The 54,948-nt window shown below is 67.4% G+C and carries 58 protein-coding genes and 1 tRNA gene (2 of these 59 cut by a window edge); 33 read left to right on the top strand and 26 right to left on the bottom strand.

Annotated elements, in window-relative coordinates:
• The 6 genes from J2Y49_RS09520 to ftsH form a co-directional block, all read left to right on the top strand.
• Positions 1-941, top strand: the 3' portion of a protein-coding gene (locus J2Y49_RS09520) for a hypothetical protein (protein WP_310114389.1). Its footprint begins 274 nt before the window's first position; 941 of the gene's 1,215 nt are visible here — the last part of the coding sequence; the start codon falls outside the window, past its left edge; it ends in the stop codon at positions 939-941.
• A gap of 2 nt (positions 942-943) precedes the next feature.
• Entirely contained in the window at positions 944-2,296 is a 1,353-nt protein-coding gene (gene tolB, locus J2Y49_RS09515) for a Tol-Pal system beta propeller repeat protein TolB (protein WP_310114387.1), read from the top strand.
• Positions 2,297-2,447: 151 nt separating this feature from the next.
• Positions 2,448-2,918, top strand: a complete 471-nt coding sequence (gene pal, locus J2Y49_RS09510; protein WP_149223232.1) for a peptidoglycan-associated lipoprotein Pal — start codon at positions 2,448-2,450, stop codon at positions 2,916-2,918.
• Positions 2,919-3,155: 237 nt separating this feature from the next.
• Entirely contained in the window at positions 3,156-4,007 is an 852-nt protein-coding gene (gene ybgF, locus J2Y49_RS09505; RefSeq protein ID WP_310114385.1) for a tol-pal system protein YbgF, read from the top strand.
• Positions 4,007-5,362 (top strand): tRNA lysidine(34) synthetase TilS, encoded by a 1,356-nt coding sequence (gene tilS / locus J2Y49_RS09500; RefSeq protein WP_310114383.1) that lies wholly within the window; start codon positions 4,007-4,009, stop codon positions 5,360-5,362. The genes ybgF and tilS overlap by 1 nt, the downstream gene beginning before the upstream one ends.
• A gap of 82 nt (positions 5,363-5,444) precedes the next feature.
• Positions 5,445-7,382: an ATP-dependent zinc metalloprotease FtsH gene (gene ftsH / locus J2Y49_RS09495; protein WP_310114381.1), complete on the top strand. Its 1,938-nt coding sequence runs from the start codon at positions 5,445-5,447 to the stop codon at positions 7,380-7,382.
• A gap of 111 nt (positions 7,383-7,493) precedes the next feature.
• Here the strand turns inward: ftsH and J2Y49_RS09490 are convergent, their stop codons facing one another.
• Entirely contained in the window at positions 7,494-8,582 is a 1,089-nt protein-coding gene (locus J2Y49_RS09490) for a hypothetical protein (RefSeq protein WP_310114980.1), read from the bottom strand.
• Positions 8,583-8,792: 210 nt separating this feature from the next.
• Complete coding sequence (gene fabI / locus J2Y49_RS09485) at positions 8,793-9,641, bottom strand: enoyl-ACP reductase FabI (RefSeq protein ID WP_310114379.1); 849 nt, start codon at positions 9,639-9,641, stop codon at positions 8,793-8,795.
• 118 nt (positions 9,642-9,759) lie between these two features.
• Between fabI and J2Y49_RS09480 the strand changes: the two genes are divergently transcribed.
• The gene (locus J2Y49_RS09480) at positions 9,760-11,142 is read left to right on the top strand and encodes a YihY family inner membrane protein (RefSeq protein WP_310114377.1); all 1,383 of its coding nucleotides are present in this window, start codon (positions 9,760-9,762) and stop codon (positions 11,140-11,142) included.
• 3 nt (positions 11,143-11,145) lie between these two features.
• On the opposite strand, the gene J2Y49_RS09475 is transcribed toward J2Y49_RS09480, so the two are convergent.
• The 3 genes from J2Y49_RS09475 to J2Y49_RS09465 form a co-directional block, all read right to left on the bottom strand.
• Positions 11,146-11,529: a DUF805 domain-containing protein gene (locus tag J2Y49_RS09475; protein WP_310114375.1), complete on the bottom strand. Its 384-nt coding sequence runs from the start codon at positions 11,527-11,529 to the stop codon at positions 11,146-11,148.
• 219 nt (positions 11,530-11,748) lie between these two features.
• Positions 11,749-12,711 carry a J domain-containing protein gene (locus J2Y49_RS09470; RefSeq protein ID WP_310114373.1) on the bottom strand — a complete coding sequence of 321 codons (963 nt, stop codon included), beginning with the start codon at positions 12,709-12,711 and terminating at the stop codon, positions 11,749-11,751.
• A gap of 51 nt (positions 12,712-12,762) precedes the next feature.
• Positions 12,763-13,236 (bottom strand): RT0821/Lpp0805 family surface protein, encoded by a 474-nt coding sequence (locus J2Y49_RS09465; protein ID WP_149223240.1) that lies wholly within the window; start codon positions 13,234-13,236, stop codon positions 12,763-12,765.
• A gap of 188 nt (positions 13,237-13,424) precedes the next feature.
• Between J2Y49_RS09465 and pdxH the strand changes: the two genes are divergently transcribed.
• From pdxH to J2Y49_RS09425, 8 genes are all read left to right on the top strand, one after another.
• Positions 13,425-14,036, top strand: a complete 612-nt coding sequence (pdxH, locus tag J2Y49_RS09460; RefSeq protein ID WP_310114370.1) for a pyridoxamine 5'-phosphate oxidase — start codon at positions 13,425-13,427, stop codon at positions 14,034-14,036.
• 53 nt (positions 14,037-14,089) lie between these two features.
• On the top strand, positions 14,090-15,013 hold the full coding sequence (locus J2Y49_RS09455) for a cation diffusion facilitator family transporter (RefSeq protein WP_310114367.1): 924 nt from the start codon (positions 14,090-14,092) through the stop codon (positions 15,011-15,013).
• A gap of 265 nt (positions 15,014-15,278) precedes the next feature.
• Positions 15,279-16,670: a methyl-accepting chemotaxis protein gene (locus J2Y49_RS09450; RefSeq protein ID WP_310114365.1), complete on the top strand. Its 1,392-nt coding sequence runs from the start codon at positions 15,279-15,281 to the stop codon at positions 16,668-16,670.
• A 132-nt stretch (positions 16,671-16,802) separates the two neighbouring features.
• On the top strand, positions 16,803-17,627 hold the full coding sequence (locus J2Y49_RS09445) for an MBL fold metallo-hydrolase (protein WP_310114363.1): 825 nt from the start codon (positions 16,803-16,805) through the stop codon (positions 17,625-17,627).
• A 27-nt stretch (positions 17,628-17,654) separates the two neighbouring features.
• Positions 17,655-18,890, top strand: a complete 1,236-nt coding sequence (locus J2Y49_RS09440) for an SLC13 family permease (RefSeq protein WP_310114361.1) — start codon at positions 17,655-17,657, stop codon at positions 18,888-18,890.
• A gap of 104 nt (positions 18,891-18,994) precedes the next feature.
• Positions 18,995-20,224, top strand: a complete 1,230-nt coding sequence (locus J2Y49_RS09435; protein WP_310114360.1) for an HD domain-containing phosphohydrolase — start codon at positions 18,995-18,997, stop codon at positions 20,222-20,224.
• Between the two features lie 105 nt (positions 20,225-20,329).
• Complete coding sequence (hypD, locus tag J2Y49_RS09430; RefSeq protein ID WP_310114357.1) at positions 20,330-21,442, top strand: hydrogenase formation protein HypD; 1,113 nt, start codon at positions 20,330-20,332, stop codon at positions 21,440-21,442.
• A 181-nt stretch (positions 21,443-21,623) separates the two neighbouring features.
• Complete coding sequence (locus J2Y49_RS09425) at positions 21,624-22,445, top strand: universal stress protein (RefSeq protein ID WP_310114355.1); 822 nt, start codon at positions 21,624-21,626, stop codon at positions 22,443-22,445.
• Positions 22,446-22,637: 192 nt separating this feature from the next.
• Here the strand turns inward: J2Y49_RS09425 and J2Y49_RS09420 are convergent, their stop codons facing one another.
• The 5 genes from J2Y49_RS09420 to J2Y49_RS09400 form a co-directional block, all read right to left on the bottom strand.
• Positions 22,638-24,323 carry a CHASE3 domain-containing protein gene (locus J2Y49_RS09420; RefSeq protein ID WP_310114354.1) on the bottom strand — a complete coding sequence of 562 codons (1,686 nt, stop codon included), beginning with the start codon at positions 24,321-24,323 and terminating at the stop codon, positions 22,638-22,640.
• 312 nt (positions 24,324-24,635) lie between these two features.
• Positions 24,636-25,097, bottom strand: a complete 462-nt coding sequence (locus J2Y49_RS09415; protein WP_310114352.1) for a GNAT family N-acetyltransferase — start codon at positions 25,095-25,097, stop codon at positions 24,636-24,638.
• Between the two features lie 16 nt (positions 25,098-25,113).
• Positions 25,114-25,524: a hypothetical protein gene (locus J2Y49_RS09410; protein ID WP_310114350.1), complete on the bottom strand. Its 411-nt coding sequence runs from the start codon at positions 25,522-25,524 to the stop codon at positions 25,114-25,116.
• A gap of 40 nt (positions 25,525-25,564) precedes the next feature.
• Complete coding sequence (locus J2Y49_RS09405; RefSeq protein WP_310114349.1) at positions 25,565-26,047, bottom strand: hypothetical protein; 483 nt, start codon at positions 26,045-26,047, stop codon at positions 25,565-25,567.
• Between the two features lie 122 nt (positions 26,048-26,169).
• Positions 26,170-26,682 carry a ferritin-like domain-containing protein gene (locus tag J2Y49_RS09400; RefSeq protein WP_310114347.1) on the bottom strand — a complete coding sequence of 171 codons (513 nt, stop codon included), beginning with the start codon at positions 26,680-26,682 and terminating at the stop codon, positions 26,170-26,172.
• Between the two features lie 177 nt (positions 26,683-26,859).
• Here J2Y49_RS09400 and J2Y49_RS09395 point away from each other — a divergent pair, with 177 nt between their 5' ends.
• Together J2Y49_RS09395 and J2Y49_RS09390 are read left to right on the top strand one after the other, a co-directional pair.
• Positions 26,860-27,135 (top strand): DUF6898 family protein, encoded by a 276-nt coding sequence (locus J2Y49_RS09395; RefSeq protein WP_310114345.1) that lies wholly within the window; start codon positions 26,860-26,862, stop codon positions 27,133-27,135.
• Between the two features lie 393 nt (positions 27,136-27,528).
• Positions 27,529-27,993 carry a hypothetical protein gene (locus tag J2Y49_RS09390; protein WP_310114343.1) on the top strand — a complete coding sequence of 155 codons (465 nt, stop codon included), beginning with the start codon at positions 27,529-27,531 and terminating at the stop codon, positions 27,991-27,993.
• A 180-nt stretch (positions 27,994-28,173) separates the two neighbouring features.
• Here the strand turns inward: J2Y49_RS09390 and J2Y49_RS09385 are convergent, their stop codons facing one another.
• A complete protein-coding gene (locus J2Y49_RS09385; protein WP_014247241.1) occupies positions 28,174-28,617 on the bottom strand; it encodes a MucR family transcriptional regulator in 444 nt (147 codons plus the stop codon).
• Positions 28,618-29,174: 557 nt separating this feature from the next.
• Here J2Y49_RS09385 and rpiB point away from each other — a divergent pair.
• The 3 genes from rpiB to nrdR all read left to right on the top strand — a co-directional run bounded on the left by rpiB (position 29,175) and on the right by nrdR (position 31,566).
• On the top strand, positions 29,175-29,612 hold the full coding sequence (gene rpiB, locus J2Y49_RS09380; protein ID WP_111065895.1) for a ribose 5-phosphate isomerase B: 438 nt from the start codon (positions 29,175-29,177) through the stop codon (positions 29,610-29,612).
• Positions 29,613-29,762: 150 nt separating this feature from the next.
• The gene (glyA, locus tag J2Y49_RS09375; protein ID WP_310114337.1) at positions 29,763-31,064 is read left to right on the top strand and encodes a serine hydroxymethyltransferase; all 1,302 of its coding nucleotides are present in this window, start codon (positions 29,763-29,765) and stop codon (positions 31,062-31,064) included.
• Between the two features lie 34 nt (positions 31,065-31,098).
• Positions 31,099-31,566 carry a transcriptional regulator NrdR gene (gene nrdR / locus J2Y49_RS09370; protein ID WP_310114335.1) on the top strand — a complete coding sequence of 156 codons (468 nt, stop codon included), beginning with the start codon at positions 31,099-31,101 and terminating at the stop codon, positions 31,564-31,566.
• Between the two features lie 246 nt (positions 31,567-31,812).
• On the opposite strand, the gene J2Y49_RS09365 is transcribed toward nrdR, so the two are convergent.
• From J2Y49_RS09365 to J2Y49_RS09325, 9 genes are all read right to left on the bottom strand, one after another.
• Positions 31,813-33,915, bottom strand: coding sequence for a sodium-translocating pyrophosphatase (locus J2Y49_RS09365; RefSeq protein ID WP_310114333.1), 2,103 nt, complete (start codon positions 33,913-33,915; stop codon positions 31,813-31,815).
• 244 nt (positions 33,916-34,159) lie between these two features.
• Positions 34,160-34,618 (bottom strand): hypothetical protein, encoded by a 459-nt coding sequence (locus J2Y49_RS09360; protein WP_310114331.1) that lies wholly within the window; start codon positions 34,616-34,618, stop codon positions 34,160-34,162.
• 87 nt (positions 34,619-34,705) lie between these two features.
• Entirely contained in the window at positions 34,706-35,701 is a 996-nt protein-coding gene (gene thiL, locus J2Y49_RS09355; protein ID WP_310114330.1) for a thiamine-phosphate kinase, read from the bottom strand.
• 232 nt (positions 35,702-35,933) lie between these two features.
• Positions 35,934-36,524 (bottom strand): transcription antitermination factor NusB, encoded by a 591-nt coding sequence (gene nusB, locus J2Y49_RS09350; RefSeq protein WP_310114328.1) that lies wholly within the window; start codon positions 36,522-36,524, stop codon positions 35,934-35,936.
• Positions 36,525-36,559: 35 nt separating this feature from the next.
• A complete protein-coding gene (gene ribH / locus J2Y49_RS09345) occupies positions 36,560-37,024 on the bottom strand; it encodes a 6,7-dimethyl-8-ribityllumazine synthase (RefSeq protein ID WP_012973639.1) in 465 nt (154 codons plus the stop codon).
• A 22-nt stretch (positions 37,025-37,046) separates the two neighbouring features.
• A complete protein-coding gene (ribB, locus tag J2Y49_RS09340) occupies positions 37,047-38,186 on the bottom strand; it encodes a 3,4-dihydroxy-2-butanone-4-phosphate synthase (RefSeq protein ID WP_310114323.1) in 1,140 nt (379 codons plus the stop codon).
• Complete coding sequence (locus tag J2Y49_RS09335; protein WP_136705378.1) at positions 38,183-38,770, bottom strand: riboflavin synthase; 588 nt, start codon at positions 38,768-38,770, stop codon at positions 38,183-38,185. The genes ribB and J2Y49_RS09335 overlap by 4 nt, the downstream gene beginning before the upstream one ends.
• 102 nt (positions 38,771-38,872) lie before the next feature.
• Positions 38,873-39,964, bottom strand: a complete 1,092-nt coding sequence (gene ribD / locus J2Y49_RS09330; protein WP_310114979.1) for a bifunctional diaminohydroxyphosphoribosylaminopyrimidine deaminase/5-amino-6-(5-phosphoribosylamino)uracil reductase RibD — start codon at positions 39,962-39,964, stop codon at positions 38,873-38,875.
• 49 nt (positions 39,965-40,013) lie between these two features.
• Positions 40,014-40,508, bottom strand: coding sequence for an outer membrane protein assembly factor BamE (locus J2Y49_RS09325; RefSeq protein WP_310114320.1), 495 nt, complete (start codon positions 40,506-40,508; stop codon positions 40,014-40,016).
• Between the two features lie 147 nt (positions 40,509-40,655).
• Here J2Y49_RS09325 and J2Y49_RS09320 point away from each other — a divergent pair, with 147 nt between their 5' ends.
• The 11 genes from J2Y49_RS09320 to J2Y49_RS09270 all read left to right on the top strand — a co-directional run bounded on the left by J2Y49_RS09320 (position 40,656) and on the right by J2Y49_RS09270 (position 47,701).
• Complete coding sequence (locus J2Y49_RS09320; protein WP_310114318.1) at positions 40,656-41,222, top strand: ubiquinol-cytochrome C chaperone family protein; 567 nt, start codon at positions 40,656-40,658, stop codon at positions 41,220-41,222.
• 163 nt (positions 41,223-41,385) lie between these two features.
• Positions 41,386-41,973, top strand: a complete 588-nt coding sequence (locus J2Y49_RS09315; protein WP_310114316.1) for a DUF177 domain-containing protein — start codon at positions 41,386-41,388, stop codon at positions 41,971-41,973.
• 190 nt (positions 41,974-42,163) lie between these two features.
• Entirely contained in the window at positions 42,164-42,352 is a 189-nt protein-coding gene (gene rpmF / locus J2Y49_RS09310) for a 50S ribosomal protein L32 (RefSeq protein WP_111065907.1), read from the top strand.
• 82 nt (positions 42,353-42,434) lie between these two features.
• Entirely contained in the window at positions 42,435-43,487 is a 1,053-nt protein-coding gene (gene plsX, locus J2Y49_RS09305) for a phosphate acyltransferase PlsX (RefSeq protein WP_310114313.1), read from the top strand.
• A gap of 3 nt (positions 43,488-43,490) precedes the next feature.
• Complete coding sequence (locus tag J2Y49_RS09300; protein ID WP_310114311.1) at positions 43,491-44,462, top strand: beta-ketoacyl-ACP synthase III; 972 nt, start codon at positions 43,491-43,493, stop codon at positions 44,460-44,462.
• 153 nt (positions 44,463-44,615) lie between these two features.
• The gene (locus J2Y49_RS09295) at positions 44,616-44,948 is read left to right on the top strand and encodes an integration host factor subunit alpha (protein ID WP_111065910.1); all 333 of its coding nucleotides are present in this window, start codon (positions 44,616-44,618) and stop codon (positions 44,946-44,948) included.
• Between the two features lie 118 nt (positions 44,949-45,066).
• Positions 45,067-45,552, top strand: coding sequence for a MerR family transcriptional regulator (locus J2Y49_RS09290; protein WP_310114308.1), 486 nt, complete (start codon positions 45,067-45,069; stop codon positions 45,550-45,552).
• 94 nt (positions 45,553-45,646) lie between these two features.
• Positions 45,647-45,723 (top strand) — tRNA-Pro (locus tag J2Y49_RS09285).
• Positions 45,724-45,984: 261 nt separating this feature from the next.
• Complete coding sequence (locus J2Y49_RS09280) at positions 45,985-46,404, top strand: organic hydroperoxide resistance protein (protein WP_310114306.1); 420 nt, start codon at positions 45,985-45,987, stop codon at positions 46,402-46,404.
• Between the two features lie 155 nt (positions 46,405-46,559).
• Complete coding sequence (locus J2Y49_RS09275) at positions 46,560-47,015, top strand: MarR family transcriptional regulator (protein ID WP_310114304.1); 456 nt, start codon at positions 46,560-46,562, stop codon at positions 47,013-47,015.
• An 83-nt stretch (positions 47,016-47,098) separates the two neighbouring features.
• Complete coding sequence (locus tag J2Y49_RS09270) at positions 47,099-47,701, top strand: GNAT family N-acetyltransferase (RefSeq protein WP_310114302.1); 603 nt, start codon at positions 47,099-47,101, stop codon at positions 47,699-47,701.
• Here J2Y49_RS09270 and J2Y49_RS09265 read toward each other — a convergent pair.
• The 3 genes from J2Y49_RS09265 to arsC all read right to left on the bottom strand — a co-directional run bounded on the left by J2Y49_RS09265 (position 47,692) and on the right by arsC (position 50,079).
• Positions 47,692-48,672, bottom strand: coding sequence for an alpha/beta hydrolase (locus J2Y49_RS09265; protein WP_310114300.1), 981 nt, complete (start codon positions 48,670-48,672; stop codon positions 47,692-47,694). The genes J2Y49_RS09270 and J2Y49_RS09265 overlap by 10 nt on opposite strands.
• Before the next feature lie 98 nt (positions 48,673-48,770).
• Positions 48,771-49,703, bottom strand: coding sequence for a 50S ribosomal protein L3 N(5)-glutamine methyltransferase (prmB, locus tag J2Y49_RS09260; RefSeq protein ID WP_310114298.1), 933 nt, complete (start codon positions 49,701-49,703; stop codon positions 48,771-48,773).
• A 34-nt stretch (positions 49,704-49,737) separates the two neighbouring features.
• Positions 49,738-50,079, bottom strand: a complete 342-nt coding sequence (arsC, locus tag J2Y49_RS09255) for an arsenate reductase (glutaredoxin) (protein WP_310114296.1) — start codon at positions 50,077-50,079, stop codon at positions 49,738-49,740.
• Positions 50,080-50,288: 209 nt separating this feature from the next.
• Here arsC and serA point away from each other — a divergent pair, with 209 nt between their 5' ends.
• Complete coding sequence (serA, locus tag J2Y49_RS09250) at positions 50,289-51,542, top strand: phosphoglycerate dehydrogenase (protein WP_310114295.1); 1,254 nt, start codon at positions 50,289-50,291, stop codon at positions 51,540-51,542.
• A gap of 94 nt (positions 51,543-51,636) precedes the next feature.
• The gene (locus J2Y49_RS09245; protein WP_310114293.1) at positions 51,637-52,371 is read left to right on the top strand and encodes a hypothetical protein; all 735 of its coding nucleotides are present in this window, start codon (positions 51,637-51,639) and stop codon (positions 52,369-52,371) included.
• A 7-nt stretch (positions 52,372-52,378) separates the two neighbouring features.
• Here J2Y49_RS09245 and J2Y49_RS09240 read toward each other — a convergent pair whose 3' ends face one another.
• The 3 genes from J2Y49_RS09240 to carA form a co-directional block, all read right to left on the bottom strand.
• Entirely contained in the window at positions 52,379-52,720 is a 342-nt protein-coding gene (locus tag J2Y49_RS09240; protein WP_310114291.1) for an HNH endonuclease, read from the bottom strand.
• A gap of 92 nt (positions 52,721-52,812) precedes the next feature.
• Positions 52,813-53,700 (bottom strand): EamA family transporter, encoded by an 888-nt coding sequence (locus tag J2Y49_RS09235; RefSeq protein WP_409017815.1) that lies wholly within the window; start codon positions 53,698-53,700, stop codon positions 52,813-52,815.
• 86 nt (positions 53,701-53,786) lie between these two features.
• Positions 53,787-54,948 carry the 3' portion of a glutamine-hydrolyzing carbamoyl-phosphate synthase small subunit gene (gene carA, locus J2Y49_RS09230; RefSeq protein ID WP_310114288.1) on the bottom strand. Its footprint extends 11 nt past the window's final position, so the window shows 1,162 of its 1,173 coding nt (coding positions 12-1,173); its start codon lies beyond the right edge, outside the window; the stop codon is at positions 53,787-53,789.

Below are 54,948 nucleotides of genomic sequence, written 5' to 3'. Positions count from 1 at the left end.
CCCCGCCGCCTGCCAAGACGCCGGAGCCGCCGAAGGTCGCCCAGGTGCCGCCGCCCCCGCGCGAGCCGACGCCGCCGCCCAAGCCGGCCCCGACGCCCCCTCCGCCTCCGCCTCCGCCGCCACCCCCTCCGCCCCCGGATCCGGCGCCGTCGCCGACTCCCAAGCCGCCGGAGCCGCCGAAGCCTGAGCCTCCGAAACCGGAACCGCCCAAGCCCGAGCCGCCCAAGCCGGAACCGAAGAAGCCCGAGCCGCCGAAGCCGGAGCCGCCCAAACCGGAACCGCCGAAGGTCGAGCCGAAAAAGCCGGAGCCGCACAAGGAGCCGCCGAAGGAGCCGCCCAAGGAGGTTGCGAAGGCCGAGCCGACGAAGGACGCCGCCAAGGCCGATCCGAAGAAGCCGGACGCTCCCGCCAAGCAGCCGGAGAAGCCGTCGGCCAAGACCGACCCGCTGTCCGACCTGCTGTCGAATGTCGGGAAGATCAAGCCGTCGGACAACCCGAAGGCTGACGGCAAGGCATCGGCCAGCGCCAACAGCGACGCCAAGCCCAGCCAGAAGACCGCCTCGGCGGCTCCGGCCGGGGCGGCCAAGGCGACGACCGGTCCCGACCGGCCGTTCAAGCCGTCCGGCCGCGCGCTGGACGCCATCCGTGGGCAGCTGAGCAAGAACTGGAACTTCGACAGCGGCCGCAAGGACGCCGGGTCGATGCAGATCGAGATCCACGTCGAGGTCGGCCGCGACCACAGCGTGGTTCGCGCCTGGATCGACGACAAGTACAAGTCGCGCTACATGTCGGACGCCGCCTTCCGGGCGTCGGCCGATGCGGCGGTGCGCGCGGTCAAGCGGTCCAGCCCCCTGGAACTGCTGGCCAGCGAGTTCACGCCGCAGACTTATGAAGACTGGCGCTTCATCGTGTTCAATTTCGACCCGAGGGACATGTTCTGACCATGACGACGAAGACGAGGCTTCTGTTGAAGCTGGCCGGGGCCACCGGCGCGCTTCTCCTCTCCCTCGGCGTTGCCGCTCCGCAGGAGGCGCGCGCCGAGTTGCGCATCGACATCACGCGGGGCGTGTCCGAACCGCTGCCCATCGCGATCACCAGCTTCGCCGGTTCCGGCGGGCGCGATGCGCAGATGGGCGCCGACATCTCCAAGGTCATCTCCGACGACCTGGAGCGCTCTGGCCTGTTCAAGCCGCTGGACCCGCGCGGCTTCCTGCAGACCCCGGACCAGCTGCGCACCGGCGAGCCGCGCTACCAGGACTGGAAGGCGCTGGGCGCCCAGGCGCTGGTCGCCGGCAACACCACCACGGGCGCCGACGGCCGCATGAAGGTCGATTTCCGCCTGTGGGACGTCGCCGCCGGCCAGTACATGCAGGGGCTGAGCTACAGTGCCTCGCCGCAGGAATGGCGCCGCATCGCCCACATCGTGGCCGACGCCATCTACAAGCGCCTGACCGGCGAGGACGGCTATTTCGACACGCGCGTCGTCTATGTCGCCGAATCCGGCCCGGCGAACGCGCGCAAGAAGCAGCTGGCCATCATGGACCAGGACAGCGCCAACCATCAGTTCCTGACCGATGGGCAGACGCTCGTCCTGACGCCGCGCTTCTCGCCGACGTCGCAGGAAATCACGTACATGTCGTACTTCAACAAGAAGCCGCGCGTGTACCTGTTCAACATCGACACCGGCCGCCAGGAGGTCCTGGGCGACTTCCCCGGCATGACCTTCGCCCCGCGCTTCTCGCCGGACGGCAACAAGGTCATCATGTCGATGGCCCAGAACGGCAACACCGACATCTACACGCTGGACCTGCGCACCCGCCGCCAGACCCAGCTGACCGATGCGCCCGGCATCGACACCGGTCCCAGCTATTCGCCGGACGGCCAGCGGATCGTCTTCGAATCGGACCGCGGCGGCACGCAGCAGCTCTACACCATGAGCGCCGACGGGTCGGGCGTGAAGCGTCTGACCTTCGGCGAGGGCCGGTACGGAACGCCGGTGTGGTCGCCGCGCGGCGACCTGATCGCATTCACGCGCCAGCGTGGTAGCAGCTTTGCAATCGGCGTAATCCGTCCGGATGGGACGGGAGAACGAATCCTGACCGAGTCGTTCCACGTCGAAGGCCCGACCTGGGCGCCGAACGGCCGTGTTCTCATGTTCTTCAAGGACTTGCCGTCGGGCGATGGCCGTGGCCGCAATGCCAAGCTGTACAGCATCGACATCACCGGCGCCAACGAGCGCCGCGTCAGCAGCCCGGTCGACGCGTCGGACCCCGCGTGGTCGCCCTTGATTCCCTAGTGGAGTAGCCCTATTTTGCGGCCACGCGAGAGCAATGCTCAAGACATAGGTCGGACGTCGTCTTTTCGTCGGGGCTTGGCGGAAAGAAGCGGTTCTCGCGCTGACTAAGAATCCGACCAATCAACAAGTTTCGTTCAAGGGGTCCCTGAACATGCGTATGAAGTTCCTCGCTCTCGCCGCGGTCGCTCTGCTCGCCGCTTGCGAATCCACTCCGAACGACGCCGCCAACGGCGCGAACACCGGTGCCCAGCAGACCTCGGTCCGCCCGGGCTCGGCGGAAGATTTCGTCGTCAACGTCGGCGACCGCGTCTTCTTCGGCCTGGACCGCTACGACCTGTCGCCGGAGGCTCGCGCCACCCTGGACCGTCAGGCCAAGTGGCTGCAGACCTACGGCTCGGTCACCGTCACCGTCGAGGGCCATGCCGACGAGCGCGGCACCCGCGAGTACAACCTGGCTCTCGGTGAGCGCCGCGCCAACTCGGTGAAGAACTACCTGGCCGCCAAGGGCATCACCCCGAACCGCGTCAATGTCGTGTCCTACGGCAAGGAGCGTCCGGCGGTGGTTGGCTCGAACGAGGCCGCCTGGTCGCAGAACCGCCGTGGCGTGACCGTCGTCAACTGATGACGCCGGTCCCCGCCTGACGGGGAATGGAGACAAGGCGCCGCCGCCGGGCAACCGGTGCGGCGCCTTTTCTTTTGGCGGCAGAGCTTCCCGGCACAGACATAGGACGACGGCGGTTCTTTGCGCCGCCGCGAAACTTCTGCTAAACAGCGGCCATTGCGTCGCCTTTTTCGTTTGCCATGGTCGCCGCGGGTGCTTCCGCCCTCCGGCCTCAGATCTCCTCAGGATCCCACGCGCATGACCCACATCCGTCCCGTCGCCGCCCTGCTGCTGGGTGGCATGCTCGCGGCAAGCCCCGCACTGGCCCAGTCGAAGGGGCAGATCGAGCGGCTGCAATCGCTGGAAACGCAGGTCGCGGCACTGGGCGGGCCGGTGGAGGTGGCGCAGCTGTCTCCCTCCGTCGCAGCGGATTTCGAGATCCGGCTGCAGAACCTGGAACGCTCGATGCAGGAGCTGACCGGCAAGTACGAGGAGTCGACCTACCAGATCACCCAGCTGCGCGAGCGCCTGGAGAAGATCAACGGCGACATCGATTTCCGCCTGAAGGACCTGGAGAAAGGCGGCGGCGCCATGGGTGGCGCCATGGGTGGCGCGATGTCCGACGCCGCTCCGCCCAAGGCCGCCGCGAAGGCGGAGGACAAGAAGCCCGCCGACAAGCCGGCGCAGACCGCAGCCGCCAACCCGCCGTCCACCGCGGGGCTGTCGCCGGAAAAGCAGTATGAGCAGGCCTTCGAACTGCTGCGCAACTCCGACTATGACCGGGCGGAGAAGGCGCTGCAGGAGTTCATCGTCAAGAACAAGAGCCATGCCTATGCCGGCAATGCCCAATACTGGCTGGGCGAGAGCTATTACGTCCGCAACAAGTATCCGGAAGCGGCCCAGGCCTTCGCGGAAGTGCTGTCCAAGTACCGCACCAACCCGAAGGCGGCGGACAGCCTGCTGAAGCTGGGCATGACGCTGCAGCAGATGAACAAGAAGTCGGATGCCTGCACCGCCTTCAGCCAGTTGCTGACCAAGTTCCCCGAAGCCTCGGCCAGCGTGAAGCGCCGCGCCGACACGGAGCGCAAGCGCATCAATTGCCCGGCCTGATGGCCGACCCTGACACCCGCGACGCCGCCCCGGTGACGCCGGGGGAGTTCGCCCGCGCGATGGCGGCGCTGGACGGCTTCGAGCCGGCGCCTGCCGTGGCGGTCGGCCTGTCCGGCGGCGGCGACAGTCTGGCGCTGGTGCTGCTGCTGCGGCATTGGGTCGCAGAGCGGGGCGGCAGTCTGCTGGCTCTCACCGTCGATCATGGGCTGCGCGCCGGATCCACCGACGAGGCGGCGGCGGTCGGAACGGCGATGGCACGCCTTGGCATTCCCCACCGCATCCTTCGTTGGCAGGGGGACAAGCCGGCCGCCGGACTGCAGGCGGCGGCACGGACGGCGCGACACCGGCTGCTGGCCGATGCCTGCGCCGAGGCCGGCATCCTGCATCTGGCGCTGGCCCATCACCGCGACGATCAGGCGGAGACGGTGCTGCTGCGGCTGGCCCGCGGCTCCGGTACCGACGGGCTGGCCGGCATGGCGGCGGTGCGCGCCGATGGCGCCGTTCGGGTGATCCGTCCGCTGCTGGGCTTTTCCCATGGCCGGCTGCTGGCGACCTGCCGCGCCGCCGGACTGGAGTGGGTCGAGGATCCCTCCAACCACAATCCCCGCTTCGCCCGTGCCCGGCTGCGCGCCGCCCGCGATCTGCTGGGCGGGGAGGGGCTGGACGGCGACCGGCTGTGCGAGGTCGCGCGCCGGGCCGGTCGCGCCCGTGCCGCGCTGGAGCAGGCGACCGCGGATTTGCTGGCGCAGGCCGCGGTCATCCATCCCGAAGGCTGGGTCACGTTGGACCCGGCCCCGGTGATGGCTGCCCCGGAAGAGATCGCGCTGCGGGCGCTGGCGCAGGCGCTGGCGGCGGTCGGCGGGGCAGGACCGGTGCGGGACGAGGCGCTGGAGCGGCTGCTCGGCTCGCTGGCCGACGGGCAGGGCGGGACCTTGGGCGGCTGCGTGGTGCGGATGCGCCGCGGTGCCGTCATGGTCGCGCGTGAACCGGCGGCTGCGGTGGAAAGGCTGCTGGTTCCGCCCGGAGGTCGCGCTCTGTGGGATGGTCGTTTCGACCTGCAGGTGTCGCACCGGTGGGAACGGCCCGTCGAGGTCGCGGCACTTGGAGCCGCGGGGTGGCGCAAAGGGGCGGGGCAGGGTGGGCATTCGGGATTGTCCGACCTGCCGGTTCCGGTGCGCGAATCGCTGCCAAGCCTTTGGTTGGGAACGGAAATGCTTGCCATCCCGACGATCGGTGGCGCATACGGGTTCGACGCGGATGGACAGGCCCCGATGGATCGCGCGAACTTCCGTCCAATTTCGCCGTTGGGAAGACCAGCTTTTACGGTTGTTTCGGACCGACGCGGCATTATTTAATCTGGGAACGTGCCCGTAGGAGTCCGGGGTGCGGCCTTGTCGGCGCACCGCATGGCGATGGGTTCGCAGAAAGGCGTGTGACGTGAACAATTTCGGCAAGAACCTCGCGCTCTGGATCATCATAGGGCTGCTCCTGGTAGCCCTGTTCAATCTGTTCCAGAGTTCCTCCACCCGCAGCCCGCAAACGACCGTTCCGTTCAGCGAGCTTCTCGCCGAAGTGGACCGGGGCCAGGTCGCCGACGTGACGATCAAGGGCAACCAGGTTTCGGGCCATTTCTCGGACGGCCGCTCCTTCAGCACCTATGTCCCGCCCGAAGCGGGGCTGGTCGAGCGCCTGACCAACAAGAGCGTCCGGATCAACGCGGTCCCGGACGACAGCAACGTGCCGTCGCTGTTCTCGGTGCTGCTGTCCTGGTTCCCGATGCTGCTGCTGATCGGCGTCTGGATCTTCTTCATGCGCCAGATGCAGTCCGGCGGCGGCAAGGCGATGGGCTTCGGCAAGTCCCGCGCCCGCCTGCTGACCGAGAAGGTCGGGCGCGTGACCTTCGACGACGTCGCCGGCATCGACGAGGCCAAGCAGGAACTGACGGAGATCGTCGAGTTCCTGAAGGACCCGCAGAAGTTCCAGCGGCTGGGCGGCAAGATCCCGAAGGGTTGCCTTCTGGTCGGCCCGCCGGGTACCGGCAAGACGCTGACCGCCCGCGCGGTGGCCGGCGAAGCCAATGTCCCGTTCTTCACCATTTCCGGTTCGGACTTCGTCGAAATGTTCGTCGGCGTGGGTGCGTCCCGTGTCCGCGACATGTTCGAACAGGGCAAGAAGAACGCCCCCTGCATCATCTTCATCGACGAAATCGACGCGGTCGGCCGCCATCGCGGTGCCGGCCTGGGCGGTGGCAACGACGAGCGTGAGCAGACTCTCAACCAGCTGCTGGTCGAGATGGACGGCTTCGAGGCGAACGAGGGCGTCATCCTGATCGCCGCGACCAACCGTCCGGACGTTCTCGATCCCGCGCTGCTGCGTCCGGGCCGCTTCGACCGTCAGGTCGTGGTGCCGAACCCCGACGTGCTGGGCCGCGAGAAGATCCTCAAGGTCCACATGCGCAAGGTGCCGCTGTCCCCGGACGTCGACGCCAAGGTCATCGCCCGCGGCACGCCCGGCTTCTCCGGCGCCGATCTGGCCAACCTGGTCAACGAGGCGGCGCTGCTCGCGGCCCGCATCGGCAAGCGCGTCGTCGGCATGAGCGAGTTCGAGAACGCCAAGGACAAGGTCATGATGGGTGCGGAACGCCGCTCCATGGTGATGACCGAGGACGAGAAGAAGCTGACCGCCTACCACGAGGCCGGCCACGCCATCTGCGCCATCCACTGCGCCGACAGCGACCCGGTTCACAAGGCCACCATCATCCCGCGCGGCCGTGCACTGGGCATGGTGATGCGCCTGCCGGAAGGCGACCGCATCAGCCTGTCGCAGGCCAAGCTGCTGGCCGACCTGTGCGTCGCCATGGGCGGCCGCATCGCCGAGGAGCTGATCTTCGGCAAGGAACGGGTGACCACCGGCGCGTCTGGCGACATCAAGATGGCGACCGAGATGTCGCGCCGCATGGTGACGGAGTGGGGCATGAGCGAAAAGCTCGGCCCGCTGCTCTACGGCGAGCCGACGCAGGAGGTGTTCCTGGGCCATTCCGTGACCCAGCACAAGAACATGTCCGACCGCACCGCCCAGCTGGTCGACGAGGAGATCCGCCGCATCGTGGACGAGAGCTACGAGCGCGCCCGGGTGATCCTGACCGAGAACATCGACCAGTTGCACACCCTGGCCAAGGGCCTGCTGGAATACGAGACGCTGAGCGGCGACGAGATCAACCGTCTGCTGCGCGGCGAACCGATCCTGCGCGACGACGACCGCGATACGGTCGCCGCTCCTCCGCCGCGCCCGACCGCCGGCGGCCGCCGCTCCTCCGTTCCGCCGAGCAGCGGGCAGGAAAGCGGTGGCATGGGTCCGGAGCCGCAGGGTACGTAAGGCTTCGAAGACTTCGACATGAAGAAGGCGGCGCTGCCAGGCGCCGCCTTTTTCGTTTGGGTGCTTGTTAGGGTGAGGAAGACCGAACCGGCAGGCTCGGGTGCCGCCCCTTCAGAACGCGCCCTTCTGCTCGCGGCGGCGGTCGAGAGCCACGTCGAACTGGCGGAGCAGCTTCTGCATGCCTTCGAAGTAGAGCTTGCGCGACGGCGTGTTCTTCATGCAGCGGGCGTCCAGATGGGCGACGCTGGTCAGCGCCGAAACGCAATAGCCAAGCAGCCAGTAACGTGAGCGGATGCTGCGCAGGTAATCGCGGAAAGGCTCCGGCTGGCCGTTCATGAAGCTGCTGAAGGCGGTCTCGTAGTCCGACAGGATGGTGCGGATGTCCATCAGCGTCGTCTCCAGCAGCTTGCCCACCTTTTCGATGTGCATCAGCAGCTGGGTCTCGTAGGGCTTGTGCATGCGGATGTCGACCGGAATGCATTCCCGCGACTTCAGCCAAGTCAGGATGATGCGGGCGCGCGGGGCGATGCGGCGCAGCTGGTATTCGTAGAAGGTGGTGCCCTTCCAGGCGCTGAAGATGGTGTCGGCTTCCGACCGTTCGATGCCGAAGGCGGAAACGAACAGGCCGGCCTCTTCCAGGTTGGGGTTCCAGATCGCTTCCAGGAAGCGCTCGATGCTCTGGGCGTTGCCCTGGCTGCCGGACAGCGCCTTGCGGACGATCGGCTCGATGCGGGCGCGGATCAGGCGGCGGAGCTGGTGGTCCTCCTCGTTGCTGATCAGCCAGTGGCGCGGATCGACGTTGACCTTCTCCGCCTCGAAGCAGGTCTTGAGCAGGAAGGCGTCGAGCGAGGGGACTTCGTCGATCATCTGCAGCATCTTCATGTCGCCGATGATGCCGTTCTCCTGCGGCCCGTGCTTGATGCCGAACTGCTCTTCCAGCAGGGCCTCGCTGTTGCGGCCGCGCAGATAGACGGCGACGCCACCGGATTCGGGGGACTTGGCGTTGTGCGGCACGTAGATGCCGGTTTCGACCGGCCGGCTGCCGCCCTCCAGGTCCTCGTCCTCCGCCATCGGATCGCCGCCGTCGTCGTCGCGGTCATCGAAGTTCGGATACTTGAAGAGGATGCAGTTGTTCAGGCCCTGGGCCTTGAACATGCGCTGCTCTTCGGGGATCTCGCGCGTGATGGCGATGAGATTCATCGACACGCTGGAGCCGCCGTAAAGGATCTGCTCAAGGATCGGAGAAACCGAGTCCATTTTCTTGCGAGCGCGCATGAATATTACCCAAATCCGCGAATATTGCGCAAATCATAAACGCCGCATTCGCAAACGCAAAGAGGGATCGGCAGGCCGATCCCTCTCTTCATCAAGCGCTTGCAGGCGCGGCGCCGCCGCTCAACCGGGCGGGACTCAGCCGGCCTTCGGCGTGCCGCCCAGCGAGCCCAGCAGACTGGCGACCTCGGCCGCCTCGTCCACCGCGACCATGCCGACGGTGTGATAGCCGCTGTCGACATGCATCACCTCGCCGGTGACGCCGCTGCCGAGGTCGGACATCAGGAACAGGCCGGCGCCGCCGACCTCCTGGATGGTGACGTTGCGCTTCAGCGGGGCATTCAGCTCGTTCCACTTCAGGATGTAGCGGAAGTCGCCGATGCCGCTGGCGGCCAGCGTCTTGATCGGACCGGCGGAGATGGCGTTGACACGGATGTTGCGGCCACCCAGATCGACGGCCAGATAGCGCACGCTGGCTTCCAGCGCAGCCTTGGCGACACCCATCACATTGTAATGGGGCATGACGCGCTCGGCGCCGTAATAGGATAGAGTGAGCAGGCTGCCGCCGTCCTTCATCAGCGGCACGGCGCGTTGCGCCACCGCGGTGAAGGAGTAGCAGGAGATGTCCATGGTGCGCAGGAAGTTGGCCCGCGTCGTGTCCAGATACAGCCCGTCCAGTTCGTTCTTGTCGGAAAAGGCGATGGCATGAACCACGAAGTCCAGCCCGCCCCATTCCTTTTCGATGGCGGCAAAGGTCGCATCGATGCTGGCCTCGTCCGTCACGTCGCAGGGCAGGACCAGCTTGGCGCCGACCTGTTCGGCCAGCGGCTTCACCCGCTTCAGCAGCGCATCGCCCTGATAGGTGAAGGCAAGCTCCGCCCCGTGCTGGGCCAGGGTGGAGGCGATCCCCCAGGCGATCGAACGATCGTTGGCCACGCCCATGATCAGGCCACGCTTGCCGGCCATGAGCGGCATCGGATTGGACATCGGAACCTCGTGAACGACGGATGTGCTGCGGCTCCAGCCGCGAAAAGTGCGGCGCATCCTACACGAAAGCGCCCACCGGTCAAACCGACGCGGGCGGTCTTGCCGCAGGAGGCGTCGCATGTCTCTCCCTAAGGACAGTTCCCGCCCGGAGGAGGAGGAGCGCAGCCGCATTTTCGGCGGCATGAGGGAGCTGGGTGGCTTCTTCGGCCACTCTATGCTGCGCTTCTACAACGACAACTGCTTCCAGACAGCGGCGGCGCTGACCTACACCTCGTTGCTGGCGATCGTGCCGATCATGACCATCGGCTTCGCCATCTTCTCGGCCTTTCCGGCCTTCAGCGCGCTGCAGATGCGGATCCAGACCGCCGTCATCAAGAATCTGGTGCCGGAGATCGGCGACGCCATCCTGGAATATCTCGGCCGCTTCATGGCGAATGCCGGCCAGATGCCGATCTTCGGCGTGATCGGGCTGGCGATGTCGGCGGTGCTGCTGATCTGGACCATCGAGGGCTCCTTCGCCACCGTCTGGCGTGTGCGGGAGCCGCGGTCCTACGTCACCCGCATTCTGTCCTTCTGGGCGGTGGTGTCGCTGACGCCGCTGTTCGCCGGCGCCAGCCTGTCGCTGTCCAGCACGCTGTGGACCGCGCTGGAACTGGCGCATCTGGAGGGCGTGGTCCATCCGCTGGCCGGCATCGGCATGCTGCTGCCCTTCGTCCTGCAGCTGGTCGGCTGTTCGCTGTTGTACCTGATCATCCCCAACCGCGACGTCTTCTGGCTGGACGCGCTGTGCGGCGGGGCGATCGGATCGGTCCTGCTGGAGGTTTCGAAGGCGATCTTCGGCTGGTACATGCGCGAATACCCGGCCTACCAGACCATCTACGGCGCCCTGTCCGTCGTGCCGATCTTCCTGTTCTGGCTGTACATCGCGTGGTCGACGGTGCTGTTCGGCGCGGTGGTCGCCGCCTCCCTGCCGGAATGGCGGGCGGGCAAGGTCACCCGCGGCGGCATGGAGGGGCTGCTGCCGGCCCAGCGGCTGGCGCTGGCGCTCGCCGTCCTGCACGAACTGATGGAGGCGAGCCGGCTGGGCGTAGGCCTGCGCCGCCGCACGCTGGTCGGCCGCGTGCCGGTTGGCACACTTCTGATCGACGGCATCCTGGAACAGCTGCGCGACGCCCATTGGGTCGCCCACACCACGCGCGACGCCTGGGTGGTGACCCGCGACATGGGCGAGGCGACGCTGCTGGACCTGATGAAGGCGCTGGGCATCGGCATGCGCGGCTCCGTCCATGGGCTGGGCGGGCTGAACCTGCCTTGGCAGGAGCGCACCGCCCGCCTGCTGGACGCCGCGGAATCCAGCCAGAGCGACCTGCTGAGCGTGCCGCTGAAAACCCTGCTGAACGATGACCTGCCGCCGGAAGGGCAGCCGGCGGGGCAGGGGGAGAGGCAGGGGGATCGGCAAGGGGCGGCGGGGCCGGTGCCGCTGCGGGCGGTGAAGAAGTAGCGGTTACGCGACGGCGGGCGAACCGGCGGTCGGCTGCGGCGGGCCGAACCGGTTTGCCGCGGCATCGCCCTTGGTCGCCGCCCAGATCACCAGAACGATCCAGCCGATCAGTGGCACCAGAGCCAGCAGCAACCACCAGCCGGACCGCCCGACATCGTGCAGGCGGCGGACCGACACAGCCAGACCCGGCAGCAGAAGCGCCAGGTTGGTGATGGAGCTCAGGGGACTGGAATCCTCGAACGGAAACAGGGCGACGTCGATGATGCTGGTGACGATGCTGAGCAGGACAGTGAACAGGATCCAGTACCAATATTCGGATCGCAGTGCGCGGCCGGAGAACCCGACATATTGAGAAAGCACCGACCTGACGGCGTCGAAGAAATTCATTGTCCACTACCTCGGCGAATGGCCTGCCGCGATTGGAAAGCCTGATGACGTCACGATCCGCGGGCAATCGGTGCGGTGCAACACTCTCAGTCGACGCAAGCCGGCCCCGGCTGCGGCGTGGTGCCGCGCAGCAGGGGCAGGCGCATACGAAAACGGCCCGCCCCGGAGGGCAGGCCGCATGTTGACGCCGCCGCATGCACGGCGACCGGTTGCATTGTCTTACTCCAGCCCCGCCTTCTTGCGGACGTCGTAGCTGCGGGTTTTCGCCCACTGTCCCACGAACTTGACCAGTTCGGCATCAGGCGGGTCCGGCAGGACGACCTTCAGCTTCACATACTGGTCGCCCGGCTGCTTGGTCGCCTGATTCACCACGCCCCTGCCGCGCAGCCGCAGGACGGAGCCGGTGTTCGCGCCTGGCGGCACCTTCACCGCCACCTTGCCGCTGATGGTCGGGACGTTGACGGTGGCGCCAAGCACCGCCTCGTTCAGGGTGATCGGCACCTCGACATGGATGTCGCTGTCCTGCCGGGTGAAGAAGGGATGGGATTCGACATGCACCTCGACGATGGCGTCGCCGTTGGGCATGCCGCCCATGCCGGGCAGGCCCTGGCCCTTCAGGCGAAGCTTCGTCTCGTTCTCCGTCCCCGGCGGGATGGCGACGTCGATGCTCTTGCCGTTGGACAGGTTGATGCGGCGCTTCGATCCGTTCGCCGCCTCCACGAAGGGGACGGTGACGGAATAGGAGATGTCGCTGCCACGAACCTTCGGCCCCGTGGAGCCGCCGGTGGAGCCACCGCCCATTCCTGCCCCGGCCCCGCCGGGGCGGCGCCGGCCGCCGCCGAACAGGTCGGAGAACCAGTCGTCACTGCCGCCGAAGAAGCTGTCGTCGGCGGTGCCGCTGTAGGCCTTGCCCCGGCTGGTCCGGCCGCGGGTGCCGAAGCCCGCGTGCCGGTCCTGCCCGGACGGGTCGATCTCGCCCCGGTCGTAGCGGGCGCGCTTCTCGGTATCCGACAGCAGCGTGTAGGCGGCCGAGATTTCCTTGAACCGCTCCTCGTTGGCGGCATCGCCCGGCTTCAGGTCCGGGTGATGCAGCTTGGCGAGCTTGCGGTACGCCTTCTTGATGTCGTCGGCACTGGCGGACCGGCTGACGCCGAGAACGCTGTAGGGATCGCGCGTAGCCACGGGCAGAGAATTCCCGCCCCAAGGGGGCTCAAGGGTTGCAGGTCGGACGTGTTACGAGTTGCCGATGATCTTCCACGTACCGTCGGCCTGTTTGCAAGCGGTTCCGTACGCCTGCTCCGTCCGGCCCTTGACCACGATGGTCTGCTGGAACTCGCGGCAGTAGGTGCCGGTGTTGCTGTAGCCGTCGCGGGTGGTGACGATGGTGCCGGAATTGCCCGACTGCGGGTTGTTCCAGTTGATGCGGTCGCCGACCGGGGCGGCATAGGCCTGACGGGCCGCGGTCTCGGCATAGCCGGCATCGGCCTTGTCGAGAGAGCTGCCGACCTCGCGGCCGATGAAGGCGCCCAGCAGAGTGCCCACGCCGGTCGCCACCAGCTTGCCCGTTCCGCCGCCGATCTGCGATCCGATCAGGCCGCCGGCGACCGCGCCGCCGGCCGTGCCGATCGTTTCCTTCTGGCCACCCAGCTGGCAGCCTGCCAGCAGGCTCGCGACGATCACGGCCGGAACGACTTTCTTCACGAACATCCTTGCGCCTCGAAAAGGTTGGTTGCCGCGGCACCTTATCGGTAGCTTCGCGGTGGACAGTGATATAAGCGACCCTATCCTTGCTGTGAATTGTGATGAGGCTGTGACCCTTTCGCTTTTGCACAAAGGAAAGCCCCCGCACCCCGCCTGCGGGTGGTGCGGGACCCATCGAGACAGGATCCACCGGCATGACCGACAGCAGCGAGCGCGACCCTTACGAACTCTTCTCCGAATGGATGAAGGAAGCCGAGCAGAGCGAGCCCAACGACCCCAACGCCATGGCGCTGGCGACCGCCGATGCCGGCGGCATTCCGTCGGTGCGCATGGTGCTGCTGAAGGGCATCGATCCGCGCGGTTTCGTCTTCTACACCAACTCCGAGAGCCGGAAGGGCGAGCAGATGCTCGCGAATCGGAACGCCGCCCTGTGCTTCCATTGGAAGACCCTGCGCCGGCAGGTGCGGGTGGAAGGGGCGGTGGAGGTCGTGACCGACGCCGAGGCCGACGCCTATTTCGAAAGCCGCGCGCGCGAAAGCCGCATCGGCGCCTGGGCCTCGCAGCAGTCGCGCCCGCTGGAGGGCCGGTGGGAGCTGGAAAAGCGCGTGGCCCAGTTCACCGCGAAATACGCCATCGGCACCGTGCCGCGGCCGCCGCACTGGACCGGCTTCCGCGTTCTGCCGTCGCGCATCGAGTTCTGGCGCGACCGGCCGTTCCGCCTGCACGACCGGCTGGTCTACCGCCGGGCGGCGGAGGCGACGGACGCGACCTCGCCGGTCTGGACGACCGAGCGGCTTTATCCCTGAACGATGGCCTTGAACAGAGGCCCTGAACAGAGGTCCGGAACGGAAGGCAGGTCGTGAGCGAAAACCTGGACAGCGGCGCTCTGGCGGACCGCCTGCGCCGCCGCGCCACCTATGCCAGCGTGGCGGTGGCCTCCACCCTGATCGCGGCGAAGCTGGCGGCCTATCTGCTGACCGAATCGGTCAGCATCCTGTCGTCGCTGATCGATTCGAGCACCGACCTGATGGCGTCGCTGGTGACCCTGCTGGCGGTGCGTCAGGCCTTGCGGCCGGCCGACGCCAACCACCGCTACGGCCATGGCAAGGCGGAGGCGCTGGCGGCACTGGCCCAGGCAGCCTTCATCGCCGGTTCGGCCGTGCTGCTGAGCGTCGAGGCGGTGCGGCGCATTTTCCGGCCGGAGCCGATCGCCGAGGGGACGATCGGCGTCGCGGTGATGCTGCTGTCGATCGTGCTGACGGCCGGACTCATCACCTTCCAGCGCCGGGTGCAGGCGACCACCGGCTCCGTCGCCATCGGGGCCGACCGGCTGCATTACGCCGGCGACCTGCTGATGAACAGCGCCGTCATCGCCGCCATCCTACTGACCGAAGCGACCGGGCTCGCCATCGTCGATCCGCTGTTCGGCATCGGCATCGCCCTGTTCCTGCTGAACGGTGCCCGCGGCGTGGCGCGCGACGCGCTGGACGTCCTGATGGACCGTGAACTGGGGCAGGAGGAGCGCGACCGCATCGCCGCGCTTGCCCGGGCCGAGCCGGGCGTGCGCGGCCTGCACGACCTGCGCACCCGCAATGCCGGCACCGGCTGCTTCATCGAGCTGCATCTGGAACTGGACGGAACCCTGACCCTGACCGCCGCGCACGAGATCGCCGACCGGGTGGAGCTGAGGCTGCGGCAGGCCTTCGTCAACGCCGAGGTTCTGGTCCATCAGGAGCCCGCCGGGCTGGCCGACGACCGGCTGGACAACCGCATCGCCGGCTGAGCGCAAGCGTTCCGGGCTTGCCGGGATCCGTTGCGGGAGGGCACTCGTGATACGGTGTCGTATTGCGGGAAATCCCGTATTTCGCGACGATCATCCGATCGTGCACAATCGCCGGGCGTAGCCTCTCCTAAAGGTATCCTACCAAAGGACAGGGGGTGCCGAGCCCGTCTCGGACCGCCGGTTCGTTGCGAACTTGTCTCAAAAGAGCAATAATAGTGCTTGGGAGAAAGCGCTCGGTTACAAAACAGCAAGAATGGTGGGCATAATGGATGGAAGCTTTACGCTTCGGCCGCATCTGATCGCGGACATCGCGACGGAAGCCGGCAATCTCGGCATCGAGATCGCGGACATCGCCGGCCACATCGAGGATGTGAACGCCCGCGTCACCCACCAGTCGGAGGTCTTCACGCAGCTGCGGGACACCGGCGCCAAGATGTCGCGCAGCACCCAGCGCATCTCGGAAGCTTCGGCGGTCGCGCGGTCGGTGACGGAGCAGGCCCGGCAGGAGGTCGACAGCTCGCATGACCGGGTGCAGCAGTCGCTGTCCGACATTCATGCGCTGGTGTCCTCGGTGACAGGAATCGAGGGTCAGATCGCCGGGCTGCGCGACGCGCTGGATCGCGTCGGCAAGGTCGCCAAGGAGATCTTCACCATCGCCAAGCAGACCAACCTGCTGGCTCTGAACGCCACCATCGAGGCGGCGCGGGCAGGCGACGCCGGGCGCGGCTTCGCCGTGGTCGCCAACGAGGTGAAGTCGCTGTCCACCAAGACCAGCGAAGCGACGACGGAGATCGACGCGACGCTGAAATACCTCAACGAGCAGGCCCAGCGCCTGATGGTTGAAAGTGCCGCAAGCGCCGCCAAGGCCCGTGCGGTCAGCGAGGGCACGACCTCCATCGGCACGGTGATCGAGACCGTGGGCCGCGCCATGCGCGAGCTGAACGGCGAGACCGACAAGATCGATGCCGCCTCCGCCGAGATCGGCGCCAACTGCGGCGAACTGGAGCACGAGATCGCCGATCTGGCCGCCGGCGTGAAGCTGTCCAGCGACAACCTCGCCCAGGCCCGCGACCGGGTGAACAATCTGGTCGGCATGAGCGAGCGGCTGATCGGCGTCACCGCGGAGCTGAACATCGAGACGGTCGACACCCCCTACATCGCCGCGGTGAAGGACGCGGCCGCCAAGGTGTCCGCCGCCTTCGAGGAGGCGCTGGCCCGCGGCGACATCAGCGAGGCCGATCTGTTCGACCGCAACTACCAGCCGGTCGCCGGATCGGAGCCCCAGCAGGTGATGACCCGCTTCACCCAGCTGTGCGACCGCCTGCTGCCCGGCATCCAGGAACCGGTGCTGTCCTCCAGCGGCCGGATCGTCTTCTGCGTGGCGGTGGACGACAACGGCTATCTGCCCACCCACAACCGGCAATTCAGCCAACCGCAGGGGCGGGACCCGGTGTGGAACGCCGCCAACTGCCGCAACCGGCGCATCTTCAACGACCGCGTCGGCTTGGCTGCCGGCCGCAACACCAAGCCCTTCCTGCTGCAGACCTACCGACGCGACATGGGCGGCGGGAAGTTCGCCCTGATGAAGGACGTTTCCGCGCCCGTCACGGTGCGCGGCCGCCATTGGGGCGGGCTGCGGCTGGCCTACAAGGTGTGAGGGACCTCAGGCCACGTCCCCCGCATCTCTTCCTCCCGAACATGCACCATCGTGTACATAGCGGTGAATCGCGCTAAACTCGGCCGACAAAGGGGTTGAGACGGCGCGAACCGGCGCTCTGGAGGCGGGGGAATGGGCTTCACGGTTACCTTCTGGGGCGTGCGCGGCACGATCCCCTGCCCGATGTCCTCGCATCTGGGCTTCGGCGGCAACACCTCCTGCGTCGAGGTGCGGGCCGGCAAGCAGTGCATCATCATCGACGCGGGAACCGGGCTGCGCGCGCTGGGGCGCAAGCTGCTGGCCGAGGGAGTGACCAGCGCCACGCTGCTGCTGAGCCACACGCATTTGGACCATATCAGCGGCTTTCCCTTCTTCGCGCCGGCCTACACCAAGGGCTTCAGCCTGCGGGTGATCTCCGGCCATCTCACCGGCAGCCCGGACATCGAGTCGGTGATGGCGCGCCAGATGGAGCGGCCGCTGTTCCCGGTGCCGCTGCGCACGATGGGCGGCGACCTCAGCTTCCTGGAGGTGCCGCCCGGCCACAGCTTCAAGCTGGAGGGCGGGGTGCGCATCCACACGGCGGCGCTGAACCACCCGGACGGCGCCACCGGCTACCGCATCGAGTATCAGGGGCGCTCGCTTGCCTATGTCACCGACACCGAACATGTGCCGGACCATCCCGACCGCAACATCCTGAACCTGGTGGATGGGGTCGACCTGTTGCTCTACGATTCGACCTATACGGACGAGGAGTGGGCTCAACGCGTCGGCTGGGGCCATTCCACCTGGATGGAAGCGGTGCGGATCGCCCGCGCCGCCCATGTGAAGACGCTGGGCCTGTTCCACCACGATCCCGACCACGACGACGCCACCATGGAACGGATCGAAGCCGCGGCGAAGGCGGAGTTCCCCAACTGCTTCGCCGCGCGCGAGGGCACGACGATCTCCCTGGATTGATCTTGCGGACTGAATGCCCCCCATAGAATGACGGCCACAATCCTGATCCTGTTCGGCGCCACCTATCTGGGCATGGCGCTGGGCCGCTTTCCCGGTCTCAGCATCGACCGCACCGGCATCGCGCTGGTCGCCGCCATCCTGCTGCTGGCGACCGGGGCGCTCGACACCGGCCAGCTGGTGGCGGCGGTCGATTTCCCGACGATCTTCATCCTGCTGGGGCTGATGATCCTGTCGGCGCAATATGCCGGCAGCGGCTTCTACGACTGGTGCGCGCTGAAGGTGGCGCAGGCGGCGCGGTCGCCGGCGCGGCTGCTGGCGGTGATCGTGCTGGTCGCCGGCGGGCTGTCGGCGGTGCTGGCGAACGATGTGGTCGTCTTCGCCATGACGCCGATGCTGTGCCTGGGCCTGCTGGCGCGCAAGCTGGACCCGCGACCCTACCTGATCGCGCTGGCGGGTGCCGCCAATGCCGGGTCGGCGGCGACGATGATCGGCAATCCGCAGAACATCCTGATCGGGCAGGTCGGGCATCTCGATTTCTGGCGCTTCCTGGCGGTATGCGGCGGTCCGGCGCTGGCCGCCATGCTCATCGTCTATGTCACCGTCTGGCTGGTCTGGCGTGGCCGCTTCGGCGAACCCGAAGGGGTGGAGGCGGGCAGGAAGGTAGAGCCGGTGCCGCTCGACCGCTGGCAGCTGGGCAAGGCGGTTGCGGCGACGCTGGCGCTGCTGGTGCTGTTCACCCGCGACATCCCGCAGGAACATTCGGTTCTGCTGGTTGCCGGCGTGATGATGGTCAGCCGGCGCATGGCCAGCCGCGACATGCTGGGCATGGTCGACTGGCACCTGCTGATCCTGTTCGCGGCCCTGTTCGCCGTCAACCATGCGCTGGGCCTGACCGGCATTCCGGCGGCGCTGGTCGGCGACCTCCAGGCGGCGGGATGGCTGCCCGACCGGCTGGCGGTGATGGTGCCGCTGGCCTTGGCCGGCAGCAACAGCATCGGCAACGTGCCGGCGGTGATCCTGCTGCTGGCCGCCTGGCCGAACCCGCCGGAAGGGGCGTTGTACGGTCTGGCGCTGCTGTCGACGCTGGCCGGCAACCTGCTGCTGCCGGGAAGCCTCGCCAACATCATCGTGGCGGAACGGGCGGCGGCGTCCGGCGTCCGGCTGGGCTTCGTCGAGCATGCCCGTTGCGGCGTGCCGATGGCGCTGCTGTCGATGGCGGTGGCGGCTGTCTGGCTCTGGGCCGGCGGCTGGATGGCCCCGTGATCATCAAGCTGTGATCGACTTGTGATCTTTCGGACTTCAAGCCTCTTCTTCGGGCTGCGACAATTGGGGTAATCTTTTCGCGCACCGGGGGGGGAGGGCGCGCTGTGAGTTTGGTCGTCCAGTTCATGGAGTTCATCGAGAGCGCGCCGAATCAGTCGCTTCGCGCGCTGAGCGACCGCGTACTGCGCAAATGCCGCGAAGTGACCGGGGCGGAGGCCGGAACGGTCTTCATGCTGCGCGGACAGGGGCGAAGCCGCCATCTGGAAGCGGTCAGCGCCCAGAACGACGTGATCCGCGCCAAATCCGCCTTGTTCACGATGCCGGTGGACCAGACCTCCATCGTCGGCTATGTCGCGGCCACCGGCGAGACGCTGCTGCTTGACGACGCCTACGTGATTCCGGAGGATCGGTCCTACCGGTTCAATCCTGCCTTCGACCAGCGCACCGGCTTCCGCACCCGCTCGATCATGGCCTTTGCGCTGAAGGGGGCCCGTGACCGGCCCATCGGGGTGGTGCAGCTGATCAATCGCCGGCCGGTGCCGGGGGAGGCGGGCCCGCCGACCTTTATGCCCGACCACGAGCAGATGATCGCGCCGGTCAACCACATCGTCGGCCGTGCCCTGGAGCGAGCCGCGACGCTGGAGCGGCTTACCGAGCGCAACCGCGCCCTGACCAGGGAACGCCGCCGCGTCGCCGAACTCCAGGTGGAGACGGAGCGCGCCTTCATGGTGTCGGTCAACCTGCTGGCCCGCGCCGCCGAGGTGCATGACGAGGACACCGGCAACCACATCCTGCGCGTCAACGAATATTCCTACGCGCTTGCCGGCTGGGCCGGCTGCAGCCGCGCCTTCTGCACGGAAATCCGCTTTTCCGCCGCCCTGCACGATGTCGGCAAGATGAGCGTCGATCAGGCGGTCCTGCACAAGAAGGGCCGGCTCGACGAACGCGAACTGGCGGAGATGAAGCGCCATCCCGTCTATGGGCACGACATTCTGGTCGCATCCGACCGGCTGAAGATGGCCGCCGAGATCGCGTTGTGCCATCACGAGCAGTGGGCCGGCACCGGCTATCCCCGCGGTTTGAAGGGAGAGGATATCCCGCTCGCCGCCCGCATCGTGGCCATCGCCGACTGCTACGACGCCCTGCGCAGCGCCCGACCCTACAAGCCGTCCTTCAGCCATGAGAAGACGGTGGACATCCTGCTGAACGGCGACGACCGGCTGGACCCCAAGGTGCATTTCGACCCCCGCCTGCTCGCCCTGTTCGCCGCCCGCCATGCGGAATTCGATGCGATCTGGGAACGGCTGAAGGACCAGGAGACGGTCCAGGCCTGAAGGAGGACGGCGGGGAAAGGTCGGCCGTGACGGACACTCCCCTTGATCCGTATCAACGCAAACGGTCAGTGTTGCGGGTGAAATGGCGGGGCAGAGGGAGCGACCATGAAGTATGTCGAAGAGTTCCGTGATCCGGTCCTTGCCCGCAACGTCGCCGCCGCCATCGCGCGGGAGGTGCGGACCGACCGCTCCTACCATCTGATGGAGTTCTGCGGCGGGCACACCCATGCCATTTCCCGCTACGGCATCCCCGATCTTCTGCCCGCCAACGTCCGCATGATCCACGGGCCGGGCTGCCCGGTGTGCGTTCTGCCGGTGGGGCGGATCGACGATGCCATCGCGCTGGCCCGCCGTCCGGAGGTGACGCTGTGCACCTATGGCGACGTCATGCGCGTGCCCGGATCGGGACGACTCAGCCTTTTGAAGGCCAAGGCGCAGGGCGCCGACGTCCGCATGGTGGTGTCGGCCGACGCCGCGGTGCGCATCGCCGCGGAGAATCCGGGCCGTCAGGTGGTGTTCCTCGCCATCGGCTTCGAGACGACCACCCCGCCCACCGCGCTGGCGGTGCGGGCCGCGGCGGCGCAGGGGCTGACCAACTTCTTCGTCTTCTGCAACCATGTGCTGACCCCCTCGGCCATCCAGGGCATCCTGTCGGGAACGGAGGAGGGGCTGTCGCTGGACGGTTTCGTCGGGCCGGCCCATGTCTCGGTCGTCATCGGCTCCGATGCCTACGCCCCGGCCGCGGCGGAGCATGGCAAGCCGGTGGTGATCTCCGGATTCGAGCCGCTGGACGTGCTGCAGTCGATCCTGATGCTGGTCCGCCAGATCAACGATGGGCGGGCGGAGGTGGAGAATCAGTTCACCCGCGCCGTCACCGCCGACGGCAACCGCAAGGCCCAGGCGCTGGTGGCCGAAATCTTCGAGACGCGGCCGTCCTTCGAATGGCGCGGTCTGGGCAGCATCCCGCACAGCGGGTTGAAGCTGCGCGAGGCCTACGACGCCTTCGACGCCGAGCGGCGCTTCCCCATCTCAGGCGCCAGCGTTCCCGACCACAAAGGTTGCGATTGCGGCGCGATCCTGCGCGGCGTGAAGCGGCCGGTCGACTGCAAGCTGTTCGACACCGTCTGCACGCCGGAGAATCCGATGGGCTCCTGCATGGTCTCGGCCGAGGGGGCCTGCGCCGCACATTACACCTATGGACGGTTCCGAGACGCCTGACCGGACAGCATCCGGCCGGTCGGGCAGTTGCGACCTTTCACCGCAGACCGTCCACCGCAGGCTGGACGAATGCCATGCGGTTCAACATGATGCATGTGAAACAATCCGCCAGACCCCTGATCGGTCCGGTGGAGAACGGCAGACGTCGAAAGACATCGCACTTCATTCCGGGAGGGTCCGCATGACCTACAAGCACATCCTCGTTCACCTCGACAGCAGCCCGCATGTCGAGGCGCGGCTCGATGCCGCCATCGCGCTGGCGCAGCGCCATGGCGCTTTCCTGCGCGGGCTGTTCGCCCAGGGCGACCGCAACGCCACCAGCGTGATCGCCCGCCGGTCGAGCGACCATCTGGTCGAAGCGGCGGCACGCAGCGAGGCGTTCTTCCGGGAGAAGCTGGCGGCGGCCGGTCTGCAGGGCCAATGGCACGGCCTGACCCATGGCGAATACAACCACGTCATCCGCGAGGTCATCATCTGGTCGCGTTTCGCCGACCTGACCGTGCTGGGCCAGTACGACCGCGAGGCTGGATCACAGGCGGCGCCGGAGGAACTGAACGAGCAGGTGGTGCTGAACTCCGGCCGTCCGGCTCTGGTCGTTCCTTATGCCGGCCGCTTCCCGGTGATTGGCAAGCGCGTCGCCGTCGCCTGGAACGCCGAGCGCGAGGCCGCCCGCGCCCTGTCCGACGCCATGCCGATGCTGGAGAAGGCCGACGAGGTGACGGTGATCACGGTTCTGACCCAGGCCTCGGGCTCCACCGCCGAGGCGCCGCGGGTCGGCCTCCTCGACCATCTCGCCTTCCATGGCGTGACGGCGGAGCAGACGCATTTCACCGTCACCGACATCGGCGCGATGGACGCGCTGCTGGCCCGCGCCATGGACACCGGCGCCGACCTGCTGGTGATGGGCGCCCACGGGCACTACGGCTTCCCGTTCCTGCACCGCGGCAGCGGGACCCGGCACGTCCTGCGCACCTGCCCGGTGCCGCTGCTGCTGTCGCACTGAGCGTTCCGGGAGGGGCTCGTTTTGCCCCCTCCCTAACCCTCCCCCTCTTCGAGGGAGAGGGGACTGCCGCCGGATTGGCATATACGTCACGCTGACAAGTGTCCTGCCCCCTCCACCGCCAAGGGCGGGGGAGGGATGGGGAGGAGGCAAAAGAGGGGGAGGGAGCAAAACCCGCCGTCCTCCCCCATCACGTCACGCCGCCTTCACCCCGCCCAGGAAGCTTTCCACCTCCTGGCGCAGGCGGGTCGATTCGCTGCTGAGGTGGTCGGCCACGCTGCGGACTTCTCCGGCGGCGCGGCCGGTGTCGCCGGCGGCGCGGGTGACGCCGACGATGTTGCTGGTCACCTGCTGGGTGCCCTGCGCCGCCTCTTGGACGTTGCGGCTGATTTCCTGGGTCGCGGCGCTCTGCTGTTCCACCGCCGAGGCGATGGTCGCGGAGATCTGGCTGATCTCCGTGATGATGCGGCCGATCTCGTCGATGGCGGTGACGGCTTCGCGGGTGGCGCCCTGAATGGTGGCGATCTGGCCGGTGATGTCCTCGGTCGCCTTGGCGGTCTGGTTGGCGAGGCTCTTCACCTCGCTCGCCACCACGGCGAAGCCCTTGCCGGCCTCGCCGGCCCGTGCCGCCTCGATGGTCGCGTTCAGCGCCAGCAGATTGGTTTGCGCCGCGATGTTGTTGATGAGGTCAACCACCTCGCCGATCTTCTGGGCGCCTTCGGCAAGGCTGGAGACGACGGTGTTGGCGCGACCGGCGCCGCTGACCGCCTGTTCGGCGACGCGGGTCGATTGCGACACCTGGCGGCCGATCTCGGCGATGGAGGAGGACAGCTCTTCCGCCGCAGCGGCGACGGTCTGGACGTTGGCGGAGGCCTGCTCGGCCGCCGAAGCCACCGTGGTGCTCTGGCGGTTGGTCTCGTCCGCGGTGGAGGTCAGCGTGCCGGCCGACTGCTGCATCTGGGTGGCCGCACCCGACAGGCTCTGGACCACCGCGGTCACATTGCTTTCGAAGGCCCGGGTCAGCTCTTCCAGTCGGGTGGCGCGGCGGGCCTTGGCCTCCTCATCGGCGCGCTGGGCGGCGGCGAGGCGGTCGGCCTCGATGGCGTTGCGCTTGAACACGTCGACGGCCTCGGCCATGGCGCCGACCTCGTCGCCGCGGCCGACGCCGGGAACCTCCACCAACCGCTCGCCGCCGGCCAGCCGGCTCATGGCGGTGGTCATGGCGACGATCGGACTGGCGATGGCGCCGCGCAGGAGCATGCCGGCAGCGATGGCAACCAGAACGGAGGCGAGCGCGCCGACGATGGCGGTGGTGTAGCCGGTGGAGAAGGCGGACCGCTGTTCGGCACTCCGCTCGCTCAACAGCGCACGTTCGGCATCCTCGATCTGCACCACCAGCGAGCGGATACCGTCCATCGACGACTTGCCCAGGGCCTTTGCCTCCATCGCGCGGGCTTCCTCACGCGTTTCGGCCTTGGACATCAGGGCGATTTCCTTTTCCGCCACGGTCCGGCGCCAGGTGTCGGCGTGCTTGCGCAGTTCCTCCAGCCGGGCCTGCTGCTGCGGATTGTCGGCGGTCAGCGACTTCACCTCGGCCAGTGTGCGGTCGAAGTCCTGTCCGCCCTTGCGGTAGGGGGCCAGGAACGCCTCGTCGCCACTGACCAGATAGCCGCGCAGGCCGGTTTCCTGGTCGATCATCGCCGCCAGCACCGCGTCGGTCGTCTGAAGCACCCGATAGGTGTGGATCGTCCAGCCGATCGAAGATTGGATCGAAGATAATGTCGAATAATTGGCGACGCTGATGATGCCGGTGATGGCGATCAGGGCGGCAAAGGCGGCCAGAAGCTTGCCGCCGATACGAAGGTTGGTGAACCAGGACATCTTATTGCGCCTCATGTGACCGAATGGGCTGCTTGCGTGCGCGGACAATCGCCTCGCCCGAGGAATTGGACCCGAACGGGTGAGTTGCCAACCCGATCGAATGTTCCGTCTGATACGGCGGCGGCCCTGATTCCGATCATCGAAAATTTTACGTATGTCGAAATCTTCGGTCTATTACATAGAGACTATACCAGTTTTCCAAATGAAGCGGCCGCAATGCTCCGGCGCCTTCCCAGTGCCTGGAGAAGCGCTATTTGCGATACAGGGGTATGGATAGGTCATAGTGTCGCATCGATTTGGCGACGGCGTGTATCAGCGACGCAGCCGCATGTCGATGTGGGCAAGCCCAAAATCGTCGTAGGGCTCGGTGATCCGGACGAAGCCGAAGCCGCCGTAGAAACGCTCCAGATGCTGCTGGGCGCCGATGACCACGTCGCGCTCCGGCCAATGCTCCGCCAGCACCGCCAGCGATTCGGCGACGAGCGCGCGCCCCAGTCCGGTCGAACGCTGCGACGGATCGACCGCCAGCCTCCCGAAGGAGACCGGGGCATCCGGGCCTTTGTCTTCGGGATCGAGACAGCGGGCGCAGCCGACGACGGCGCCGGACGCGTCGGCGGCAATCAGGTGCAAGGCGCCGGGATCGCGGCCGTCGATGTCGGGATAGGGGGAGGCCTGCTCGACCACGAACACCCGGCTGCGCAGGGCCAGCAGGTCATGGAGTTCGCGAAGGCTCAGCGCGTCAAAGGCGACGCGGCGGATGGGCGGGGGTGGCATCGGGGGAGCGTACCGGTCAGGCGATCGCGTTGCGGATCATGTAGTCGGCGATGTCCTTGGGCTTGACCTTGACCTCGGTCAGCGGCTCGTCGGCGGTCATCGCCTTGGCGACCAGCAGGCTGTTCTGCACATTGGTCAGGGCGATGCGGAAGACGCCGGCGGCACCCTTCAGCCGCGGATAATAGGTGGGGTCGATCACTTTCTCGCGCCGGCCGAGCCGGGCCAGCGCGGTCTCCTCGTCCAGCCCGTCGATCTCCTTGGACTCGATCAGCTTCCAGTCGGTCTCGCCGCCCCAGCCGGCGGTTACGGCGGATTTGACCGCCGCCTCGTCCTCTGCGACGCCCAGCTTGAAGATGTGCTTTCCCTGTCCGACGTCGGACGCCCATTTGGTCAGGGCGGCGCTGCGCGCGACGAAGACGACGGCCATGACGACTCGATCCTCTTGAGGGGAAAAGGCTGGAAGCGGGTTACTGCAGCGACGACTGGCGCGCGATCGGCGTGATCAGGATGCGGGTGACCACGTCCTTGCCGAACATGGCGACCACGGATTCGTCGATGCGACGGCGCAGGGCGGGGACATTGGCGATGTTGCCGCGGACGATCCAGCCCTCGTCGATGCCCTTGTAGATGGCGGTCAGCACGGCGTCGTGCAGGCGGGGGATGCTCAACTGCACCTCGCCCAGCCGCAGAGCGTCGCCGATCTCCAGGTTCACTTCGACCTGGGTGTATTTCTCGATCCGGCCTGCATTCACCACCGGAACCATCAGCGGCTTGATCCGCACCGACGGGGGCAGGGCGCCCGGCGCCCCTTCGGCCGCGGACGCCGGCAAGGCGGCCGTCAGGACGCCCGCCAGCGACAGCACCCCGACCAAGGCGGCGCGGGCGGCGCCGGAAAAGCAGCGGGCCGGCATGCTGTTCGAAAGGAAATCGGCAGGCTGAAGGCTGCGCATCAAGGAACACCGCGAAGGACCGGAAGGTGTTGAATCCTACCGGTCCGGCGCGGTGCTTGCAACCTTGACCCGTGCCCCTGGGGTCGGCCCGGATGCGGCCGGTCAGCGCATATCCGCGTTCGTCAGGCGGCCTTCTTGCCGCTGGCGGCGATGGCCTTCTTGTTGACGTCGCCGATGGCCAGCTTGTTCAGCAGCGAGTCCGTGTCCTTCTCTTCCTGAAGTGTCTCGTCCAGCAACTGGGCGACCTTGTCCAGGCCGCAGGCGGTGGCATAGGCGTGCAGCGTGCCGTAGCTGGCGATCTCGTAATGCTCCACCTTCTGGGCGGCGGCGATCAGGGCGGCGTCCTGCACCTCCGGGGCGAGGCCCATTTCGAGGATTTCCTGGGCTTCGCTGATCAGCCCCTCCATCGCGTCGCAATGCTTGCCACGGGGGCGGGTGTCCAGTTCCTCGAAGACCTGCTGAAGCCGCTCGATCTGGCCGTTGGTCTGTTCGAGGTGGGTTTCGAAGGCTTGGCGGAGCTGTTCGGAATGGGCGGCCTTGATCATCTTGGGGAGGGCCTTCGTGATCTGCTTCTCGGCGTGGTAAATGTCGCGGAGATCCTCGATCAGCAGATCCTGCATCGTCTTGGCAGCCATGGTGACGGTCCTTCCTCGCTGTGGATGTCCGTCCGGCGGGCGTTTGCGGAGCGGGGAACTCCTGCGCGCCGGATCGGCAGCGTGGACAACAGCGGTGACGGCCGGGTGTTGCAGTCTCGAACGGGGATTGACCATCGGGCAAATGGGCTGACGGATGGGTGCCGAAGGAGGGTTCATATGACGGCAGGCAATGGGGATGGCGAGGTCCTGTTCGAGTTTCAGCGCGTCGGCAGCTATCTGCGGGTCACCGCCATCGACGCCCAGACCGGCGTGGAGGTGACGGTGGCCGGCCCGGCGACCGGCAGCCAGGAACTGCTGAGGCGGACGGCGATCAACAAACTGCGCTTTGTTCAGAACAAGGGGGCCCAGAACAAGGAGCCCCGGAACAAGGAGGCCAAGGCGGCACCGGACCAGAAGCCGGGCACCAAGACGCGGCCGGGCGGGCTCTACTGATCTTCGACCTGGGTCAGGGATCGGAAAAAGGCGATCGGGACAAGAAAACGCGCCGCCGGTCGGGACCGGCGGCGCGGATCGAAGTCTGGCTTTGCTGATGGTGAGCGCCGGCATGCCCCCGCCGACGGCCCAAGCTGTAACGCCGGACCGCCGGTCGTAGAGCGAACCGCTCGACCCCGACAGTAGACCTATGCCTGCCCGTTGGCACTGGCGCAGGGGGTGTAACGCTTGTAGAACCGCGCATCGCTGAACGAATGGCGCATAAGAAGGGCGTTCTTCCGCGCCGTCCGTTCGGATCGCGATCGGCGGATTTGGGCGGATCGCTTCCGGACCGGCCACGCGGGGTCGGCTGTTCTCCGGAGCAAGGGACCGAAACACCAGAGGATCGAGGCCATGGTTCGTGTGACGGCTTTCCTGCGCGTGTCACTCATGTCGACGGCGCTGGCGGCAACCCTGCTGGCTTCCCAGGCGGCGACTGCCGCCGGGCCGAATGCCGGCGCCCACGCTGCCCAGGGACAAGGCGGTCAAGGTCATGGCGGGCAGGCGGGTCCGCGGTCCGGCGGCGACAAGCAGGCCGGTCCGGCCAACGCGGCGCCGCCTTCCACTGCTCCCCAGCCGACGACGCCCGCCGCCGGCTGCGTGAAGCCGGGTGTTCCGCTGTGCATGGACGATCAGGCCACCTTCCTCAGTGCCGACAGGATGTCGTCCTGCCAGGGCGAGGTGAAGGAGTATGTCGACAAGTCGATGGCCTACCTGACCTGCCTGAATGACGAGAATATCGCCACGGGACGCGAGTTGAGCCGCAATGTCGACCGCTTCAACTGCCGCCTGTCGGGCCGGAAGGGATGCGCCAACTGAAGCGCGCCGCCCGTTGGCCGGACGGGCCCGAACATTGTGCCGGTTCTTGACGTCGACCTTCGGCGACTGTGAGAGCCGGTCGCGTCTTCAATCAATCCGATATGGCCTGTACCGGCCGGACACGCACACGGGCCGGATCCCGGGAGGGTCCGGCCCGTGCTGCATACGGACTTTACTCGTTCAGCCGGCCTTGCGGCGGGTCTGGCGGCCGGAGCTGCGGCCCAGGCCGATGCGCTTGGCGAATTCCGAACGCTGCGCCGCATAGTTCGGCGCGACCATCGGATAGTCGGGCGGAAGTCCCCAACGGGCGCGGTATTCGTCCGGCGACATGTTGTAGGTCGAGCGAAGGTGCCGTTTCAGCATCTTCAACTTCTTCCCGTCTTCCAGGCAGACGATGTATTCGGGCGTCACCGACTTGCGAATCGGAACGGCCGGCTTCAGCGGTTCCGCCGCGACCTCGCGGGGCTGACCATTCAGTCCGGTCAGCGACGAGTAGACCGTATTGATCACGTCGGGGATTTGCTGAGCAGGCAACACGTTCTTGCTGACATACGCCGATACGATGTCGGCGGTCATCCGCAGCAGCGCATTGTCCGGTACATCGGCGCGAAGCTGGTCGCTCATTGCACTGTGTCCTGGCTTTTCATTTGTCCGTAGGAACCAAGTTGCATACCGTGATTTGGGTGTCAATATAATTCCGGCAAGCGTCAAATTAGTTGCTCTTGCCAGTCAGAACAAAGGAGCAAGGTGCAAATCAGCTTTCGCTGAAAACCGTCCCCGCGTCGTGGCTGTGTCGCAGCTTTAGGGGGCGTCTAGTAAGCGCCGGCTTGCGATTTTCCGACGATAGGGATCCGGTAATTGGTTGTTTTCCCGCTCCTATAACGAATCGGCTATCTCCCTTGCTTCGGCAGCTCGGCAACGAACGGGTGAAATTCAAGTCTACACTTTCGCGGGAGTTGGGGTGTCGCGTCGTTCCGAGCCGATCGACCTCGGCGTGGATGTGACGGCGCCGGTGCGACAGGTCCCGGCAAGCCGGCCGGATCCCGCCCCCATCCTAGCCATGCATCCACGTCATGGTGTGGCTGTGGCGGTTTGCACCGACATCTGGTAGGGTGCGGGCGTCTTTCGCCGCTTCGCCCATCACCGCATCCGCGACCGCACGCACCGGAGTTTCCGTCGTCATGACCGTCAGCACTGTGGCACTCGCCTCCGATCACGCCGGCTACGAGCTGAAGGCTCAGATCGCCCGGCAACTGGAGGCCGCCGGCTACACCGTCCTCGATCTCGGCACCGACGGTCCGGCTTCGGTCGATTACCCGGATTTCGCCGCGGCGTTGGCAGCCGCCGTCACCGACGGCCGGGCGCAGCGTGGCGTGCTGATCTGCGGCAGCGGCATCGGCATCAGCATCGCCGCCAACCGCCATCCCGGCATCCGCGCCGCCCTGGTCCATGACGTCACCACCGCGCGCCTGTCGCGCGAGCACAACGACGCCAATGTGATCGCGCTGGGCGCCCGCATCATCGGGCCGGAAATCGCCAAGGATTGCGTGGACGCCTTCCTGAAGGCCGAATTCGAAGGCGGTGAGCGGCACAGCCGCCGCATCGCCAAGATGGGCTGAGCGCGCCGCTGGCGCCGCCCTGTCCCGGCCCAGCATTCGGCCGCAGAGGCCCGCAACCGGGGCGCGACAGAACCCGGACCGACCAGTATGGAAGCCGCCAGTCCGGGCCGCCCGGACCGCTTCATGCCCTTCGATGAGGAACCTTCCGCCATGACCAGCAGCAACACCGCCGAGATCGGCCGCTTCTTCGCCGCCTCGCTTGCCGAGACCGATCCCGAACTGGCCCGCGCGGTGCGCGACGAGCTGGTCCGCCAGCAGGAGCAGATCGAACTGATCGCGTCCGAGAACATCGTCTCGCAGGCGGTGCTGGAGGCGCAGGGCTCGGTCCTGACCAACAAGTATGCCGAGGGTTATCCGGGCAAGCGCTACTACGGCGGCTGCGAGTTCGTCGACGTGGCGGAGAACCTGGCGATCGAGCGCGCCTGCAAGCTGTTCGGCTGCGGGTTCGCCAACGTGCAGCCCAACTCCGGCAGCCAGGCCAACCAGGCGGTGATGCTGGCCCTGCTGCAGCCGGGCGACTGCGTGCTGGGCATGTCGTTGGCCGCCGGCGGCCACCTGACCCATGGCGCCGCACCGAACATGTCGGGCAAGTGGTTCAAGGCCGTGCAGTATGGCGTGCGCAAGGACGACCACCTGATCGACTTCGATCAGGTCGAGGCGCTGGCCCGCGAGCACAAGCCGAAGCTGATCATCGCCGGCGGCTCCGCCTATCCGCGTGTTCTCGACTATGAGCGTTTCCGCGCCATCGCGGACGAGGTCGGCGCCATCTTCATGGTGGACATCGCCCATTATGCCGGCCTGATCGCCGGCGGCGTCTATCCGAACCCGTTCCCTTACGCCGACGTCGTCACCACCACCACCCACAAGACGCTGCGCGGCCCGCGCGGCGGCATGGTGCTGACCAACAAGGAAGACATCGCCAAGAAGATCAACTCTGCGGTGTTCCCCGGCTTGCAGGGCGGCCCGCTGATGCATGTCATCGCCGCCAAGGCGGTGGCCTTCGCCGAGGCGCTGCGTCCGGAGTTCAAGACCTACGCCCAGGCGGTGGTCGACAACGCCCAGATCCTGGCCAAGACGCTGATCGCCGGCGGGCTGGACATCGTGTCGGGCGGCACCGACAGCCACATCGTGCTGGTCGACCTGCGTCCGAAGAACCTGACCGGCAAGGCGGCGGAAGCCAGCCTGGAGCATGCCGGCATGACCTGCAACAAGAACGGCGTGCCGTTCGACCCGCAGAAGCCGATGATCACCTCCGGCGTCCGTCTGGGCAGCCCGGCGGCGACCACCCGCGGTTTCGGCACCGCCGAGTTCAAACAGGTCGGCGAGATGATCGTCGAGACGCTGGACGGGCTGGCCGCCAGCAACTCCGGCGACAACACGGCGGTGGAAGCGGCGATGCGCGAGCGCGTGCGCGGCCTGTGCCGTCAGTTCCCGATCTATCCGACTCTCTGATCAGACCTTTTGCTCCGACCAAGGTGATCGACAGATGCGCTGCCCGTTCTGCGGAAACGAGGATACCCAGGTCAAGGACTCGCGCCCGACCGAAGACAACTCGGCAATCCGCCGGCGGCGCTTCTGTCCCAGTTGCAGCGCCCGCTTCACCACCTTCGAACGCGTGCAGCTGCGCGAGTTGACGGTGGTGAAGAGCAATGGCCAGCGCGAAGCCTTCGACCGCGAAAAGCTCCTGCGGTCGATGCGCATCGCGCTGCGCAAGCGCCCGATCGATGCCGACCGCATCGACCGGGTGGTGAACAGCATGGTCCGTCAGCTGGAGTCCTCCGGCGAAAGCGAGATCCCGTCGAAGCAGATCGGCGAGAAGATCATGGAGGCGCTGCAGACGATGGATCAGGTGGCGTATATCCGCTACGCCTCCGTCTACAAGGACTTCCGCGAAGCGTCGGACTTCAACGAGTTCGTGGAGCAGCTGGCGCCGGAAGCTTCGCCGGGGATTTGAGATGCTGCGGGGAAGGGGCGTGCTATCGCCCCCTCCCTAACCCTCCCCCGCTCTCAGCGGACCTACGGTCCGCCTGTCGCGTCAGCACAAAGCAAAGCTTTGTGCGAGAGCTTCGGCGGGAGAGGGGACTGCCGCCGCACTCCCGCAAAGCTCCTACCCCCTCCACCGTGATCGGAGCGACCTTTGGTCGGCCGAGGGCGGGGGAGGGTCGGGGAGGGGGCAACAGCACGCCCCCTCAATCGCTCATCACCCGAACTGGGCCAGGATCGCCAGCAGCAGGATCGCCACGATGTTGGTGATCTTGATCATCGGGTTCACCGCCGGGCCGGCGGTGTCCTTGTAGGGGTCGCCGACGGTGTCGCCGGTCACCGCCGCCTTGTGCGCGTCGGAGCCCTTGCCGCCGTGGTTGCCTTCCTCGATGTACTTCTTGGCATTGTCCCAGGCGCCGCCGCCGGACGTCATCGAAATCGCAACGAAGATGCCGGTGACGATGGTGCCCAGCAGCATCGCGCCCAGCGAGGCGAAGCCCGCCGCCTGACCGCCGATGGCGGCGATGACGAAATACAGAACCACCGGGGCCAACACCGGCAGCAGCGAGGGGATCACCATCTCCTTGATCGCCGCGCGGGTCAGCATGTCCACCGCCCGGCCGTAATCGGGCTTGGCGGTACCCTCCATGATGCCGGGGATCTCGCGGAACTGGCGGCGCACCTCCACCACCACCGACCCGGCGGCGCGGCCGACGGCGGTCATGCCCATGGCGCCGAACAGGTAGGGCAGAAGACCGCCCACCAGCAGGCCGACGACGACATAGGGGTCGTTCAGCCGGAACTCCACCGGCACATTCGGGAAGTAATGGCCCAGATCCTGGACATAGGCCGCGAACAGGACCAGCGCCGCCAGTCCGGCGGAACCGATGGCGTAACCCTTGGTCACCGCCTTGGTGGTGTTGCCGACGGCGTCCAGCGCATCGGTGGTGACGCGGATGTTGGCGGGCATGTCCGACATCTCGGCGATGCCGCCGGCATTGTCGGTGACAGGGCCATAGGCGTCGAGCGCCACCACCATGCCGGCCAGCGCCAGCATCGTCGTCGCGGCGATGCCGATGCCGAAGACGCCGGCCTGGCCATGGGCGATCAGGATGCCGGCGCAGATGACGATCACCGGCAGGGCGGTCGACTCCATGGAAACGGCCAGACCCTGGATGACGTTGGTGCCGTGTCCCGTCTCAGACGCCTTGGCGACGCTGCGCACCGGGCGGAAAGCGGTGGAGGTGTAGTATTCGGTGATCCAGACCAGCAGCCCGGTGACGCCCAGCCCGACCAGGGCGGAGACCAACAGGTTGAACCCGGTGATCGAGGTGCCGTCAGACATGGGGATCGCGCGGGTGAAGCCGAACAGGATCGCGGTGACGATCAGGATCAGCACCAGCGACAGCCCGGCCGCGACGATCAGACCCTTGTACAGCGCCTTCATGATGGCGTTGTCGGCACCGAGCTTCACCGCGAAGGTGCCGGCGACCGAGGCCAGGATGCACACCGCGCCGATCAGCAGCGGATAGACCAGCATCAGCCGCAACACGCCCCCGGAAAAGAAAATCGCCGCCAACAGCATGGTGGCGACGATCGTGACGGCGTAGGTTTCGAACAGGTCGGCGGCCATACCGGCACAGTCGCCGACATTGTCTCCGACATTGTCCGCGATGACCGCGGGGTTACGTGGGTCGTCCTCCGGGATGCCCGCCTCCACCTTGCCGACGAGGTCGGCGCCGACGTCCGCCCCCTTGGTGAAGATGCCGCCGCCCAGCCGCGCGAAGATGGAGATCAGCGACGCGCCGAAGCTGAGCGCCACGAGCGCCTCCAGGATCGTGCGGACCTCCACCGGGTCGTTGACCCGATAGATCAGCGTCAGGACGCCGAAATAGCCGCCGACGCCCAGCAGTCCCAGCCCGACCACCAGCATGCCGGTGATCGCCCCCGACTTGAAGGCGATGTCCAGCGCCGGGGCCAAACCGTTGGTCGCGGCCTGCGCCGTGCGGACGTTGGCGCGGACCGACACGTTCATGCCGACATAGCCGGCGCTGCCCGATAGCACGGCGCCGATCAAGAAGCCCAAGGCCACCGGAAAGCCCAGCGTCACCCACAGGATGACCAGCAGGACGACGCCGGCGATGGCGATGGTGGTGTATTGGCGGTTCAGATAGGCACGCGCCCCTTCCTGCACCGCTGCGGCGATGGCCTGCATCCGCTCCGACCCCGGCGAAGCGGCCATGACTTCTTTTCCGGTGCGAAAACCGTAGGCCAGCGCGAGCAGGCCGGCGGCGATGATGACGATGAACGCTAAAGCCATCGCATCCCCCGATTGATTTCAAGGTCGCGCCCAGGAAAGGCTGTCTCCCAACCGTAGTCAAATGGGGGAGAAGTCGGGCGCAAGTATTCCCGGAAAAAGCATGCTCCCGGTGCCGCCGCTTTGCAACCGCCGGCCGGCCGGACGCGGCGCGGCGAAATGGCCGTGGGGTACCCTGTCCTTTGTGGGTAGTGCCGGTCTTCTGCGCTGCACAATAAGCGGGGATTTCAGGCAAATAGGCGGGAGATCAGAGATTGCGCTGCGTAACCGCCTGAACCAGAACGTCCTGTACGGCGTCCTTGCCGATGATTTTGCCGGCTGCCTCGACCAATTTGGCCTTTACGGCAGGAATATTGACCAAAGCGCCGTTGAGGATCGACTGGTCGGCGATGCCCCCGTAAAGCGCGGTCAGGAAGGCATCGGTCAGGCGCGGCTGGTTGGCCTGGGCCAGCGGCTGCTTGTCCAGAACCACCTCGACCGCGACGACGACGGTCACGAACTGCTCGACTCGGGATGGGCCGATCATCGGCACCACCAGCGGCGGCAGGCGGACGAAGGCGGTGGGCGGCTTCGGTGGCGGCTCCACCTTCTTCGGCGGCGCGTCCGGATGTTCGGTGAAGTATTTCTGATAGACGAACCAGCCGCCGAAGCTGGCGCCGCCCAGCAGCACGATGCCCAGGACGAGAACGATCAGGGCCTTGACCACCGCAGCACACCTTCGCAGACACCGAACCGCCGCACCCTGCGCCGGTCATGCTTTCAATTGTCTTAAGGGCAGGGGGTGGAAACCCGGTCAGAAGTGGTCCCAGCCGCGGCGGGCCAGCGGCAGGGCAGCTCCGGCGGCGTCCAGCACCGTGACCTCGCCAGGCGGGCCGGGGTTGAGTTCGCCGATCTCGGTGATGGCGACTCCGCTGTCCGCGGCCAGGGCGGCGAGCGCATCGCGGGCCGACGGCGGGGCGGTGAACAGAAGCTCGTAATCGTCGCCGCCGGTAATGGCCAGGGCCAGACAGACGGGATCGCCGTCGATGGCGCCACGCGCCGCGTCCGACAGTGGGACCGTGGCGGCCCGCAGCAGGGCGGCGCAGCCCGACTCCTCACAGAGATGGCCCAGGTCGGCGACCAGCCCGTCCGACACGTCCATGGCTCCGTTGGCGAGCCCGATCAGGCGCGGCCCGACGCTCATGCGCGGGTCCGGCCGGCGCATGCGGCGCAGCAGGTGGGCGCGGGTTTGCTGATCCGGGATGTCGAGCCGGCCATAGGCGATCTCCAGCCCCAGGGCGGCGTCGCCGATGGTTCCGGTGACGAAGACGCGATCGCCCGGACGCCCACCCCAGCGCGGCAGGGCGCGCCCGGCGGGCACCAGACCGAAGGCGGTCACCGACAGGGTGATCGGGCCGGTGGTGGAGACCGAATCGCCACCGGCCAGCGCGATGCCGAATTGCCGCTGGTCCTCGCCCAACCCGGCGGCGAAGCCCTCCAGCCAGGACTCGTCCAGCCCGCGGGGCAGGGCGGTCACCAGCGTGTAGGCCAGCGGTTCCGCCCCCATGGCGGCGAGGTCGGACAGGTTGCTGCGCATCAGCTTGGCCGCGATGTCGGCCGGCGAATCGTCGGGGAAGAAATGCACCCCGGCCACCATGGCATCGGTGGTGACCACCAGTTCCCGCCCCTCCGGCACGCCGAACACGGCGGCATCGTCCCGCAGGCCGCGGGCACCGGGAAACCCGGCAGCCAGCGGCTTGAAGAAACGGGTGATGCGCCCGAACTCGCCGAGGGGCTTGGGGGTGGTCATTCTGCAAAACGACCGAAATCCCCTCTCCCCCCCGGGGAGAGGGTGAGGGGGATGGAAAGCGTGGCCTTATCGAGAGAAAACCACTTGGCAAACGCCCGTTCCCTCACCCGGCTGCTGGCGCAGCCACCCTCTCCCGCAAGCAGGCGAGGAACCGCCCCCCTCACCCGGACGGCTATCGCCGTCCGACCTCTCCCCGGGGGGGAGAGGCGGAAGCGCGGGGGGAGGTGCATTCTCACTCCTCGGCCGGGCCGCGGCCTGGGTCGGGCTTGGCGAGGTCGTCGGCGCGCAGCGCGCGGGCGACATGGTCGAGCACGCCGTTCACCATCGCCGGCTCGCGGCCGGAGAAGAAGGCGCGGGCGACGTCGACATACTCGCTGATGAGGATGCGCGGGTGGGTGTCCATATGGACCGCGATCTCATAGGCGCCGGCGCGCAGGATGGCGCGCAGCAGCAGCTCCAGCCGGTCGAGCGGGAAGCGCGGATCGAGCGCGGCGCCCAGCACCCCGTCCACCTCGGCCCGGCGATGGATCGCGCCACGGACGATGTCAGCGAACAGCTGCGGATCGCCGGAAACGAACTTGTCGCCGTCGATCTCCTCGCCCAGCCGGTGGGCGACGAACTCGCCGACGACATTCTCGACCGGGGCCTGGGCCAGATCGATCTGGTACAGCGCCTGGGTCGCGGCCAGGCGGGCGGCCTTGCGGCGCGCCTTGGCGGAGCCGCCGCCGGTCTTGTTCTTGCGGGACTTCGATTTGCCCTTGGAGTCGCCGCCCTTGGGGGCGTGATCGGGTGTCACGGGGCGGCCCGCGTCGTCGTTGCTCATGATCTGCAGTCGCTAAAAGAGAGGAGATGTCGGGGTCAGCGCGGATAGAGGCGGAATTTGCGCTTCAGGTCAATCATGTCAAGACAGGCCCGCGCGGCGCGGCCCCCCATATTGACCGATCCGACATTGGCGCGCGCCCAGGCCTGCTCGCGGTTTTCCACCGTCAGGATGCCGTTTCCAACCGCCAGACTGTAGCGCAGGGCAAGATCCTGCAGGCCGCGGGCGCTTTCGGCACAGATCGTTTCGTACCGCGTCGTCTCGCCCCGGATCACGCAGCCCAGCGCCACGTAGCCGTCGAAGCGCTTGCGGGCAGTGAAGAAGTCCATGGAGCGGATGGCGTACATAATCGCCGCCGGAAGCTCCAGACAGCCGGGCACGCCGTAGCGGATGTGGGTGGCGCCGGCGCGGTCGAGTTCCGCGACGGCGCCACGCGCCAACTCATCGGCGATGTCCTCGTGGACGCGGGCGTCCACGACCATGATATGGGGCGTGTCGGTCATCCGGCGGAGACCAGTCCCTTGTTCAATCGTCGCCCGGGTCTGTGCCGCCCGGCGTGATGGCGCGGTGGCCGACCACGGTCAGGCCGTAGCCCTCCAGCCCGATGATCGGCTTCTTGCGGTTGGACAGCAGCACCATCTTGCGGACGCCGAGATCCAGCAGGATCTGCGCGCCGATGCCGTAGTCGCGCAGTTCCGGCGCGCTGCCGGACTGGCCTTCCAGCCGGGCCTTGAGCACGGTGGACAGGCCGTTGGGGTTCGGCTCGCGCAGCAGCACGACGACGCCGCGGCCTTCCTTGGCGATCAGCTCCATCGAGGCATGGAGGTCGGCGTCGCGGCCGGAGTTGCGGTCGCCCAGCACGTCGTCCAGCACCGACTGGGCATGCATGCGCACCAGCACCGGCTCGTCGCCGGAGATGTCGCCGCGCACCAGCGCAATGTGCTCGGCATACTGGATCTTGTTGATGTAGACGTAGGACTGGAAGCGGCCGCCGAAGCGGCTGTCCAGCGTGCCGGCCAGCACCTGCTCGACGATGGTCTCGGTGCGGCGGCGGTAGGCGATCAGGTCGGCGATGGTGCCCACCTTCAGCCCGTGGAACTGGGCGAACTGCACCAGATCCGGCAGGCGGGCCATGCTGCCGTCGTCGTTCATGATCTCGCAGATCACGGCGGAGGAGGAATGGCCGGACAGCCGGGCGATGTCGACCGACGCCTCGGTATGGCCGGCGCGGACCAGCACGCCGCCGTCACGCGCCAGCAGCGGGAAGATATGGCCGGGGGTGGCGAGGTCATGCGGGCCGGACGCCGGGTCGATGGCGACCGCGATGGTGCGGGCGCGGTCGGCGGCGGAGATGCCGGTGGTCACCCCCTCGCGCGCCTCGATCGAGACGGTGAAGGCGGTCTGGTGGCGCGATGCGTTCTGCTGCGCCATCAGCGGCAGGCGCAGCCGTTCGATGTTCGGCCGGTCCATGGTGAGGCAGATCAGGCCGCGCCCATGCTTGGCCATGAAGTTCACCGCTTCCGGCGTGGCGCAGGAGGCGGGGATCACCAGATCGCCCTCGTTCTCCCGGTCCTCGTCGTCGACCAGGATGAACATTCTGCCCTGACGCGCCTCTTCGATGATCTCTTCGGCCGTCGACAGGTACTTGTGAAACTCGGACGTCATTCCTGCCCCGCGAGCCGGGCGACATAGCGCGCCAGCATATCGATTTCGAGATTGACCGGATCGCCCTCCTTCAGCCCGCCGAAAGTGGTGGCGGTCTGGGTGTGGGGGATGATGTTGACGCCGAAGCGGTTGCCCTCGACCTCGTTGACGGTCAGCGACACGCCGTCGATGGCGACCGAGCCCTTGGGCGCGATGTATTTGGCGAGAGTGGCCGGCGCCTCGAAGGTCAGGCGCAGCGATTCGCCTTCGGGGCGGATCGACAGCAGCCGGCCGACGCCGTCGACATGGCCGGACACGATGTGCCCGCCCAGCTCGTCGCCGACCTTCAGCGCGCGTTCCAGGTTGACGCGCGTGCCGGGCTCCCACCCGCCGAGCGTCGTCTTCGACAGGGTTTCCCCCGACGCCTGGATGACGTAGGTCCCCGGCCCCTTTTCGATGACCGTCAGACAGACGCCGTTGTGGGCGATGGACGCCCCGATCGCGATCGTCTCCGTGTCGAAGGCGGTCTCGATGGTGAACCGGGTGTCGCCCTGCCGCTCCACGGCCCGGACGCGCCCGACATCGGTGATGATTCCGGTGAACATGGCGGCGAATTTAGCAGGTTTCGCGGCCAGGGGAAGCGCGCGCGACACCGCAAGCAACGCAACGGTCTGTTGCGTGGTCTGGACCGGTGGCGAAACCGACGGTCAGGACGAAATGCGGCGATAGCTCTCGGCGAGATCGGCGCCGGCACTGCGGACGGCGGTGCGTTCGAAGCGCGCCATTTCGGTCAGCGCCTCGACTCCGAAGCCGGCAACCGCCGGCAGCCCGTCGCCGCCGATCAGCGACGGGGCGCGGAACCACTCCAGCCTGTCGACCAGCCCGGCACGCAGAAGGGCGCCGGCCATCGTCGCGCCACCTTCCACGAGGACGCGGGTGATGCCGCGGGAGGCGAGGGCGGAGAGGGCGGCGGCGGGATCGACGCGACCGTCGGGGGTGGCTGCGACCGGAAGTATCTCCACGCCGAGCGCGGTCAACGCCTGCGAGCTTGCGGGGTCCGGGGTGGGGCCGGTGACGACCCAGGTCGGAATGCGCTTGGCGCTGGTCGCGAGCTTCGCCGCGGGGGGGAGGCGCAGGCTGCTGTCCACCACCACGCGCACCGGGCTGCGGTCGCCGAGGCCGGGCAGGCGGCAGGTCAGTTCGGGGTCGTCGGCCAACGCGGTGCCGATGCCGACCAGGATCGCATCATGGCCGGCGCGCAGACGGTGGCCCCAGGCGCGGGCGGTCGGGCCGGTGATCCATTGCGACTCGCCGGTACAGGTGGCGATGCGGCCGTCCAGCGTGCTGGCGACTTTCAGCGTGACCAGCGGGCGGCCCAGCGTGATGCGGTTGAAGAAGCCCTCGTTGAGGGCCAGCGCCTCGGCCTCGCAAACGCCGGTGACCACCTCGATCCCGGCGTCGCGCAGACGGGCCAGCCCACCGCCGGCAACCCGCGGGTCCGGGTCCTGGCAAGCGACGACGACGCGCGCCACCTTCGCCTCCACCAGCGCCAGGGCGCAGGGCGGCGTCTTGCCATAATGGTTGCAGGGTTCGAGCGTGACGTAAGCGGTGGCGCCCTCGGTCCCGCCGGAGAGGGTGCGGGCGCGGGCCAGTGCTTCCGTCTCGGCATGGGGACGACCGCCGGGCTGGGTCCAGCCGCGGCCGATGACGGCGCGATCGCGGACCAGCACGCAGCCGACCGCCGGATTGGGCCATGTCCGCCCCAGCCCGCGCGCAGCGAGCGACAGGGCGGCTTGCATATGGCGCAGGTCGGTGTCGGGTGAAACGGACACGGTAACAGTCAGGCGATCAGCTGCCGGGGCCCTTGCCCTTGGCGTCCTTGGCCGAGAAGCGGCCGACGTTGCCCATCATCTGTTCCAGGAAGCCCATCTCGCGGCCGGCGGTGGGCGTCGAGCGCTCGACCAGATCGATGTCCTGGCCGTTCGACTTGTCCAGCGTCTTGATCTCGCGCAGGACGCCGGCATCGTCGAAGCGGGCGATGACGACGCGGCGCTCCGTCACCTCCGGCTCGAAGAAGGCGGTCTTCTCAGTCTTCTGTCCGATATAGTACCAGACATTCTGATCGAAGGTGCCCACCGAGGTCGGCGTGCCCAGAACCGCGGCGACGTCATCGCGCCGGCTCTGGCCGGGCTGCAGCTCCGCCACCAGCTGCGGGTCCGTCAGGTTGCCGCGGGTGGCGACGACGGGGGAGCAGCCGGTCGCGGCGAGGCCGGCGAACAGGACGCTTCCCAGAAGGGCGGTGCGAATGACGGCGCGCGGGGCGGAAAAGTTCGATCTGGTCATGGTGCTCGGGCTATGATGGAGCCGGCGGGGCATGGGACTGCCCGCTGACGCGGATAGTCTCTAAGGCGGGACAATCGCACCGGGCGCTTCGCCCTGTCAACGAGACTCCGATTCGGGGAAGGGCTGCCGTTCGTGTCTGAGAGCTTCATGGATCGTCTGCTGGGTCCTCTGCTGAATGGCCTGGGCGGCGGCGCGCGCGCCCGAAATGCCGAGGCGGTGGGCGGGCTGTTCACCGGCATCGTCGCCCAGGCCCGCCAGCCGGGCTTCTACGCCGCACTGGGCGTGCCGGACACTCTGGACGGCCGGTTCGAGATGGTGGCGCTGCACCTGTTCCTGGTCATGCGCCGGCTGAAGGGGCAGGGGGCGGCGGCTGCCAAACTGTCGCAGCGCCTCTACGAGACGATGGTCGACGATTTCGAGAAGTCGATCATGGAGTTGGGGGCCGGCGACAGCGGCATTGCCCGGCGCGTGAAGACGATGGCGCGCGGCATGGCCGGGCGAATCCGCGCCTATGACGAGGCGCTGGCCGAATCCGATGACGGCCGGCTGGAAGTGGCGTTGGACAACAACCTGTACGGCACGGTCGATCCGGTGCCGGACGGGGCGCTCCCCGCCATGGCCGCCTATGTGCGTGCCTGCACCGCGGCGCTCGATGCCCAGCCGCTGGAGTCGCTGATGCGCGGCGAGCTGCGCTTCGCCCCTGCTCCCGCCTGAGGGCGCACTATATATACTGCGCCTGACGGGCCGGGGGCATCGCAGAGGGCTTGCCTTTCGCGGCCGGCGGCTGCATGTGACTCAGGTGCGGGCGGGCGCCTGTTGTTCCCGCCTGTCCGTCCGTTTCGACCGCCGCCTTGGTTTCATCAGAGAGTCTTTCGCCATGAGTCCTGTGAACGGTGCCCTGCCGGCCCCGGAATTCTCGCGCATCGTCAATGCCGACGCGGTGCGCCGTGCCGACGTGACCGAGACCATCGAGGCGACGGAGACGGAGCGCCGCGCGCTCGCCGAGCGGCTGGAGCTGGAGGCGATCGGCAGCCTGACCGCCACGGTGAAGCTGCGCGCAGTGCGCGGCGGCCAGATGATCCGCGTGTCCGGCAAGCTGGAAGCCGATGTGGTCCAGACCTGCGTCGTCACGCTGGAGCCGGTGCCGGCCCATGTCAGCGAGAGTTTCGAGGCGCTGTTCGCCCCGTCCTCGATGGTCGAGGACCAGGGGCTGGAGATCGATTTCGACCCCTCTTTGTCGGACGAGGACATTCCCGAGCCGATGGAGAACAACCGAATCGACATCGGCGAGCTGACCGCGCAGCACCTGTCGCTGGGCCTCGACCCCTATCCGCATGCCGAGGGCGTGGAATTCGAGGGCTATGACGAGGGTGTTGACGGGGATCACGTCGAAGAAGACGTGGCGGAGGAGCCGGAAAAGCCGAACCCGTTCGCCGTTCTGCAACAATTGAAGCAGCAGAAGTGACTGCGGTCTTGCGTCCCCCTCGGTTCCTTGTATAAGGGCCGGCGTTTCCACCCCCTCCAATGAGCGGCGCGGGGTTGCGAAATGGGGGTTGTTCGGGCTTGCCCTTTGGGGGCATTTGCCTTATTGAATGCCGCTCGCGCTGGGCGGCCCCTGTTCGGGCCGCCCTTTCCAATGAAGAGAGTTTACGGTCATGGCTGTTCCGAAGAAGAAGACCTCCAAGTCGCGGCGCAACATGCGGCGTTCGCACCACGCTCTGCCGACCTCGGCCTACAACGAGTGCCCGAGCTGCGGTGAGCTGAAGCGCCCGCACCACGTCTGCGGGTCTTGCGGCCAGTACGACCAGCGCGAAGTGGTTCAGAGCGGCACCGCGGCCGCTTGATCCCGATCGCGTTGTCTGAGGTCCCGATGATCAGGGGCGTTTCTCGCCCCTGCCGGGGTCCTAGCCGGGGAGCCTGTTCGCGGTGAGCCAGCGCCTGACCATCGCCCTGGATGCCATGGGTGGCGATCTCGGTCCCGACATGGTCATTGCCGGGGCGGAGATCGCGCGGGAGCGCCATCCCGATGTGCGTTTTCTGCTGTATGGCGACCGGGAGCGTATCGAACCGCTGCTGAGCCAGCGGCCCGCGTTGAAGGCGGTGGCGGAGATCCGCCATACCGCCGACTTCGTGGCCGGGGACGCCAAGCCTGCGGTGGCGCTGCGCGCCGGACGCCAGTCCAGCATGAGGCTGGCCATCGACGCCGTGGCGTCGGGCGAGGCCGCCTGCGTGGTCTCGGCCGGCAACACCGGCGCCCTGATGGCAATGGCGAAGTTCGTGTTGAAGACGCTGCCGGGCATCGACCGGCCGGCGATGGCGTCCTTCTTCCCGACGCAACGGGGCGAGAGCGTGATGCTGGACCTCGGCGCCAACGCCGAATGCCAGCCGGAAAACCTCGTCCAGTTCGCCGTGATGGGGGCGGTCTTCGCGCGCGCCATCCTGGGCCTGCCGGAGCCGTCGATCGGCGTGCTGAACATCGGCTCGGAAGACATGAAGGGCAACGAGGTGGTGCGTGCCGCGGCGGCCAGCCTGCGCGACATGCCGCTGCCCGGCCGCTTCCACGGCTTCGTCGAAGGCACCGATATCGGGCTGGGCACGGTGGACGTCATCGTCACCGACGGCTTCACCGGCAATGTCGCGCTGAAGACGGCGGAGGGGACGGCCAAGCTGTTCTCCGAGTTCCTGCGCCGCACCTTCGCGACGTCCTTCCTGGCACGGATCGGCTATCTGCTGGCACGCGGCGCCTTCAAGCGCTTCCGCGAGCGGATCGACCCGCGGCGCTACAACGGCGCGATGTTCCTGGGCCTGCGCGGCGTCTGCGTGAAGAGCCATGGCGGGACCGACCCGGTCGGATTCGCCAATGCCGTCGCGGTCGCCATCAATCTGGCGACGCACGGTTTCAACGAGCGCATCAAGGAAGAGATGGGGCGCATAGCCGACGCGAACCCTCTTCCCGACACGAAGGCGGCGGCGGGCTGAACAATGGTCATGCGTTCCCGAGTTCTTGGTTGCGGTACCTTCCTGCCGGCCAACATCGTCACCAACCAGGATCTGGAACAGCGGGTCGACACGTCGGACGAGTGGATCGTCCAGCGCACCGGCATCAAGTCGCGCCACATCGCGGCGGAGGGGGAGAAGACCTCCGACCTCGCCATCGCCGCGGCGACCCGCGCGCTTGAGCATGCCGGCGTGCCGGCCGACAGCATCGACTGCATCATCCTGGCCACCACCACCCCGGACAACACCTTCCCGGCTACGGCGACCAAGGTGCAGGCGGCGCTGGGGACCAGGGGCTTTGCCATGGACATCCAGGCGGTCTGCGCCGGGTTCGTCTATGCCATGGCGGTCGCCGACAATTTCCTGCGCAACGGTCAGGCGCGCCGCGCCCTGGTGATCGGGGCGGAGACATTCTCCCGCCTGCTGGACTGGAGCGACCGCACCACCTGCGTGTTGTTCGGCGACGGCGCCGGTGCCATCGTGATGGAGGCCTATGAGGCCAAGGGCGATTCGACCGATCGCGGCGTGCTGTCCACCCATCTGCATTCCGACGGCAGCCAATACGACCTGCTCTATGTCGACGGCGGCGCTTCCTCGACCGGCACCATCGGCCATGTCCGCATGCACGGGCAGGAGATCTTCCGCCATGCCATCTCCAAGCTGTCGGCGGTGGTGGAGGAGGCTTTGGTCGCCAACGGTCTGGAGTCCACCGACATCGACTGGATGGTTCCGCACCAGGCGAACCGGCGCATCATCGACGGGTTGGCCCGCAAGATGAAGTTGTCGCCGGAAAAGGTCGTGCTGACGGTGGACCGCCACGGCAACACGTCGGCTGCGTCGATCCCGCTGGCGCTGGGCGAGGCGGTGGCCGACGGCCGGGTCAAGCGCGGCGACCTGATCCTGATGGAAGCCATCGGCGGCGGCCTGACCTGGGGTTCGGCGCTGATCCGCTGGTAAGCGGTCCCTCCTTTTTCCGCGCCTGCTTCAATGCTGCACCGCACGCCCCACCCGGCTTCGGCCGGGCTGTATGCGGCTGCCAAGCTTTTGAATTGACGGACCTTCTTTCCCCGGATTACCGTCTTCGCAATGGTTGCGGGGGGAGGTCGAACCATGTCTCAGAACACCGTCACGCGCGCCCAATTGAGCGAGGCCGTCTACCAGGAAGTCGGTCTTTCGCGCAACGAATCGGCCGATCTGGTCGAAACCGTCCTGGATGAGATTTCCGACGCGCTCGCCCGGGGGGAGATGGTGAAGATATCCTCCTTCGGCAGTTTCCAGGTTCGCCAGAAGGGCGAGCGAGTCGGCCGGAACCCCAAGACCGGGGAAGAGGTGCCGATCCTGCCGCGGCGGGTGCTGGTCTTCCGTGCCAGCCATGTGCTGAAGAACCGCATCAACGATGTCCAGGAGGGTGGGGCGCCGACGCCCGCGCGGGCTCTCTCCTGACGCCGGCCGTCCGTGATGACGCCGCTTTCAGTGGAATGGGCACCCCGTCCAACGCCGTGCCGTGCCTGTCGGCGGATCGTCGCATCCGGTCACTGCCGGGTGGCGGCCTGATCCCGTCATGAAATCCGCCACGGCCTATCGCACCATCAGCGAGGTGTCGACCGACCTGAACGTGCCCCAGCATGTGCTGCGTTTCTGGGAGACGAAGTTCCCCCAGATCCGCCCGCTGAAGCGTGGCGGCGGCCGGCGCTATTACCGGCCGGAGGATGTGGAGCTTCTGCGCCGCATCCAGGCGCTGCTGTATGAGGACCGCTATACCATCAAGGGCGTGCAGCGCCTGCTGAAGGAAGGGCGCATGTCCGACCCGACGCCACCGTTGCCCGAGGATGCCGATGAGCCCGGCGATTCCGGCGGCGGACCAGGGGGTGGTGACACGTTTGACGACGGCATCGAGGGCGGCGGCGTGGAAGACGGGCCGGACTATGGGGCGCAGCCGCCTCTGTCCGCCGCCCTGCGGCACGAGATCACCATGGTGGTGGACGAGCTGAAATCGCTGCGGTCGGTGTTGTCGCGCCTGTCCGAAATCGGGGACAAAAAAAGCTGAAAAAGCATCACGGGAGATGTTGCATCGGCAAAAGTCCGCGGCTATAGTCCCGTTCCCTTCCGGAGCCAAGCCGCAAGCACTGCGGTGAAGTTGACGGAGCGTAGCGCAGCCTGGTAGCGCATCAGACTGGGGGTCTGGGGGTCGCAGGTTCGAATCCTGTCGCTCCGACCAGTTCCGGAAGGTAGAAGAAGCCTCGAAGTCCTTGGACTTCGGGGCTTTTTTATTGCGCGCGATTTGCCCCGTCTCCGAAGCCGACCGGTAGTGGTGCGAAGCGCCATGCGCTGAAAGCATTGCACGCAATTAAATTGCACATAACTAAATACATTGCGCGCAATGGAATTGTGAGCGATGTTTGGTCTCACGAAATGAACGGCGGTTCCCCCCGCCGCCCCACCAAACAAACCCCGATATCCAGTGCAAGGAGAGCGCACCATGAAGACCCTGTATTCGACGAAGGTGTCCGCCACCGGTGGCCGTGACGGCAAGGCCGTCAGCGAGGACGGGCTGCTGTCGGTCGCTCTGGCCGCGCCGAAGGAGTTGGGCGGGCAGGGTGGGGCCACCAACCCCGAGCAGCTGTTCGCCGCCGGCTATTCCGCCTGCTTCATCGGCGCCATCAAGTTCGTCGGCAACCGCGACAAGATTGCCGTTTCGGCCGACCTGTCGGTGACGGCCACGGTGGGCATCGGTGCCCGCGACGACGGCGAGGGCTTCGGCCTGACGGTGGATTTCGTCGTGTCGCTGCCGGGCATGGACAAGGCTGCGGCGGAGGATCTGCTGGCCCGCGCCCACAAGGTCTGCCCCTACAGCCACGCCACCAAGGGCAACATCCCGGTCACCACGACAGTTGCCTGAGGCGCTTGCCCAAGGTTGTTCATAGGGTGATTGCCTGAAGCGAAACGCCTTCAGGATTGCGCCGCCGGGCTGTTGCGCGCGATTGTGCCGAACGCATGATCGATCGGCGCGCCGCAGCCCGGCGGTGCGCGCCGTTTTGAAGGTTCCGCAAAGCCATGACTGCCGACAGGAACGATCCGCTTCTGCTCTCCAACCAAGCCTGCTTCGCCCTCTACTCGGCGAATTTGGCGATGACCCGTGTCTATCGTCCGCTGCTGGAATCGCTCGGCCTGACCTACCCACAGTATCTGGCGATGTTGCTGCTGTGGGAGGAGGACGGGCAGTCGATGAAGGCGCTGGGCGAAAGGCTGGGGCTGGACAGCGGCACGCTCACCCCGCTGCTGAAGCGGATGGAAGGGCAGGGGCTGGTCACCCGCGCCCGCGATCCGCAGGATGAACGGCTTGTCCGCATTCGCCTGACTTCTGAAGGGGCGGCGTTGCGCGGCAAGGCCGCATGCCTGCCGACCCACATCGCTGCCGCTGCCGGCTGTTCGGTCGAGGAACTGGCCTCGCTGCGCGAGGCGTTGCTGAAGCTGCGCGACGATCTGAACCGGGCTGCTGACCACAACTGATCCGGCACCGTCGAAAGGGGCTGGAAATCGGCGGCCGGACGGCCTTTCCTATCCGGCCGCTCCCCGGAAGGAAGGTGCCTGCCGTGACTCCTCATTTCATCGACGACCGTCTCCGCATCCGTGCGGCCGATGCCGACGACGCACCGGACCTCGCCCGGCTGATCGACATTGCCGGCGGCGGGGTCTACGGCTTTCTGCTGGACGGGCTGATGCCGGGGCTGACGGCGGCGGAAATGCTGATGCCGGGCCTTGCCGGGCGTAGCGGTTCGCTGTCGCACCGGCAGAGCGGGGTCGCCGAACTGGATGGGCGGGTCGTCGGCGTTGCCCACGGCTATCCCACCGATTGGATCCGGACGGAGGATTACAGCGGTCTGCCGCCCGACCGCATCGCCCATATGGCCGCATTCTCCGAAACGCTGGACTGGGGCAGCTATTTCCTGTCGGCCCTGGCGGTCGATCCGGAGCAGCGGCGCCACGGCATTGCCGGGCGGTTGCTCGGCTGGTTCTACGAACGGGCGCGGACCGGCGGATTCGACCGTGTCACGCTGCATGTCTGGGCCGACAACGATCCGGCCCGTCGTCTTTATGCCGGCGAGGGGTTCGAGGAGATCGGCCGCGCCGATATCCCCTGGCACCCCCGCCTGCCGCACCAGGGCGGCAGCGTTCTGATGCGGCGCTATCTCTGAGCGGCGACCCGCAGCGGCGCGCCTTCTGCTGACAGCTCGTCGATGCGGCGCACCACCAGGTCCGGGTCGGCGTGATGCACCATATGCCCACAGTCCGGCACCCAGTGCAGGGTGCTGTTCGGCAGCACGTGATGCAGGCGGCCGCTCTGATCCTCCTGCGAAACGATGCGGTCCTCATGGCCGGCGAAGATCGCCACCGGGACGGCTACGTCGGCGTAGCGGTGCTGCAGCCGGTCGGCGGCCGGTGCCATGGTGACGCCGTCCTGGGCGTTGGCGCGCAGCTGGCCGGGGCGGGTGGTCAGGGCGGCTGGGAAGGTCTCCGTCAGATGCTCGGGGACCGGGCGGGGCGAGAACAGCGTCTTGATCATCAGCGGCATCACTGCCTTGGAGAAGGGCGGCGAGACCGTGTGGCGCAGCAGGTCGCCCAAGACCGGCGCCGCAACCGGCGCCACCATCACCGCGTCCACCCGCTTGGTCGGGAAGTAATAGCCTGCGATCAGCGCCAGCCCCTTCACCGTCCGCGGATGGTCCAGCGCCAGGGCCAGCGCCACCAGTGTCGCATAGGAATGTCCGGCGACCACCGCGTTCTCGATCCCCAAGACAGCGAAGGCTTCGGCCAGCACATCCGCCTGATCCTCCGGCGTCCAGGCGCGGTCGCGGGGGCGGTCGCTGTGGCCCATGCCGGGGCGGTCGAACGCGATGACGCGGTGGTTCTGTGCCAGCCGGTCGAACAGCCCGCTCGCCAGCCAATCGCCGAGGGCGGAGACATTTCCGTGCAGCAGCACGACCGGCGGCCCTTCGCCGGCTTCCATATAGTGCAGCCGGACGCCGTCGACGGTCACGAAGCGCCCGTCGGGTGGATAGCGCCGCTCCGCCGCACGGGCCGCCAGCGTGTTGGCGACGGCCAGCCCGCCCAAGGCCAGCGCGGTGATGCCCAGGGTCTTGAGGATGGTGGATTGGCGGTCGGTCATGGCGGTTGTCCTCTCAAGCGGCTGCTGCGATGCAGCATCGTCGAGAGGACAACCGGGGGACGGGGGAAGGGTTCCCTGGAGGTGGGGGCGTTATCCCCTCACTTCCCCGCCTTCAACTGCTCCCGCGTCAGCCAGAACACCTCGCCGAAGCTGTTGGCGGTCTGCAGCCACAGGAAGTCAAGGTGGGGATATTCCGCCTCCAGGATCTCGCGGCCGGTGCCGAACTCGCAGAGCAGGCCGCCGTCCGGCGTCAGATGCTTGGGGGCTTCCTTCAGGATGCGGCGGACGATGTCCAGCCCGTCGTCACCGCCGGCCAGCGCCATTTCCGGCTCCGCCCGGAACTCGGGCGGCAGGGCGTCCATCGCCTCGGCGTCGACATAGGGCGGATTGGTGATGATGACGTCGTATTTCCGCGTCTTCAGCGGCGCGAACAGGTCGCCCTGGTGCAGGGCGATGCGGTCCTCGAACCCGCTGTCGGCGACGTTGCGCTTGGCCACCTCCAGCGCGTCGGGCGACAGGTCGACCGCGTCCACCTGCGCTTCCGGGAAGATGCGCGCCGCCAGGATGGCGAGGCAGCCGGAACCGGTGCACAGATCCAGCACCCGCTCCACCGAGGTCGGGTCCTCGACCAGCGTGAAATCGTCGCCGCCGAACAGGTCGGAGAACAGCAACTCCCCGATGTAGGAGCGCGGGACGATCACCCGCTCGTCCACATAGAAGGGGATGCCCTGGATGTAGGCCTTGTTCAGCAGGTAGGGCGCCGGCTTGCGGGTGTCGATGCGGGCATGGAGGATGCCGGCCACCGCCTCGCGCTCCGCCGCGGTCAGCCGGGCGTCGAGATAGGGGTCGAGCTGGTCGACCGGCAGGTGCAGCGTCTCCAGCACCAGGAACACCGCCTCGTCGAAGGCCGTGGTGGTGCCGTGGCCGTAATCGAGTTCGGCCTCGTTGAAGCGGCTGACGCCGTAGCGCAGGAAATCGCGGATGGTCGACAACTCGGCCGCGGCGGCGGCGGTGGTGTGCTTGGCAGTCACGGGCGGCAGGCTCCGGTCAGGGACGGGAATGGGGTCAGAGAAGGTCCAGCACCGACTCCGGCGGCCGGCCGACGCGGGCGCGGTCACCCTTCACCACGATGGGGCGCTCGATGGCGGACGGGTTGGCGGACAGCGCGGCGATCAGCGCCTCGCCGTCCAGATCCTTGGGCAAGCCGGCCTCCGCCGCCTCCTTGGCGCGGGTGATGTCGCGCGGACCCTTGCCCAGCTTGGCGAGGATGGCGGACAGTTCCGCCGGGGAGGGCGGCGTCTTCAGATACTCGATCACCGCCGGCTCGACGCCGCGGGAGCGCAGGAGTTCCAGCGTCTCGCGCGATTTGCTGCAGCGCGGGTTGTGGTAGATCGTCACGTCGCTCATGGCGGGTTTCCAAATTGGAAGGTCGATCCGACTGATACACCCAACCCGCGCCCCGCGCCAATCCGGCATGCGGAAAGCTCTGTGGCGGCGCAACATCCGTCAGGTGACAAGGGCTGCCTTTGGTATTATTTTGCGCGCTCGCTTTTCCGTGGCCCGTTGCGCCGTTTCCGGCAGGCGGGCTGCCGATCAGTCCCGATGCCCAGATACGGATGCCGGCCGTGACCAAGCTCTCGCTCTCCAAGGACAAGATCAACATCCTTCTTCTGGAAGGTGTCCACGACAACGCCATCGACGAGCTGGCCCGCGGCGGCTACGCCTCGGTCGAGCGGCTGCCGCGCGCCCTGGACGAGGATGAGCTGCTGGAGCGCATCGGGTCCGTCCACATCCTGGGCATCCGGTCGCGCACCCATCTGACGGCCAAGGTGTTCGAGGCGGCCAACAAGCTGATCACCGTCGGCTGCTTCTGCATCGGCACCAATCAGGTCGACCTGAAGGCGGCGCGCCGCACCGGCGTCCCGGTGTTCAACGCCCCCTATTCCAACACCCGGTCGGTGGCGGAACTGGTGATCGGCGAGATCATCATGCTGATGCGCGGCATCTTCGAGAAGTCGCAGCTGGTCCATGGCGGCGGCTGGATGAAGTCGGCGAAGGACTCCTACGAGATCCGCGGCAAGACGCTGGGCATCGTCGGCTATGGCCATATCGGCACGCAGGTGTCGATCCTGGCCGAGGCGATGGGCATGCAGGTCCGCTTCTACGACGTCGTGCGCAAGCTGGCGCTCGGCAACGCCCGCGCCTGCGATTCGCTGGAGGAACTGCTGTCGGTGTCCGACGTGGTGACCCTGCATGTGCCGGACACCCCGCAGACCCGCGACATGATCGGCGAGCGCGAACTGGCAACCATGAAGAAAGGCAGCCACCTGATCAACGCCGCCCGCGGCCAAGTGGTGGACATCGAGGCGCTGGCCGCCGCGATGAACAGCGGCCACATCATCGGTGCCGCCATCGACGTCTTCCCGGTCGAGCCCGGCTCGGACAAGGAAGAGTTCCAGAGCGCGCTGCGCGGCATCAAGACCGCCATCCTGACTCCGCACATCGGCGGTTCGACGATGGAGGCGCAGGCCAACATCGGCACCGAGGTGGCGCAGAAGCTGCTAGAGTATTCGGACAACGGCTCCACCGTGGGCGCGGTCAACTTCCCGCAGGTGGCGCTGCCGGTTCAGGCCGGCTGCACCCGCTTCCTGCACGTCCACGAGAACCGGCCCGGCATCCTGCGCAAGGTGAACGAGGTGTTCTCCGGCCGCGACCTGAACATCGCCGCCCAGTATCTCCAGACCGATCCGGAGCTGGGCTATGTGGTGGTCGACGTCAACGGCGACGTCGAGGAACTGGAGGTCGTCAACGACCTGCGCGCTATCGAAGGCACGCTGAAGGCCCGCTTCCTGTTCCCGGCGCATCAGTGAGGGAGTGGGGTGACGGCGACGGTCCTTCGCTGTCACCCCGATCTTCCCCTCCATGTCTCTTGTCCGCGGACGGTTTCCTGATATCTCTATCGGGATGAACGTTCGCCTCCTGTTCCTCTTCCTTTCGGGCATGCTGCTCGTCGCCCTGCCGGCCGCTTCGCCGGCCGCCGCTCAGTCCAATGGCTGCAGCGGATTTCCGCCGACGAAGCTCGTGTTCGACAGCGTGCTGGCGCCGATCCAGCGCGACGACGGGTTGTCGATCGTGCAACTCACCCGGCTGCCGGGACGCACGCCGGGACCGGCCGGGAGTGCCGGCGGCCATGTGCTGGGGCTGACCCTGGCCCGCTATGGCGAGCAGTCGCAGGTCTCCGCCCTGTTCAGGACCATGGGCGATGGCACCTATTGCGCGTCGGCCAGCACGGTGACCATCAGCTTCGGCTTCCAGCAGCGCATCGTCCATGTCGCCAGCGAAATCCCGGTGAACTCCTGCCTGCATGGCGAGGTGCTGGCCCATGAGATGCGCCATGTCGCGGTGGACGAGGCGTTGCTGCGCGAGATGATGCCGATGATCCGCATCCGGCTGGATCAGGTGCTGGAGGGCATGGCGCCGGTGCGCTCGCGCAGTCAGGCCCAGGCGATGGCGGCGATTCGCCGGCCTCTCGAATCGGCGATGCGGCGGATCATGCAGGAGTTCGGCCGCGAGCGCGACCGCCGGCAGGCGCAGGTCGATACGGTCGAGGAGTATGAGCGCGTCAGCCGCGTCTGCAACGGCGAGGCCCGCAACTATCTGCCGAAACCCGCCCAGCGCCAGACCGTGCGCCGGGGGTAAGACACTTTCAGCGCTTGCGCCGCCGCCGGTCGGTGGCATGGCCGTCGGTGAACTCCGGCGGCTTGCGGCGGACCCAGCGGATGAAGGCGGCGATGTCGGGATGGCCGCGCAGGGCTTCGATCTCGTGGTAGTGGTCGCGCAGTTGCTGCTCGGTCAGCACCGCGTGGATCTTGGCGTGGCAGATGCGGTGCATCGTCACCGTCTCCCGTCCGCCATAGGTTCGCGGGACCAGATGGTGTTCGTTCAGGCTGGCGCCGGGGACCATCGCCCGGCCGCAGAGCGGGCAGGCGGTGCGCTCCTCCTGTGGGGCGGCGGGGATGGCGATCGGCGGGGGCGGCAGACGGCGCATGAGGTCCGGGGCAGGGGGCGGGGCGTGCCGGTGGCCTGGATGATAGGTGTCCTGGATGATATGGCGCGGTACCGACGCCGGAAAAGCCGCCTTCAATTCCCTGCGCCGGCCGTCGCGGCCGTTGGGGCGACGGGTGCAGCCTGCGCCCGCTGGCCGACCCAGACGCTGCCGAGCGCCAGCACGATCCCGGCGATCTGATAGCCGGTCAGCGATTGGCCGAGCAGCGCCCAGCCCAGAACCACCGCCGTGACCGGGCTGAGGAAACCCAGCGGCGCCACTGCGGACGGCTCCAGCCGCGACAGGCCGCGGAACCACAGGATGTAGGTCAGCGCCGCGCCGATCAGGCCAAGATAGACGAAGCCCATCAGATTGGCCGCCGTCGGCACCGGCAGCGCCGGTTCCAGAAGCAGCGCCACCGGCACCAGCAGCACCCCGCCCGCGGTCAGCTGCCAGGCCGTGAAGGTCAGTGGCGAGACCGGCGGGCGCCAGCGCCGGCTCAGCACCGTGCCCGCGGCCATCGATCCGGCGCCGGCCAGCGCCGCAAGTACGCCGATGCCGTCCAGCGTGGCGCTGGGCTTCAGCACCAGCAGGGCGACTCCGCCGATGCCGGCCAGCGCGGCGGCGACTGCCAACGGGCGGATCGGCGTGCCCAACAGCGGGCGCGACAGGGCAATGACGATCAGCGGCTGCACCGCCCCCACCGTGGCGGCGACCCCACCGGGCAGGCGGTAGGCCGACACGAACAACATCGCCCAGAAAAAGGAGAAGTTCAGCGCTCCCAGCACCAGCGAGCGTCCCCACCAGCATCCCCAGGGCAGCCGGCGCACCAGCAGCAACAGCAGAAGTCCGGCCGGCAGGGCGCGCAGCAGCGCCACCGTCATCGGGTAGCCCTGCGGCAGCAGTTCGGTGGTGACGATGTAAGTGCTGCCCCAGATCGCCGGCGCGATGGCGGTCAGCAGCAGATCGGTGGACCGGGCCATGATCCGGCGTTCCCTTTAAAGGGGGCATCAGCAAAAAGGGCGCCCCACCGGGACGCCCTCTTCAGCGGGTTGGTTCCGCGCGACCGTCAGGCCGCCTTCTTCTCGGCGATCAGTTGGACGAAGCGGTCGAACAGATAATGGCTGTCCTGCGGGCCGGGCGAGGCTTCCGGGTGGTACTGCACCGAGAAGACAGGCTTGCCCTTCAGGCGGATGCCCTCGTTGGTGCCGTCGAACAGGCTGACATGGGTGACCTCGGCGTCGGTCGGCAGAGTCTCCGGCACCACGACGAAGCCGTGGTTCTGGCTGGTGATCTCGACCCGGCCGGAGGCCAGATCCTTCACCGGATGGTTGGCGCCGCGATGGCCCTGCTGCATCTTGGTGGTCTTGGCGCCCAGCGCCAGCGACAGCATCTGATGGCCGAGGCAGATGCCGAACATCGGCACGCCGGTGTCGAGCAGGCCCTTGATGGTCGGGACGGCGTACTCGCCGGTGGCGGCGGGATCGCCGGGGCCGTTGGACAGGAAGACGCCGTCCGGCTGGTGGCGCATCACATCCTCGACCGTGGCGGTCGACGGCACCACCGTCACCTTGCAGCCGGCCGCAGCGAGGCAGCGCAGGATGTTGCGCTTGGCGCCATAGTCGATGGCGACCACATGGTACTGCGGCTTGTCCTGGGTGGCGTAGCCGCCGCCGATGGTCCAGCCGGCCTCGGTCCAGTCATAGGTCTGGCGGCAGGACACGTCCTTGGACAGATCCATGCCCTCCAGACCCGGCCAGCCCTTGGCCTTGGCGATCAGCGCCTCGATGTCGAACTTGCCGTCCGGCGCATGGGCGACGACGCCGTTCGGCGCGCCCAGGTCGCGGATGCGGCGGGTCAGGCGGCGGGTGTCGACGCCGGCCAGACCGACGAGGCCGTAGCTCTTCAGCCAGTCGTCCAGATGGCGGGTGGCGCGCCAGTTCGACGGGTCGGTGATGTCGGCGCGCAGGATCAGGCCGCGGGCGGCCGGGGTGATCGTCTCGATATCTTCGGTGTTGGCGCCGGTGTTGCCGATGTGCGGGAAGGTGAAGGTGATGATCTGGCCGGCATAGCTGGGATCGGTCAGGATCTCCTGATAGCCGGTCATGGAGGTGTTGAAGCACACCTCGCCCACCGAATCCCCCGTGGCGCCGATGCCTCGGCCGCGGAACACGGTGCCGTCGGCCAGAACAAGCACGCCGGTGTGAACCGCATTGTCGGAGGGGGGAGTG

The sequence above is a fragment of the Azospirillum sp. BE72 genome (genome assembly GCF_031455875.1).
Lineage (GTDB): Bacteria > Pseudomonadota > Alphaproteobacteria > Azospirillales > Azospirillaceae > Azospirillum.
Note: the sequence above shows the minus strand (reverse complement) of the source record. Positions and strands in the feature narration are given on the sequence as shown.

Coding starts and splice junctions, on each gene's coding strand:
- pdxH (WP_310114370.1), top strand. CDS start 13,425: ATGACCGACAGCAGCGAGCGCGACCCTTACGAACTCTTCTCCGAATGG.
- J2Y49_RS09405 (WP_310114349.1), bottom strand. CDS start 26,047: ATGCGCAGCCTTCAGCCTGCCGATTTCCTTTCGAACAGCATGCCGGCC.
- J2Y49_RS09475 (WP_310114375.1), bottom strand. CDS start 11,529: ATGAATTTCTTCGACGCCGTCAGGTCGGTGCTTTCTCAATATGTCGGG.
- nusB (WP_310114328.1), bottom strand. CDS start 36,524: ATGAGCAACGACGACGCGGGCCGCCCCGTGACACCCGATCACGCCCCC.
- J2Y49_RS09450 (WP_310114365.1), top strand. CDS start 15,279: ATGGATGGAAGCTTTACGCTTCGGCCGCATCTGATCGCGGACATCGCG.
- pal (WP_149223232.1), top strand. CDS start 2,448: ATGCGTATGAAGTTCCTCGCTCTCGCCGCGGTCGCTCTGCTCGCCGCT.
- J2Y49_RS09280 (WP_310114306.1), top strand. CDS start 45,985: ATGAAGACCCTGTATTCGACGAAGGTGTCCGCCACCGGTGGCCGTGAC.
- J2Y49_RS09365 (WP_310114333.1), bottom strand. CDS start 33,915: ATGGCTTTAGCGTTCATCGTCATCATCGCCGCCGGCCTGCTCGCGCTG.
- rpmF (WP_111065907.1), top strand. CDS start 42,164: ATGGCTGTTCCGAAGAAGAAGACCTCCAAGTCGCGGCGCAACATGCGG.
- tolB (WP_310114387.1), top strand. CDS start 944: ATGACGACGAAGACGAGGCTTCTGTTGAAGCTGGCCGGGGCCACCGGC.
- J2Y49_RS09490 (WP_310114980.1), bottom strand. CDS start 8,582: ATGAATCTCATCGCCATCACGCGCGAGATCCCCGAAGAGCAGCGCATG.
- J2Y49_RS09295 (WP_111065910.1), top strand. CDS start 44,616: ATGTCTCAGAACACCGTCACGCGCGCCCAATTGAGCGAGGCCGTCTAC.
- J2Y49_RS09395 (WP_310114345.1), top strand. CDS start 26,860: ATGACGGCAGGCAATGGGGATGGCGAGGTCCTGTTCGAGTTTCAGCGC.
- J2Y49_RS09480 (WP_310114377.1), top strand. CDS start 9,760: ATGTCTCTCCCTAAGGACAGTTCCCGCCCGGAGGAGGAGGAGCGCAGC.
- thiL (WP_310114330.1), bottom strand. CDS start 35,701: ATGACCACCCCCAAGCCCCTCGGCGAGTTCGGGCGCATCACCCGTTTC.
- hypD (WP_310114357.1), top strand. CDS start 20,330: ATGAAGTATGTCGAAGAGTTCCGTGATCCGGTCCTTGCCCGCAACGTC.
- tilS (WP_310114383.1), top strand. CDS start 4,007: ATGGCCGACCCTGACACCCGCGACGCCGCCCCGGTGACGCCGGGGGAG.
- J2Y49_RS09385 (WP_014247241.1), bottom strand. CDS start 28,617: ATGAGCGACCAGCTTCGCGCCGATGTACCGGACAATGCGCTGCTGCGG.
- J2Y49_RS09465 (WP_149223240.1), bottom strand. CDS start 13,236: ATGTTCGTGAAGAAAGTCGTTCCGGCCGTGATCGTCGCGAGCCTGCTG.
- J2Y49_RS09420 (WP_310114354.1), bottom strand. CDS start 24,323: ATGTCCTGGTTCACCAACCTTCGTATCGGCGGCAAGCTTCTGGCCGCC.
- J2Y49_RS09325 (WP_310114320.1), bottom strand. CDS start 40,508: ATGACCAGATCGAACTTTTCCGCCCCGCGCGCCGTCATTCGCACCGCC.
- J2Y49_RS09320 (WP_310114318.1), top strand. CDS start 40,656: ATGGATCGTCTGCTGGGTCCTCTGCTGAATGGCCTGGGCGGCGGCGCG.
- ybgF (WP_310114385.1), top strand. CDS start 3,156: ATGACCCACATCCGTCCCGTCGCCGCCCTGCTGCTGGGTGGCATGCTC.
- ribH (WP_012973639.1), bottom strand. CDS start 37,024: ATGACCGACACGCCCCATATCATGGTCGTGGACGCCCGCGTCCACGAG.
- serA (WP_310114295.1), top strand. CDS start 50,289: ATGCCGGCCGTGACCAAGCTCTCGCTCTCCAAGGACAAGATCAACATC.
- ribB (WP_310114323.1), bottom strand. CDS start 38,186: ATGACGTCCGAGTTTCACAAGTACCTGTCGACGGCCGAAGAGATCATC.
- J2Y49_RS09275 (WP_310114304.1), top strand. CDS start 46,560: ATGACTGCCGACAGGAACGATCCGCTTCTGCTCTCCAACCAAGCCTGC.
- J2Y49_RS09410 (WP_310114350.1), bottom strand. CDS start 25,524: ATGGCCGTCGTCTTCGTCGCGCGCAGCGCCGCCCTGACCAAATGGGCG.
- J2Y49_RS09400 (WP_310114347.1), bottom strand. CDS start 26,682: ATGGCTGCCAAGACGATGCAGGATCTGCTGATCGAGGATCTCCGCGAC.
- J2Y49_RS09425 (WP_310114355.1), top strand. CDS start 21,624: ATGACCTACAAGCACATCCTCGTTCACCTCGACAGCAGCCCGCATGTC.
- arsC (WP_310114296.1), bottom strand. CDS start 50,079: ATGAGCGACGTGACGATCTACCACAACCCGCGCTGCAGCAAATCGCGC.
- J2Y49_RS09290 (WP_310114308.1), top strand. CDS start 45,067: ATGAAATCCGCCACGGCCTATCGCACCATCAGCGAGGTGTCGACCGAC.
- ribD (WP_310114979.1), bottom strand. CDS start 39,964: ATGCAAGCCGCCCTGTCGCTCGCTGCGCGCGGGCTGGGGCGGACATGG.
- J2Y49_RS09265 (WP_310114300.1), bottom strand. CDS start 48,672: ATGACCGACCGCCAATCCACCATCCTCAAGACCCTGGGCATCACCGCG.
- J2Y49_RS09235 (WP_409017815.1), bottom strand. CDS start 53,700: ATGGCCCGGTCCACCGATCTGCTGCTGACCGCCATCGCGCCGGCGATC.
- J2Y49_RS09415 (WP_310114352.1), bottom strand. CDS start 25,097: ATGCCACCCCCGCCCATCCGCCGCGTCGCCTTTGACGCGCTGAGCCTT.
- J2Y49_RS09445 (WP_310114363.1), top strand. CDS start 16,803: ATGGGCTTCACGGTTACCTTCTGGGGCGTGCGCGGCACGATCCCCTGC.
- fabI (WP_310114379.1), bottom strand. CDS start 9,641: ATGTCCAATCCGATGCCGCTCATGGCCGGCAAGCGTGGCCTGATCATG.
- J2Y49_RS09440 (WP_310114361.1), top strand. CDS start 17,655: ATGACGGCCACAATCCTGATCCTGTTCGGCGCCACCTATCTGGGCATG.
- rpiB (WP_111065895.1), top strand. CDS start 29,175: ATGACCGTCAGCACTGTGGCACTCGCCTCCGATCACGCCGGCTACGAG.
- nrdR (WP_310114335.1), top strand. CDS start 31,099: ATGCGCTGCCCGTTCTGCGGAAACGAGGATACCCAGGTCAAGGACTCG.
- J2Y49_RS09300 (WP_310114311.1), top strand. CDS start 43,491: ATGGTCATGCGTTCCCGAGTTCTTGGTTGCGGTACCTTCCTGCCGGCC.
- J2Y49_RS09245 (WP_310114293.1), top strand. CDS start 51,637: ATGAACGTTCGCCTCCTGTTCCTCTTCCTTTCGGGCATGCTGCTCGTC.
- J2Y49_RS09390 (WP_310114343.1), top strand. CDS start 27,529: ATGGTTCGTGTGACGGCTTTCCTGCGCGTGTCACTCATGTCGACGGCG.
- J2Y49_RS09335 (WP_136705378.1), bottom strand. CDS start 38,770: ATGTTCACCGGAATCATCACCGATGTCGGGCGCGTCCGGGCCGTGGAG.
- glyA (WP_310114337.1), top strand. CDS start 29,763: ATGACCAGCAGCAACACCGCCGAGATCGGCCGCTTCTTCGCCGCCTCG.
- J2Y49_RS09240 (WP_310114291.1), bottom strand. CDS start 52,720: ATGCGCCGTCTGCCGCCCCCGCCGATCGCCATCCCCGCCGCCCCACAG.
- J2Y49_RS09315 (WP_310114316.1), top strand. CDS start 41,386: ATGAGTCCTGTGAACGGTGCCCTGCCGGCCCCGGAATTCTCGCGCATC.